The organism is Mesorhizobium sp. WSM4821 (assembly GCF_055901555.1).
The window spans coordinates 4257227-4314897 of sequence record NZ_CM148371.1; the positions used below are offsets into that span (position 1 = coordinate 4257227).

Genomic DNA, 57671 nt, shown 5'->3' on the forward strand with positions numbered 1-57671 from the left:
TGGCCGAGCGTGAAGGGCGTGTGGCGAAATTCGTCGGCAAGGCCTCGCTGACGCTGCGCATTTCCCTGCTCGTCCACGAATTCACGCGGCTGTCCGGCAAATCGATCGACGTGCGCGTCGGCGATGTAATGGGATGGGAAGAACTGGAGCCGCTGCGCGACCGCAAGGCTCTGCTCGACCGCCTCTATCGCGGCGTTTTCGATCTGGCGCCGGCCGAACCGCGCGGCCGCGGCCAGTTCCTGCCGCGACGCATGCGCAAGGACGGCCTGATCGGACCCGAATCCTTGCGCCAGTGTGTCAGGACGGTTTAGTCCGCGCCGTCCTCGGGATTGATCGCCGAGGCTTCCGTGGCGAGAACGTCGATTTCCTTGTTCTGCCCGGCTACGACCGTAAAATCCTTCTGGTAGATGCGGTCGCGGTTCTTGGCGATGATGGTGTAGTCGCCTTCGGCGAGCACCATCGAAGCAAAGGCGCCGACGGTTTCCTTGATCGGATCGCCAGATTCGTTGAGCAACGACCAGGAGGTGTCGGCGATCGCCTCTCCGCCCGGCTCGCGTACCAGCTTCATGGTCATCTCCGCCGCACGATGCTCGACGGCCGCTTCGGTCAGCTTGCCCGCCTCGACGCGGATGTCGGAGCGGATGACTGCATTCACCGAGCCGTAGGTCGAGACGACGTGGTAGACGCCTGCGTTCAGCCGCACCACGCTGTTGGGCTCCACGTCGGGAATGACCAGGGCGCGATCGTGGTTGGCTTCGGCGCGGCCCTCATAGATCGAAAAGCGCAGTTTCTTCGGCGGTATGCGCACCCCACCCGACAGCACGGCGTCGAGCTTCAAACCGCCGGCATCGAGGACGAGGCTTTCGCGCTTGGCGTCCTTGCCGACGGTGATGCGCTTGGTCGCGCCGGCCCGGCCGTAGGACGCATGGACCAGATAGCTGCCGGGCTCGAGCTGAAACACCGCGCTGCCGCCATGAGCGGTAGCAACCATCGGCAGCTTGCCGTCGCTGGTAGGTGCGGGCTTGAAGATGCGCCAGACGATGCCCCGCGTGATGTCGGCGCCCTTGTCCGTCAATTGCGCCGACAGCGTGATCGCCCCGCTGCTCCCCAATGCCAGCGATGTCTCGCTGTTCGGAGGCGCATAGCGTGAAATCCCGGGAAGTTTCAGATCACTGAGGCCGTTCACATCCTGCGCGACGGCGGACGAGGCCGGCACCATCGACAGTGCGGCGCCAAGCCAAATCAGGAAAAGACGCGGAAGCCCCTCAAACATGCCTTGCGTTGAAGCCCAAGGCGGTGGCAATTTCAAGGCTTAAGAGTCCGGACCAGTTCTGTTATGAGCTCTTCCGTCCGGCGCGCCGCGCCAATGCCCAAGCCGCCCGATGCCCCGATGGCGCGCTTCAGCTCAAATTCCAAGGAGACTTGCGTCCATGGCGTCGCCGATCATCGACTTTCTGCTGACCAGAAATTCCGCGCCGATCCCGGAGTTGAAAGAGCCGGCGCCCAGCGATGCCGACATCGCGACGATGATTGCCGCTGCCTCGCGGGTGCCGGACCATGGCCGGCTCGAGCCCTGGCGCTTCATCCTCTACCGGGGCGAGGCACGCGTCGAGATCGGCAAGAAGCTGGCTGCCCTTGCCGAACAGCGCGAAGGGCCGTTGCCGGAGGGTCGCCACAACCAGGAACTGGCACGCTTTTCGCGCGCGCCGCTGGTGATCGGCGTGGTGTCGAGCCCGAAGGAGAACCCAAAGATTCCGCAATGGGAAATGTTCCTGTCCGGCGGCATGGCTGCGATGAACCTGATGATATCGGCCAATGCGCTGGGCTATGGCACCAACATGATCAGCAACTGGTATTCCGACGTGCCGGAGGGCAGGGCGATCCTGGGGCTGGCGCCGCATGAGCGCGTCGTTGGCTTCGTCCATATCGGCTCCTATCAAGGACCGGCGCCGGAACGGCCGCGGCCCGATCCGGCAAAGCTCTATGCCGACTATGCCGGGCCGTGGGTGGGCTGAATGTTCTACGAGCCGTCAAAAGGTCACGGGTTGCCGCATGACCCGTCCAAGGCGATCGTGGCGCCACGGCCGATCGGCTGGATCTCGACAGTGAACAAGGCCGGCAAGATCAACCTCGCCCCCTATTCCTTCTTCAACGCCTTTTCGACACGACCCTTCATCGTCTGGTTTTCCTCCGAAGGCGAGAAGGACAGCGCCACCTTCGCCGAAGAGACAGGCGAGTTCGTCGCCAATCTCGTCAGCCGCGATCTAGCGGAAAAGATGAACCGCACGGCGGTCGACGCGCCGCGCGGCGTCAGCGAATTCGGCTATGCCGATCTCATCATGGCGCCGTCACGTCTTGTTGCGCCGCCCCGCGTGGCGGCGGCGCCCGCGGCGCTTGAATGCCGGGTGACGGAGATCCTGCGGCCAAAGGCGCTGGACGGGACACCGGCCAGCGCCGTCGTCGTCGCCGGCGAAGTCGTCGGCGTGCATATCGACGATGCGTTCCTGAAGGACGGCATGTTCGATATCGTCAAGGCGGGCAATGTCGGCCGTCTCGGCTACATGGATTATGCCAGTGTCAGCGAGATATTTTCGATGCGCCGGCCTCGTTGGGAAAAAGACTAGGGCCGGGAAAGATCAGGTGGAAATCCCGGCGGCCCTGGCGCGTGCCAGAAGCCGCTCGGCCAGCCGCAGATGCGGCCGGTCGTACATCTTGCCGTCGATGCCGACAACGCCGGGATTTCCAGCCGCCTCGAATGCCGCAACCAAGGCGGCGGAGCGTTTCACCGCCTCGGCCGACGGTGTGAAGGCGGTGTTGATGACCGGCACTTGCGCCGGATGGATCGCCATCTTGCCGGTGAAACCGTCGCGCTCGGCCTCGGCGCATTCGGCCTCAAAGGCGCCCATGTCTCGAAAACCTGGGAATACCGTGTCGATCGCGGCGACCTCCGCCGCACCCGCGGCGAGGATGGTCATCGTGCGGGCGAAGTGGAACACATCTGTGTAGCGGCCGGTCGCGTCGCGCGCGGCACGCGCGCCGATCGCCGCCGAGAGGTCTTCCGCCCCCCAGGTGACGCCTGTAAGCCGTGCGCTCGCGTTGGCATAGCTTGCAGCCGACAGCACGCCGGCGGCTGTTTCGGTGATGATCGGCAGGATTTTTATCGCACCATCCGGCAGGCCGTTTTCGGCCTCGTGCACCCGGAGCTTGGTCGAGAGATGCTGGACGTCCTGGCCGCTATTCGACTTCGGCAGCATGATGCCGTCGGGTCCGGCCGGAACGAGTGCGGCCAGATCGTCATCCGTCAGGCCGGTCGAGAGATCGTTGACCCGCACATAGATAGCGGACTTCGTTTGATGCCGTTGTTCGACGATGAAGCGCGCCGCGGTGTCGCGCGCCAAGAGCTTGTTTGATGGCGCGATCGAATCCTCGAGGTCGACGATGACCACGTCGGCGCCTGTGCCAAACGCCTTTTCCAGCTTTTTCTGGGAATCGCCGGGAACGAACAGCAATGAACGCATGAACTATGTTGCCTTCTTCATCATCGCCTGCCTTGTGCATTTGGCGACGAGCACGTCATCCTGGTTGTAGGCGCGGTGCTCGAACTCGACAATGCCGCGATCCGGCTTCGATTTGGACTCGCGCACCGACACCACCGTGGTCTCGACACGGATCGTGTCGCCGTGGAAGACCGGATGCGGAAACACTGTCTCCTTCATGCCGAGATTGGCGATGGTGGTGCCGACGGTGATGTCGTTCACCGAAATGCCGATCATCAGGCCCAGCGTGAATAGCGAATTGACCAGCGGCTTGCCCCATTCGCTCTTGGCGGCGAAGTCGAAATCGATGTGCAGGGGCTGCGGGTTCAGCGTCATCACCGAAAACAGCATGTTGTCGCTTTCGGTGACGGTTTTCCGCAGCGTGTGGCGGAAGACGTGGCCGACGGCGAACTCCTCCAGATAAAGCCCGCCCATGTCGATCTCCTCCGCTGCCGCATCGGCCGAAAAATCGGAATCGATTTTCGGAAAGCACGATGCGACGATCCAAAGTGGTACGGCGTACCTTGCGCGTCCGAATGGAGGCACGTCGCTCAGAGGGTTGATAAGCGTTGCATACCGCGCTCGCAAGCCAGTTAACAAACATGGTGAACTGTTCGTAAACCATTTCTCCCTACGGTGTTCCCTGGGTGGGAACGGACTCGGGCCAGGGGCGTAGCGGGCAGCATGGTTGTTTCGCATTTCCTGAAATGGATATACACGGCGAGGGTCTCGGAGCGCGCCGCCGCGGCAAGCGCGCTGGCCCGCGCCTACATCAATGCCGATCTGCCTTTCGAGGACCGCTGCGCGGCAGAGGCGGCGCTGACGCTGCTGCTGGACGATGCCTCGTCGAAAGTGCGGCTGGCGATGGCAGAGGCGCTGTCGATGAGCCATCACGCGCCGCTGCAGATCATCAGCGCGCTGGCGTCCGACCAGCCGGAAGTCGCAAGCCTGGTGCTGGCGCGTTCGCCGCTGCTCACCGATGCCGATCTGATCGACCGCGTTGCCGGCGGCCCGAAGGCGACGCAGAAATTGATCGCCGACCGTCCGCGCGTCTCCATGGCGGTCGCCGCGGCGATCGCCGAAATCGGTGAGGCGGAAGCCTGCGCCACGCTGCTCGCCAACAGCGGTGCCCTCATCGCTTCGCTTAGCTTCCGCCGTATCGCCGAGCGCCATGGCCATCTGCCTCTGGTGCGCGAAGCGCTGATCGCCGACGCGCGCCTGCCCGCCGACTGCCGGCATATGCTGCTGATAAAACTTGGTGAAACGCTCAAAGGTTCGCCGCTGGTGCTGGCGCTGATGGGCCGCGCCAGAGCCGAGCGCGTCATGCGCGACGCCTGCGTTAAGGCTTCCGTGACGTTGATCGAAGGCACGCGCCAGGAAGAACATGCCGCACTGATCGAGCATCTGCGCCTGCGCGGCGACCTGACCGCAAGCTTCATCATCCGCACCGTCGCGCATGGCAAGGTCGATTTCTTCGGCTCGGCGCTGGTCGCGCTCAGCCAGCAATCCGAGCAACGGGTGAGGGCGCTGCTGGCCGCCGGGCATGACGTGGCGCTGCAGGCGCTGTTCCGCAATGCCGGCCTTGCCGCGGCCACGCACGCGATCATCCTGCGCGCGCTGAAAATCTGGCGCGAGGTCGCCAATGGCAAGCGCCTCGCCGGCGTGCAGGAAGTCAGCTGGCTGATGCTGAAGGAGCTCGGCGGGCAGTCGGCGCAAGGCGATCTCGCCGGACTGGTCAAATCGATCCATCTCGATGCGCTGCGCCAGAATGCGCGCGGACATGCCTTGGCGATCGCTGCGGCTTAGGCAGAGAGGTTCAGATATCCAGCACTTCCGTCTCGGCAAACTCCGCGCGTTCCTGGATGAAACGGAAGCGGGCTTCCGGCTTGGTGCCCATCAGCGCGTCGACCGCGTCCTTGGTCGCGGCCTCGGCGTCGATCACGTCGACCCTGAGCAGTGTGCGCTTCCTCTGGTCCATGGTCGTTTCCTTGAGCTGGGCGGCCATCATTTCGCCCAGCCCCTTGAAGCGGCCGATCTCGACCTTGCCGCGTCCGGTGAATTCGGTGCGCAGAAGTTCGTCCTTGTGCGCATCGTCGCGGGCGTAGGCGACCTTGCCGCCTTGCCGGATCGAATAGAGCGGCGGCACCGCCAGATAGAGATGGCCGCCGCGGATCAGGTTCGGCATCTCCTGATAAAAGAAGGTGATGAGCAGCGAAGCGATGTGGGCGCCGTCCACATCGGCGTCGGTCATGATGATGACCCGGTCGTAGCGCAGGTCCTCGTCACGGTACTTTGACCGCGTGCCGCACCCGAGCGCCTGAATCAGGTCCGATATCTGCTGGTTGCCGGCAAGCTTGTCGTTGCCGGCGCTGGCGACGTTGAGGATCTTGCCGCGCAGCGGCAGCACCGCCTGGCTGGCGCGGTCGCGCGCCTGTTTCGCGGAGCCGCCGGCCGAATCGCCCTCGACGATGAAGAGCTCGGCGCCGGCCGCGGCATTCTGCGTGCAGTCGGCGAGCTTTCCGGGCAGCCGCAGCTTGCGCACCGCGCTCTTGCGCGACACTTCCTTTTCCTGGCGACGCCGCACCCGTTCATCGGCACGCGCGATCACCCATTCGAGCAGCTTCGAGGCTTCCTGCGGATTGTCGGCCAGCCAGTGATCGAAGGGGTCGCGGATGGCGGTTTCGACAATCCTGATCGCCTCGATCGTCGCCAGCCTGTCCTTGGTTTGGCCGACGAATTCCGGCTCGCGGATGAACACCGACAGCATGCCTGCCGCCGAGATCATGACGTCCTCGGACGTGACGATCGAAGCGCGCTTGTTGCCGACCAGATCGGCATAGGCGCGCAAGCCGCGTGTCAAGACGTTGCGGAATCCAGCCTCGTGCGTGCCGCCTTCGCCGGTCGGGATGGTGTTGCAGTAGGAATTGAGAAATCCGTCGCCACCGAACCAGGTCACGGCCCATTCGAGCGAACCGTGGCCACCTTGCCTGTCGCTCTTGCCGGCGAAGATTTCGCGGGTGACCTGGAATTCGTCGCCGAGCGAGGCTTTCAGATAGTCCTTCAGGCCGCCCGGGAAATGGAACTCGGCCTTGGCCGGCGTCGTGTCCTTCTCCTTGATCAGCGACGGATCGCAGGTCCAGCGGATCTCGACGCCGCCGAACAGGTAGGCCTTGGAGCGCGTCATCCGATAGAGCCGCGCCGGCTCGAACGCCGCGCCCTTGCCGAAGATCTGCTCGTCGGGATGGAAACGGATCCTGGTGCCGCGCCGGTTATGCACCTCGCCGAGCGGCTCCAGCCCAGTCACCGGAATGCCGCGCGAGAATTTTTGCCGGTAAAGTTGCCGTCCCCGCGCGACCTCTACCTCGAGATGGTCCGACAACGCGTTGACCACGGAGACGCCGACGCCGTGCAGGCCGCCCGAGGTCTCGTAGACCTTCGAGTCGAACTTGCCGCCCGAATGCAGCGTCGTCATGATGACTTCGAGCGCCGGCTTCTTGTATTTCGGGTGCGGATCGACCGGAATGCCGCGGCCATTGTCGGTGACGGCCAGATATCCGTCGGCGGAAAGCTCGACATCGATGAAAGTCGCGTGACCGGCGACCGCCTCGTCCATCGAATTGTCGATGACCTCGGCGAACAGATGGTGCATCGCCTTGTCGTCGGTGCCGCCGATATACATGCCGGGGCGCCGCCGCACCGGCTCCAGCCCTTCCAGAACCTCGATGTCGGCGGCACTGTAGCTCTCGCTGCCGTCGCGGGATGCCGGGCGCTTCGCCGCCTGCACCAGCGGGTCGGCCGGGCGCGCGGTCGCACGGACCGGTTGCGGCTGCTTGTCTCTAATGCCGAAAAGATCGTTGTTGTCGTCCATGCCGGTCCTGGATTCCGATGCTGCGAATCACCACCCGATACTGCCACGCTTTTTGCGGGCAGGCGACGGAGGTTCCTGTTACGTTCGAGGATAGAGCCTCTTACCGCAAAACCATTCGACAACCAAGCGGCGGAAATGGGTCGAAAAGCTGGCCTTCGCGAGAGTCGCAATCAGCCACCCTCATTGCGCGTGCGCGACAATGAGGGTGCAGCCGGCGTCGCAGTCCGCCGTTTCTATTCCGCAGCGCCCAGATATTCTGACAGCGGCGGGCAGGAGCAGACGAGGTTGCGGTCGCCGCCAACATTGTCGATGCGCGACACAGGCGGCCAGTATTTGGCTGCGGTGTCGGCATCGCCGGCGGGGTAGGCCGCTTCCAGGCGCGAGTAGGGGTGGGTCCACTGGCCGGCCAGCGCCTCGGCGGCGGTATGCGGCGCATTGACCAGCGGATTGTCTGCCAGCGGCCATTCGCCTTTGGCCACCTTGGCTGCCTCGCCCGATATTGCGATCATCGCATCGCAGAAGCGATCGAGTTCGCTCTTGGGCTCGGACTCGGTCGGCTCGACCATCAGCGTGCCGGCCACCGGAAACGACATGGTCGGCGCATGGAAACCATAGTCGATCAGCCGCTTGGCAACGTCGTCGACGCTGATGCCGGCACTGTCCTTGAGCACGCGGGTGTCGAGGATGCACTCATGCGCGACACGCCCGTGCCTGCCCTTGTAGAGCACCGGGAAATGCGCTTCGAGCCGCGTCGCCACGTAGTTGGCGGAAATGATCGCAGTTTCGGTCGCCTGCTTCAGGCCCGAAGCGCCCATCATGCGGATATACATCCAGGTGATTGGCAGGATCGAAGCGCTGCCGAACGGTGCCGCCGACACGGCATGGCCCGAGCCTTCGTTGACGTGGCCGGGCAGGTACGGCTTCAGATGTGCCTTGACGCCGATCGGGCCGACGCCGGGACCGCCGCCGCCATGCGGGATGCAGAACGTCTTGTGCAGGTTCATGTGGCAGACATCGGCGCCGATGTCGCCCGGGCGGGCGAGTCCGACCAGCGCGTTGAGGTTGGCGCCGTCGAAATAGACCTGGCCGCCATGATCATGGATGAGGGCGCAGAGGTCGCGCGCGCCTTCCTCGAAGACGCCGTGTGTCGAGGGATAGGTGAACATCAGCGCCGCGAGGTCTTGCGCGTGCTGGGCCGCCTTGGCCTTCAGATCGTCGATGTCGATGTTGCCGTCTTCGGTGCAGCGCACGACGACGACGCTCATGCCGGCCATTGCCGCGCTCGCCGGATTGGTGCCATGCGCGGAAGACGGGATCAGGCAGACGGTGCGGTGGCCTTCGCCGCGCGAGCGGTGATAGCCGCGAATGGCAAGCAGCCCGGCATATTCGCCCTGGCTGCCGGCGTTGGGCTGCAGGGTCACCGCGTCGAAGCCGGTGATCTCCGCCAGCCAGCCTTCCAGCTCATCGATCATCGCGCGATAGCCGGGCGAATGGCTTGGCGGCGCGAAGGGATGCAAATTGGCGACATCAGGCCAGCTTACCGGCATCATCTCGGCGGCGGCGTTGAGCTTCATGGTGCAGGAGCCGAGCGGGATCATGGCGCGGTCGAGCGCCAGGTCCTTGTCGGCCAGTCGGCGCAGGAAGCGCATCATGTCGGTTTCCGAGCGGTTTTCGTGGAAGACGGGCTGCGTGAGAAACGCCTTGCCGCGCGCTTGTCCGGGCATGGTGCTATCGGCAGCGGCGCCCGCCTTGGCGCCGAACAGCGCGGCGATCGCGTCCAGATCGGCATCGGTGGAGGTCTCGTCGAAGCTGATGCCGATACGGTCGGCGTCGATCAGGCGCAGCAGCCGGCCGGTCTTTTCGGCGGCGGCGGCGATCGCGCCGGCTCCGCCCTTCACCTCCACCGTTATAGTGTCGAAGCGGCTTGCGCCAAGCACCGAAACACCTGATGCGGCGAGGCCGGCAGCCAGGCGGTTGGCCAATTCATGGATGCGCTCCGCAATCGCCTGCAGCCCGGAAGGGCCATGCCAGATCGCATAGGCCGTCGCCATGTTGGCGAGCAGCGCCTGCGCGGTGCAGATGTTTGAGGTCGCCTTGTCGCGGCGGATGTGCTGTTCGCGCGTCTGCAGCGCGAGGCGGTAGCCAGGGCGGCCCTTGCTGTCGGTGGACCGGCCGACAAGGCGGCCGGGCATCAGTCGCGTCAGCCTGTCGGAAACGGCGCAATAGGCGGCATGCGGCCCGCCAAAGCCCATCGGTACGCCGAAGCGCTGCATCGACCCGACGGCGATATCGGCGCCAAGCCTTGCCGGCGTGTCGGTCAGCGTCAGGCCGAGCGGGTCGGCAATGAAGACGACGAGCGCGCCAGTGGCGCGGGCTTTCTCGATTGCCGCCCTGTGGTCGCCATAGACACCAAACGTGTCGGGCCAGGAGACGAGCAAGGCGGCGGTGTTGTCGTCGATCGTGTCGCCATCGACCTCAGTGCCGAGCGGTTCGGCGCGGGTGCGCACGACGTCGAGCGTCTGCGGATGCGGCGTGCCGGCCAGCGCCACCTTGGTCCGCTTGTCGCGATGATGGCGCAGCGCAATGCCGACCGCCTCAGCCACCGCCGTCGCTTCGTCGAGCAGCGAGGCGGACGCCACCGGCAGGCCGGTCAGCTCGGTGACCAGGGTCTGGAAATTGAACAGCATTTCGAGCCGGCCCTGGCTGATCTCTGCCTGGTAGGGGGTGTAGGCCGTATACCATGCCGGATTCTCGAACAGATTGCGCTGAATGACCGGAGGCACGTGCACGCCGTGGTAGCCGGCGCCGATAAAGCTCTTCAGCACCGTATTTTTCGCCATTGTCGTTGAAAGCTCGGCCAGCGCCTCCGCTTCGCTTGCCGGGATCGGCAAGGCCAGCGGCCGGTCGAGCCGGATCGATTTCGGCACCGCCTGGCTGATCAACGTCTCGACCGAGGGAACACCGATCGTTGCCAGCATGGCCCGGGTTTCGTCGAGGCCGGGGCCGATATGGCGGGCCGAGAAGGAGTAGGGTGCTGCGGTCATCTTCCTGGTCCTGCTATCAACCGATATGGGTTTTGTAGGCGGCTTCATCCAGAAGGCCTTCGAGCTGGCTTTCATCGGCCAGCTTCATCTTCCACAGCCAGCCGTCGCCGGTCGCCGCCGAATTGACCAACGATGGGTCCGACGAGAGCGAGGTGTTGGCCTCGGTGATCTCGCCGTCGACCGGCGCATAGACGTCCGATGCGGCCTTGACGGATTCGACCACGACGGCCGTATCGCCCTTGGCCAGCTTTCTCCCAAGCTCGGGCAATTCGACGAAAACGAGATCGCCGAGCTGCTCTTGCGCATAATCGGTGATGCCGACGGTGGCGATGCCGCCTTCGACGCGGAGCCATTCGTGATCTTCGGTGAAATAGGTCTTTGCCATGAGGGATTTATCCTTTGCGGTAGCGATGCGGCGTGAAGGGCAGGGGATTGATATCGATCGGGATTTTCGTCCCGCGAACGTCGGCGAACAGTCTTGCGCCTGGTTTGGCCAGCGACGTCTGGACATAGCCCATGGCGACCGGATGGGCGGCCGAAGGGCCGAAGCCGCCGGAGGTGACGTGGCCGGCGGGATTGCCGTCGGCGTCGAAAAGGGCAGCACCGGCACGCACCGGCTGGCGGCCCTGCGGCTTCAGGCCGACACGTTTTTGCACCGGGCTGCGCTCCAGGATTGCACGTAACGCATCGGCGCCGATGAAAGCGCCAGAGGCGCGAATCTCCTTGGGGATGGCCCACATCAGCCCGGCGCTGGCCGGGTCGATCTCCGGCGTGATGTCCAGCCCGTGCAGGCATAACCCGGCTTCGAGCCGCAGGCTGTCGCGGGCGGCCAGCCCCACCCACATCACGCGCTCGTCCTCGAGCAGTCTGGCGACCAGGTCGCGAGCCTCCGCTTCCGGCAGGCCGATCTCGAAACCGTCCTCACCGGTATAGCCCGACCGGCTCATGAACCAGTTCTCGCGGGGCTCAAAGCCGTGCATGAACAAAAGCGATCCGGTTTCGATGCCGGCGCGGGACAGGGCGGCCCAGGCTTCGGGCCCCTGGATCGCCAGGAAGACGCGGCCGAGTGCGTCGACCTTTGCGTCGACATCCCCAGCAAGCGCGCGCAGGTGCTTTTCGTCGGCTTCGGCGTTGCCGGCATTGGCGACGACCATGAAGCGTTCCTGGCCGAGCCTGGTGACGATCAGATCGTCGATGACGCCGGCGGCTTCGTTGAGAAAGAACGTGTATTTGGACTGGGAAATCTCAAGCGCGCCTGCCTCCAGCGGACAGGCGCGATCGAGCAGCGCCACAGCGCCCGGCCCACCGATCTCGAACAGCTTCATGTGCGAGATGTCGAACAGGCCGGCATGTTCGCGGGTATGAAGGTGCTCCTTCATCACGCCGGCTGGATAGGTCAGCGGCATCGACCAGCCGGCGAACGCGCCAAAGCGCGCACCCGCGGCCACGTGCAGATCTTCGAGGGGAAGGTGTTTGGTGTCGTCGCCCGTCATGTCATCTCCAGAGTCGCACGCAATCGGCCGCGAATGGCGGCCAGTCCGTGCCCCTCTGTCTGAAGCCTGAGAGACTTGCGCCCCGGAACTCTGTCGGCAGCGCTTACACCTTCGGCGCGGGGGCAAGCCCCGACTTTCCAGAGTGTCTTTCCCGTCTACGGTTCTTTTGCCTGAGAGATTTCGGGCGATTTCCCCTTCGGCGGCAGCTCTCGCTGCTCTCTCCCGCAAACAGGTAGGGCTCGCAAAAGCCCTCGACTCGTCATCCATAGCCTGTGGGCGACACCTTGTCACCTGCCAGCGACGCCTTACCGACAAGTCTTCACTAACGACCTCGCTGTTTGCTGATTCCCCAAGGTAATGCTGATGAACCCGGCCCTGCCCAGCGATGGCGAAGATTACATCGGCAGTTGAGTGGTTCGGTCAGATGCCGCCGTACCAGTCGTAGCCATTGTCCTCCCAGTAGCCGCCCCTGCCGCCGCCGATCGTGGCGAAACCGTCGACCAGTTCGATCCTGTGGAGATATTTCGGCATCTTGTAGCCGATCTGGCGCTCGACGCGGACACGCAATGGCGCGCCGTTCTCGACCGGCAGCGGTTTGCCGTTCACGCCATAGGCGAGGATCGTTTGCGGGTGACGGGCATCGATCAGGTCTATCGAGCCGTAATATTTGATGTCGCCGGACAGGCTGCGGTCGATCGTGTCGAGACAATGGAACATCACGTAGCGCGCCTGCGGCTTGACCACCGCCTGGTCAAGCACCAGCGACAGCGGCGTGCCGGTCCATTTGGCGATGCAACTCCAGCCTTCGACGCAGTCGTGACGGGTGATCTGGGTGCGGCTTGGCATGTTCATCAGCTGCTCGCGGGTCAGCGACAGCGGCTTTTCGACAAGGCCGGAAACCTCGAGCCGCCAGTCGGCGAAATTGTTGGCGAGCAGGCCCTTGTAGACATCGTCGTCCGGCGCGGTGACGCCGTTCGGCCGCTGCGGCTGGCGGATGTCGGCCTCGGTGAACTCCGGCGCCAGCGAATCGCCAGCGAGCAGGCGTTGCGCGCGCCAGGTCAGGCCGTTGGCGCCTTCGAGGAAACCGCGCAGGCCGTCGCCGACGCCAAGCTGGCTGTCGAAGGCATCGCAACCCGACAGCATGATGCCGGAGACGCCGAGGCTGGCCGAGGTCAGGAATTTTCTGCGGCTGACCATAAACTTCGCCATCTCACGCACTCCTCTCGGGCGTCTTGCCGCCCTGCGCCGGCGGATCGGTCCGGTACCAGCCGGTGATGATGGAGCGCAGCTCGTTGATTGGGCCGGCGGCGAAGATCATCAGCATATGGATGACGAAGAAGACGATGAGCAGCAGCATCACGATGAAATGGATCGTCCGCGCCGTCTGCCGGCCACCGAGCAGGTCGTTGAGGAACGGCAGCGCCGCATTCATGCTCGGCGACATGGCAAGCCCGGTGATGATCATCAGCGGCAGCAGCACGAACATCACGCCGCCATAGGCCATTTTCTGCAGCGTGTTGTACTCGCGCGCGTGGTGGAACTTGAGCTTGGCGTGATCGACGATGTCTCGCGGCAAATGCCTGAGATCGTCGATGCGCGGGGCAAGATCGCGGCGCAGATGACCGTTGACCAGGCTGGCGATGAGCCAGACGACCAATGTCGTGGTCAGTATCCAGGCGAAGAAGAAATGGACGACGCGGGCGGTGCCGAGGTCGTAATAGGAAGGGATCGTCGCCCAGGACGGGAAGGCGCGGGACCTCTCCTGGCCCGCCGGTCCGGACCAGCCCAGCACACCGGTCGTGTCGAAGCGTTTGCCAAAGATCTCGGTGTAGCCGCGCGGACCGTTTTCCGTGTTCTCGGCGCCGATGGCGAAGACGGTGTTGTCATATGCGAATCCCGACTCCTTGCCGATATAGAGCTGGGGGCGGGCGTTGAAGATCTGCAGGCCGGAAAGCAGCATGAAGAACAGCGAGATGGCCCAGAGCCAATGCGTCAGCCGCGTCCAGCGCGACTGCCGGTAGATCAGCGTCGCATCTTTCTGAGGGGCAGCGTCCACCCCGGTGGCGGATTGGCTCCTGGCAACCGATTCCATTTTTTCGCGTCCTTCCGGCCGCTCAGTGGGCCCTTGCGATCGTTCTCCTCCCAATACGTGGCCAGCCAAAGCGATGTTTCATCCGATCACGGAATTATTACAAGCTGCCCGATCCTACCGGCTTCCAAGACTGACGGCGAGGTTGACCGCTGCGGCGACGATCACTGTATTGAAAAAGAACGACACGATCGAATGCAAAAGCACGATGCGACGCATTTGCGTGGTCGAGACCGCGGTATCGGAGGTCTGTGAGGTCATGCCGACAGTGGTCGAGAAGTAAAGGAAATCCCAGCCGTCCGGCTGCTCCTTACCGGGAAATACGAGGCCGCCGACGGGCTTTTTCTGCTTCGCTTTGCTGCCGGAATTAGTCTCTTCGTCGTCCATCCAGTAGACATGCGCGTAGTGCAGCGCAGTCATGGCGTGGATGGTGAACCAGCCGAGCGGGATCGACAGCAGCGCGAAGGTGAGTTCAATGGGATGCGGGCCGCCCCCTCGATTGATCAGCTGGAACAACGAGACGATGGCAACGGCGACGACAATCAGGGTCACGGCAAATATGACCAGCACCGGTTGGTCGGTGGCGCGGGCATTCTTGCTCAGATAGCGGCCGGTGAGCAGCGGCATCTGGGCGACGACGAGGACGGTGTAGGCGGCGAAGAACGCATTGGCGCCGATCGAATAGACGAGGGGGGCGCGCAAGACCAGCGCGATCGCCAGCGCCAGTACGCCGACGCAGGCCGACACCGCGAATTGCATGTGCCGATGCAATGGTGTCTTCAGGGATGTATCGGTCGTCATGGCCCGGCCTCTGATGGCGGTCCGTCTTCGACGGTGCCGAGCGTCCTTTCGGACGCGAAAGGACACAGTAGCACTTTTGAAGTCTGCGGATGATCCTTTCCGAGTCGAAGGCGGTGAAGCAAAAATAGAATCCGATTTGCGACGTGCGTTAAGGCCTGTTCTGAATCATCGTGAGTTTATGACGGCAGCGGATATGAAACGCTCTAGAAAACGCCGCCGATACCAATGCCGCCGCTGATGTCGGGCGGAGGTGCGGCCGGGCGCGAGGACTGCTGCTGCGACCGTGCGGCTTTTCGGTTGGCCGCATTCTTGCGCGCCGGAGCCGCCTCCGATGCCACCTTCGCCGGCTTGATCTTCCGCACGACCACCGGATCCTTGCAAACCCGCCCGGAGCGCAGGAAAAGGTCACTCAGAAGTTCAACCGTAGGCTCGGTCGCGGAAGCGGTTCTCGCGGTGTTTTTGTAGTAGTTGGTAAGCGCGCGCACGGAGCCCTTGCCCCAATTTCCGTCGACCGCCATCCGGTAGCAGCCCAAACGTCGCAATTCGGTCTGGATGCTGCGCGCGAGATCGGTCGCTTTTTGGGAATCCGTTTCAGTCGCCGAAGTACCGACGATCAGCGTTTCAAGTCCGGAGACGACGCTCTGCCTGGCCCCTTCGAGGCTGGCGACCTGCGTGCCGGCGGGCTTGGCCGCAGCGTCGGGTAAGGGCGAAAGCTCGACCGAACGCAATGTCTGGCCGACGATCAGCACGGCTGTCTGCAGGTCGTTGGAAGCGAGCTCGAACTTCAACTTCTCCTTGGCGGCAGGATCGGCCAGGATGCGCGACAGGCTGGCGCTGAGCTGGGCCGGGTCGAGCACTTGCTGCTCGGTGAAGTAAAACTGCTCGCGAAGGTTCGACTGATCCCACGGAACCTGACGCCCGACGGTGATTGCCTCGGTCTCGTTGCGCACGCGGATCATCATGTCCGAAATGCTGAGCCCGGGAATTTCGACGTTCTTCAACAATGCCGTGGTGAAGGGGCTGTTGTCTCCCGAGCCGTCGACAGCAACGTTGCCCGGCTGCGTTGCAAAGGCAATGAACGTATTTTCACCCACTTCGATTTGCGCGAGGCCGTCCATGGCGCTGGGGCCTTTGCCCATCGGGTTGTTACGACAGGCATCAAGAAACACGAAAGTCTGCCTTTCACGGCTGGCAAATCTCGAAATCACATCGTTGAGCTTGACCGCGCCCGCGATCAACTCCTGCAGGTTCTCGGCGTTGGGCGTATCGATCGGCAGAAGGTAGTTCTCACCCCCGAGTTGCACGCCGTGGCCAGCGTAGAAGATGAGGACGGCACTGGCGCCTGCCACCTTGTCCTCGGCTTGTTTGAAAAGGGTGGTGAACCCGTCGGACGACAGGTTGGTTGCCGTTAGCACATCGAATTTCAGCCTCCTCAGGCTTTCGGACAGGCTGGTGGCGTCGTTTGCAGCATTGGCCAGATGCGGGAGGCGGGCGCTTCGGTAGTCGGAGTTGCCGATGACGATCGCTAGCCGCTTGCCTGGCTGTGGCAACTGGCCTTCCTCGACAGCGGCTTGAACGCCGAGGGATCCGAAAAGGGAAACCAGCAGGACCGCAGCAATGCGCAGGAGGAGACGGTAGCTCATGGCAAGGGCTCGTTTCGGCGCGTGACATCCTCAAGTCGCCGAAGTGTCCGCCCGACCGACGCCGTTCCGCTCATGCGCCGGAACTCGTTTCTCCGAAGACCGCCCCTATTTTTACACCAGAACCCGTATCAAAGAAAGCGCAAGGGCGCGATCCGCGTTCGATCCAGCCGAGCTCGGTTTCCCGGTCCGCACGAAATCATATCCACGCCCGAAATAGTTTGTTATTCTCTTGCCAACGCTGGCTGAGTGTTGCACCCGCATCTACTGCAGTCGGTGATGTTTTGCATAGTTCAACTGCGCATGGCATGTCCTGATATTTAAGCCAGACGACACAAGTAGCAGGGGAAGGGGACAATGAAAGGCAAGAATTGGCGTTTGCGCCTGTGCGCGAGCTCAATTTCGATTGGCGCTGCGTTGGTTTTCCTGCCTTCGAAGGCAAGCGCCTGTATCGAAGACAGCGAGGGCAGCTTTCTGGTGACGGACTGCTACGTTGGCGTGACCGTCAATAGCGCGATTGTCGACACGTCCCTGGATGCCCTTCTCAAATTGTCCGACGACATCATCCAGGCGGCAGTCGGCCCCGCAAAGGCAGCTCCGCCGGCCCAGTCTTCACCGTTCGGCGTTTTTGCTTCCGGCCAGTTGGCCCACACGGCGCATGACGGCTTCACCGTATCGGACGATTTCGACGTCCTTGACGGACCGAGCTTCGATGTCGATGAATTCTCCGCTGCCGCCAGTGTCGACTTCAATGCGGCAAAGCATTTCGGGTTCGACAGCGAGCACGGATTGAATCTGGGGCTGTTCGGCGGTTATGCCTCGGCTGACGTCGATGTGGACGTTTTTTTCGGTGTCGGTGACGCGACCAACAAAAGCGGCATGTTCGGCGGCTATGGGCTTTATCGTAAAGGCACCAGCTATGCTCTTGTGGCCGCCTCGGCGTTCCTGGGCAACACGGACGTCAAGGGAAATGACGGCAGCTACGACACGCAAGGCTACGCGATAACAGGATCGATCGGCCGCATCTTCAACTTGACCGATCGCATGCGTTTCGATCTTCGTGGCGGGCTCCTGGGCGTAACCTTTACCGGCGACGCATACACGGACGATGCCGGCACTGAATTTGGAAAGAGCCGTTTATCGTTTGGCGCGATCAAGTTCGACCCTGGGGTTTACGCGGATTACCAGCTCGGAAACGGCATGGTCATCAGCCCCTATGCGCGCGGGGATCTGCAGCAGCGTTTCGGCTATTCCAACACGGCGAGCGTTTTTGGTCAGAGGAGCGATTTCGAGGATGCGGACTTCTCCGTGGCGCTGTCCTCCGGCTTCAATCTGAAGATGTCTTCATCGACAACCGTCAGCACTGAAATTCGCGGCAAATGGTCGGAGGACAGTTCAACCGTCAGCGGCAAGATGGGCCTCAAGGTCGCGTTCTAGTCCGATGCGACGGACTTCAGCGCACGCCGCAAGATGCGGTCGAGCTCGCCGAGAAACCGCGAGCGGTCCTGCGGCGCGAAACTGGCATTGTAGCCCTTGCTTTCGCCGGTCTCGCGCAGATGCTGCTTGAGATCGCGCATCGCCACCGCCATGCCGATGGTTTCCGGCGTGAACGGGCGTCCGGTCGGCCCGAGCACATGGGCGCCGAGCGCCACCGTGCGGGCGGCAAGCGGGATGTCGGCCGTCACCACAATGTCGTTGGATTTGGCATTGTCGACGATCCAGTCGTCGGCCGCATCGGCGCCCTTGGACACGACGACGTTGCGGACCATCGGATCGCGCGACGGGCGCAGGCCGCCATTGGAGACGAAGGTGACGACGACGCCGTGGCGCTCGGCGACCTTTTCGACCTCGGCCTTCACCGGACAGGCGTCGGCATCGACGTAAATGGCGGGTGCGGGCATCGTTCGTTCCAATGCATATGGAGCCGGGCGACTTCGCCGGGCTCCATCGATGATATTCGAGCGGTCGCTATCCCCGCAATGCTCCGGAGTTCTGCGCGCAGGGCAATAAGGGGCAGCGCCAACCTGACGCGATTGCCTTGCTTCTTTGCGGTCAAATCGCGATATCAGCTGCTTGTGGTTCTCGTCAGTAAACCACCACGCTCCTGATCGACTTGCCCTCATGCATCAGGTCAAAACCCTTGTTGATGTCCTCCAGCTTCAGCGTGTGGGTGATCATCGGGTCGATCTCGATCTTGCCGTCCATGTACCAGTCGACGATCTTCGGCACGTCGGTGCGACCGCGCGCGCCGCCGAAGGCGGTGCCCATCCAGCTGCGCCCGGTGACGAGCTGGAACGGCCGCGTCGAGATCTCCTGTCCGGCGCCGGCAACGCCGATGACGACCGACTTGCCCCAGCCGCGGTGGGATGCTTCAAGGGCCTGCCGCATCACCTTGGTGTTGCCCGTGCAGTCGAACGTATAGTCGGCGCCGCCGATCTGGTCGGCGCCGCGCTTGGTCATGTTGACGAGATAAGGCACGATCTCGCCGTCGATCTCCTTCGGATTGACGAAATGCGTCATGCCGAATTTCTCGCCCCATTCCTTCTTGTCGTTGTTCAGATCGACGCCGATGATCATGTCGGCGCCGGCAAGGCGCAGCCCCTGGATGACGTTGAGGCCGATGCCGCCGAGGCCGAAGACGGCGGCCGTGGCGCCGATCTCGACCTTGGCCGTGTTGATCACCGCGCCGATACCGGTGGTGACGCCGCAGCCGATGTAGCAGATCTTGTCGAAGGGCGCGTCGGGATTGACCTTGGCCACCGCGATCTCGGGCAGCACGGTGTAGTTGGAGAAGGTCGAGCAGCCCATGTAGTGGAAGATCTTGTCCTTGCCCATCGAGAAGCGCGACGAGCCGTCCGGCATCAGCCCTTGTCCCTGCGTGGCGCGGATGGCGGTGCACAGATTGGTCTTTCTGGACAGGCAGGACGGGCACTGCCGGCATTCCGGCGTGTAGAGCGGGATGACGTGGTCGCCCTTCTTGACCGAGGTGACGCCCTTGCCGACGTCAGCGACGACACCCGCACCCTCATGGCCGAGAATCGCCGGAAAGATGCCTTCGGGATCGGCGCCCGACAGCGTAAATTCGTCGGTGTGGCAGATGCCGGTCGCCTTGATCTCGACCAGCACCTCGCCCTCGCGCGGACCATCGAGGTCGACCTCCAGGATCTCCAGCGGCTTTCCGGCGGCGACAGCGACAGCGGCGCGGGTTTTCATCGGGCATCTCCTCTCAAGTCAAATCTGCAATCGGGCCGAGCCTTAGCTTATCTGCAGGTTCTGGACTATGGGACGAATTGACAGTTCTTGGCCGGGTTTTGGCCGGTGCCGCCGATTTGCGCCCGGGATATGCGTCAACTTGCCTTGACCGGCCGGGCGAAGCCCATAAAAGAAAGGCAGCCGAGGGAACAAAACCCGCATGTTCACAAAAATCCTGATCGCCAACCGTGGCGAGATCGCCTGCCGCGTCATCAAGACGGCACGCAAGATGGGCATCGCCACCGTGGCGGTCTATTCGGACGCCGATCGCGACGCCGTGCATGTCGAGATGGCAGACGAGGCCGTGCATATCGGGCCCTCGCCGGCCGCTCAGAGCTATCTGGTGCCGGAGAAGATCATCGCCGCCTGCAAGGCGACGGGTGCTGAAGCCGTGCATCCGGGCTACGGTTTTCTGTCGGAGCGCGCATCCTTCTGTGAGGCGCTGGAGAAAGAAGGCATCGTCTTCATCGGCCCCAAGCCCAAGGCGATCGAGGCGATGGGCGACAAGATCGAATCGAAGAAATTCGCCAATGCCGCCAAGGTCAGCACCGTGCCTGGCTGGCTCGGCGTCATCGAGAACGCCGACCATGCCGAGAAGATCGCCGGCGAGATCGGCTATCCCGTGATGATCAAGGCCTCGGCCGGCGGCGGCGGCAAGGGCATGCGCATCGCCTGGAGCAAGGCCGAGGTGCGCGACGGGTTCGACCGGGCGCGGTCGGAGGCCAAGAGCTCTTTCGGCGACGACCGCGTCTTCATCGAGAAGTTCGTGGTCGACCCGCGCCACATCGAGATCCAGGTGCTGGCCGACGCGCATGGCAACGCGCTTTATCTCGGCGAGCGCGAATGCTCGATTCAGCGCCGCAACCAGAAGGTCGTCGAAGAGGCGCCATCGCCCTTCCTCGACGCCAGGACCCGCAAAGCCATGGGCGAGCAGTCGGTGGCGCTGGCCAGGGCGGTCGATTACCAGAGCGCCGGCACCGTGGAGTTCATCGTCGATAGCGAAAAGAACTTCTATTTCCTTGAAATGAATACGCGATTGCAGGTCGAGCACCCGGTGACCGAGCTTGTCACCGGCATCGATCTGGTCGAGCAGATGATCCGCATAGCTGCCGGCGAAAAGCTCGCTATCAAGCAAAGCGACGTCAAGCTGAACGGCTGGTCGGTGGAAAGCCGGCTCTACGCCGAGGACCCGTATCGCAATTTCCTTCCGTCGATCGGCCGGCTGACGAAATACCGGCCGCCGGAGGAGGGACAGTTCGGCGAAATCGTCATCCGCAACGATACCGGCGTCACCGAGGGTTCGGAAATCTCGATGTTCTATGATCCGATGGTCGCCAAGCTGTGCACCTGGGCACCGGCGCGGCTCGCGGCAATAGACGCCATGTCGGAAGCGCTCGACAGCTTCGTCGTCGACGGCATCGAGCACAACATACCCTTCCTGGCGGCGCTCATGCAGCATCCGCGCTGGCGGGAGGGGCTGATATCGACGGCCTTCATCGCTGAGGAATATCCGGATGGGTTCGCGCCGATCGTGCCCAACGACGAGGAAAAGGCGGTGCTGGCATCGATCGCCACCGCTGTCGAACTGCTGCGCCGCGACCGGCTCGACCGGCTGGGTGGGCGGCTGGCGCCGCATTCGGGCGTGCTGAAGCGGGACTGGGTGGTGAAGATCGGCGAGGATTATCTTTCGGCCTCTGTGCTCGAAGGCATGATCTCCATTCCGAAGGAGCTCGATCTGTCGATCGACGGTGGCAAGGCGCTGACGGTGGCGTCGGACTGGCGGCCGGGCGATCTCATCTGGCGCGGCACGGTCGGCGGCCGCAGGGTCGCGGCGCAGATCAGGCCGGTATCGAACGGGCTTCGCATCGCCTGGAAAGGCATGTCGGTGACGGCACGCGCCATGCTGCCGCGCACGGCCGAGCTCGAAAGGCTGATGCCGGAAAAAGTGGCGCCGGACACCTCGAAGATGCTGCTTTGCCCGATGCCCGGCCTCGTCGTGTCGATTGCCGTTGCCGAGGGGCAGGACGTCAAGGCCGGCGAGACGCTGGCGGTCGTCGAGGCGATGAAGATGGAAAACGTGCTGCGCGCGGAGCGCGATCTTACCGTGTCGAAGCTTAACGCCAAGCCCGGCGACAGTCTCGCCGTCGATGCGGTGATCATGGAGTTCGCGTGAGGCCGAAAACAATAAACCCGCCCTGTCGGCGGGCCGTTGGCGCAAATCAGCACCATGAATAAATTCCTAGCATAGCTGCCGTCACCTGGCAAGTTGAAACTACCCGACAGTTACAGGGAAATCGCTTCGGGTTGGGCGGCGCCGGCATCGACAATTGACCGGTCTATTGCTGGACTCGCATCGTGCGGTGCCGGACAATACATTTTCATCGACTGAGTCCTTTCAAGCGGCGCAAGAAAACATGGCGAATGAGGCACTTCCACGCGACCCCTTGCGACGCGAGGCCTATGCAAAGGCGTCGCGGCCGGAAGCGCCGGCGCGGCCGTTCATCCATCTGCGCGTGCATTCGGCCTATTCGCTGCTCGAAGGCGCCTTGCAGATCGGCACGGTCGTCGGCCATGCGGTCAAGGACCAGTCTCCGGCCATCGCCGTCACCGACACCAACAATCTGTTCGGCGCGCTCGAATTCGCGCAGAAGGCGGTGAAGGAGGGCATCCAGCCGATCATCGGCTGCCAGACCTCTCTCGCCTTTTCCGGCGAAGCCAGCGACAGCCAGCGCGACCGCCGGCGGCAAGGCCCGGAAATGCGGTCGGTGGTTTTGATCGCGGCGACCGAGGCCGGCTACAGCAATCTGGTCAGGCTGGTCAGCCGGGTCTATCTCGAAACCCCGCCTGGCGAGGCCGTGCATCTGACGACCGAGATGCTGCAAGGCCATTGCGACGGCCTGATCTGCCTCAGCGGCGGGCCGCGCGGCCCGATCGGCAACGCCTTGAAGGAGGACCGCCGCGATTTAGCCGAGACGCGGCTTTTGGCGCTCAAGGCGCTGTTCGGCGACCGGCTCTATGTCGAGCTGGAACGGGTCGCCGGTTATGACCGGGCCATCGAGCAATCGTCCGTCGACCTCGCCTATGGCCACGACCTGCCGCTGGTCGCCACCAATGAGGCGTTTTTCTCCTCGCGCGACGACTATGAGGCGCATGACGCGCTGGTCGCCATCGCCGAGGGTTCGGTCGTCGCCGCCGACAATCGCCGCCGCCTGTCGCCCGACAATTTCCTGAGAAGCCAGGCCGATATGGCTCAGCTGTTCGCCGACCTGCCGGAAGCGATCGACAACACCGTCGAGATCGCGCTGCGCTGCTCCTACTATCCCAAGACGCGCAACCCGATCTTGCCGCGCTTTGCCGGCGGCGACGTCGACGATGCCGATGCCGCGGTCAAGGCGGAGGCGCAGGAGCTGGCAAGGCAGGCGCATGAGGGGCTGGAGGCGCGGCTCACCGCGCACGGCCCGACTCCCGGCTACACGGTCGAACAGTACCGCCAAAGGCTGGATTTCGAGCTCGGCATCATCGAGAAGATGAAATTCCCCGGCTATTTCCTGATCGTCGCCGACTTCATCAAATGGGCGAAGGCGCAAGGCATTCCGGTCGGGCCGGGCCGCGGCTCGGGTGCCGGCTCGCTGGTCGCGTATTCGACGACCATCACCGACATCGATCCGCTGCGCTTCTCGCTGCTGTTCGAGCGCTTCCTCAATCCCGACCGCGTGTCGATGCCCGATTTCGACATCGACTTCTGCCAGGACCGTCGCGAGGAGGTCATCCGCTACGTCCAGCAGAAATACGGCCGCGACCAGGTCGGCCAGATCATCACCTTCGGCACGCTGCAGGCCCGCGCCGTGCTGCGCGATGTCGGCCGCGTGCTGCAGATGCCCTATGGCCAGGTCGACAAGCTCTCGAAGATGGTGCCGTCGAACCCGGCCAATCCGGTCAAGCTCGCCGACGCCATCGCCAACGAGCCGCGCTTTGCCGAAGAGGCAGAGCGCGAGCCGATCGTCCAGACGCTGCTCGACATGGCGCAGAAGCTGGAAGGGCTCTACCGCCACGCCTCGACGCACGCCGCCGGCATCGTCATCGGCGACCGACCGTTGTGGGAGTTGGTGCCGATGTACCGCGACCCGCGCTCGGACATGCCCGTCACCCAGTTCAACATGAAGTATGTCGAGCAGGCCGGGCTGGTGAAGTTCGACTTCCTCGGGCTGAAAACGCTGACGGTGCTGGAGACCGCGGTCAAGCTGATCCGCCGCCGCGGTATCGAGATCGATCTCGCCCACATTCCGCTCGACGACCCCGACACCTACGCCATGCTGTCGCGCGGCGAGGTCGTCGGCGTGTTCCAGGTGGAAAGTGCGGGCATGCGCAAGGCGCTGATCGGCATGCGCCCCGACTGCATCGAGGACATCATCGCGCTGGTCGCGCTTTACCGGCCGGGACCGATGGAGAACATCCCGACCTACAACGCCAGAAAACATGGCGAGGAGGAGATGGCGTCGATCCACCCGAAGATCGACCATCTGGTCAAAGAGACGCAAGGCGTCATCGTCTACCAGGAACAGGTGATGCAGATCGCGCAGGAGCTCTCCGGCTATTCGCTCGGCGAAGCCGACCTGCTGCGCCGCGCCATGGGCAAGAAGATCCGCGCCGAGATGGACAAGCAGCGCGAGCGCTTCGTCTCGGGCGCGGTCGAACGCGGAGTCGGAAAGCCGCAGGCCGACTTCATCTTCGACCTGCTGGCAAAATTCGCCGATTACGGCTTCAACAAGTCGCATGCCGCCGCCTATGCGGTCGTCTCCTACCAGACGGCCTATCTCAAGGCGCATTACCCGGTTGAATTCCTGGCCGCGTCGATGACGCTCGACATGGGCAACACCGACAAGCTCGCCGATTTCCGCCAGGACGCGTTGCGCCTCGGCATCGACGTGGTGGCGCCGTCGGTGATGACGAGTTTCCGCGCCTTCGAAGTCGGAGAGAACCGGATCTTCTATTCGCTGGCCGCGCTGAAGGGCGTGGGCGACGCGGCGGTCGAGCATATCGTCGCCAAGCGCGGTGAAAAACCGTTCAAGAGCCTCGCCGATTTCTGCGAAAGGGTCGATCCGAAGATCGTCGGCAAGCGGGTCTTCGAAAGCCTGATCATGGCCGGCGCGCTCGACTGTTTCGGCCACGACCGCGCCGCGATGATGGCGGGCGTCGAGCGGATGATGGGCTTGGCGTCGCTGGCGCAGCAGAATGCAATGTCGGGCCAGCACGACATTTTCGGCGCCTCGCTCGGCGCGCAGTCGCAGGCTCTCAACCTGCCGGCGACCGATCCATGGCTTGCCGCCGACCGCCTGCACCGCGAATTCCAGGTGGTCGGCTTCTACCTCTCGGCCCATCCGCTCGACGAATACAAGGCAGCACTGCAGAAGATGCGGGTTCAGACCTGGGGCGAGTTCTCGGCCGCCGTCAAGCGCGGTGCCGCCGCCGGTCGGCTTGCCGGCACCGTCACCACCAAGCAGGAGCGCAAGACGCGCACCGGCAACAAGATGGGCGTCGTGCAGTTCTCCGACACGTCGGGCCAGTATGAGGCGGTGCTGTTTTCCGAGGGGCTGGCGCAGTATCGCGACCTGCTCGAGCCCGGTCGTTCGGTGGTGATCACCGTTTCGGCCGAGGACAGGCCCGAAGGCGTCAATTTGCGCATCCAGACCGTACAGTCGCTGGAGGACGAGGCAAGCCGCATCCAGAAGGCCCTGCGCATCTTTGTCAGAAACGAGCAACCGGCGACTGCGATTCAATCGCAGCTTACCCAGCGCGGCGACAGTCAGGTGAGCATTATCGTCATCAAGGAAGAGGCGCAGGGCGAGGTTGAGATCGAACTGCCCAACCGTTACCGCGTCTCGCCACAGATCGCATCGGCCATGCGCGCGGTGCCGGGCGTGGTGGAAGTGGAGCTGGTGTAGAAATATCGCACGGCTACGACGCTGCCACTTCCGCCGGCTTGGTCGCTTTTTTCTGCAGATTGAGCAGATTGCCTAGCAGGATCAGCAAGGCGCCGCCGGCGGTGAAGGCGTCGATCTGCTCCTGATAGAGCAGCCAGCCGATCAGCGCCGATAGCGGCACGCGCAGAAAGTCCATCGGCGAGATGACGGTCGCGTCGGCATAGGCGAGTGCGCGGGCCATGCAGAAGTGCGACGACATGCCAGTGAAGGCGATCAGCAGGATCCAGGGCCACAGGTCGAGCGGCGGGTTGCGCCATTCGTAAAGCGCCGGGGCAAGGCCGAGCACCGACTGGATGACCAGCATCCAGAAAATGATGCGCACGACGCTGTCCGTCCCAGTCAGCGATTTGACCAGGACTACGGATATGCCGAAGCAGACCGCGGCCCCCAGCACGACAACATGTCCCGGATCGACGGAGCCGATGCCCGGCCGCACGATGATCACCACGCCGATCAGCCCGAGCACGATCGCCGCAAGCCTCGGCCGGCTTAGTCTTTCACCAAGAAAGCCGACCGCCAGGATGGCCGTCCAGATCGGCGTCGTGAATTCGATCGAGATCAGTACAGCCAGCGGGATCAGCGTCAAGGCATATAGCCACGCCGCCTGGCCGAGAAAATGGACGACATTGCGGGCGATATGGGCGAGGGCGCGCTTGGTGCGCATCGCCGCAAAACCGCCCGACATCATGACCAGCGGCAGGAGGATGAAAAAACCGATCACCGAACGCAGCTCAAGCACCTGGAAGACGTTGAGCTCGGCTGTCGTGGCGCGGCCGGCGACCGACATCGTCAGAAACGATGCGACCGACAGCGCCATCCAGAACGCGGCCTTGGGGATCGAGGGTGCCATGCGCGCTATGTCGCAAGCCGGGGCTTTGATCGCAACCGCTAGTCTGCGCATTCGGCTGGGCCAGAAGCGGCGCGTTGCAAAACCGTCATGTCGAAGGCGGAACCTGCCGCTACGGAAGACGTTGATTCCCAGTATTTAACCCTGGCAGGAAGTCCCTTGTTTCCGATCTCAACGAGGAGAGATTCGATGAAATCACTCGCGCGATTTGTACTTGCCGGCTGCCTGGCGGCTGCGGCTGGCGCGGCTCATGCCGACGAAGCCGATTTTCTCCGCTCGTTCGAGGGGAATTTCGCCGGGAAGGGGACGGTCAAGGTCACCACCGAGGCGCCGACGGTGAACGTCTCCTGCCGCTTCAATTCCGACGCTACATCCAGCTCATTGTCGCTGGACGGCACCTGCCGCGGCCTTGTCGTGCTGACGCGCGCTATCAGTGCCGATCTGAAGTCGAGCGGAGCGAAGTACACCGGCACCTATGTCGGATCCCGCACCGGGCCGGCGCAGCTCAGCGGCAGCCGTTCGGGCAGTGCCATCAATCTCGGCATTCGTTGGGCGAAGGAGGTCAACGGCGACCGCAAGGCGCAAATGACGGTCGAGAAGAACGGTGAGGACGGCATGCGGCTGACCGTCATCGACGTCGACCCGAAGACCGGCGAAAGCGTGACGACCAGCCGGATCGATCTGCGGCGCATCTGACCAGGGTATGTCGATATTCAGGTGATGCCGGCCTGCGAACGGCGGTTTCCTGCGCTTCTGGTGCTCACGTACTGACCTGAAATCTCAACACACCCTATGCAATATGTAGTCTCAGTCCTCGATCGGTTCGGGCGGACGGGCGTTGCGGCCCTTGCCGAAGGTGTAGCCGGTCTCCACCGCCTTGCGGCCGAACTTGCCGCGCAGCGTGTCGATGGCGCCTTCGGCCATGGCGCGCTTGCGCGACTGGATATCGACGAGATCGGGCGGATCGGCCCTCTCGTCATTGGAGAGGTCGCTGACGCCGATGCCGAGCAGCCGGTATTTCGTGCCATCCGCCTCCCTGCGCAGCAGTTCGAGACCGGTCGAAAAAATCCGGTCGGCCAGCCGTGTCGGGTCGCCGAGTTGGCGGTTGCGCGTGCGGGTCTTGAAATCCTGGGTCTTCAGCTTCAGCACGACCGTGCGCCCGGCAATACCGGCCTTCTTCAGCCGCCCCGAGACCTTTTCCGACAGCGCTCTCAGCACCGAAACCAATTCATCGAGGGACGCGATGTCGGTGTCGAAGGTGGTCTCCGCCGATACGCTTTTCGCATCCTGGTCGGGATCGACGCGGCGGTCGTCCTCGCCGCGCGAGAGATGGTAGAGCCGGTCGCCCATCACGCCGTAGCGGCGCATCAGGTCGCCGCGCTCCATGCGCTGCAACTGGCCGATCATGCGGATGCCGTCTCGCTCGAGCGTGGCGGCGAAGGCTTTTCCCACGCCCCAGATCAGCGTCACCGGCTGCTCGGCCAGGAAGCCGGCCGCCTCGGCCTCGCCGATCACCGAAAAGCCGCGCGGCTTGCGAAAGTCCGACGCCATCTTGGCCAGGAACTTGCAGTAGGACAGGCCCGCCGAAACGGTGATGCCGATCTCCTTCTCCACGCCGATCGCGAAGCGTGCCAGCACCACTGCCGGCGGCAAGCCATGCAGGCGCTCGGTGCCGGCAAGGTCCAGAAACGCTTCGTCGATGGAGATCGGCTCGACCAGCGGCGTCAGCGCCTGCATCATGGCGCGCACCTCGCGGCCGACGCGCGCATACTTCTCCATGTCCGGCGGCAGGACGACCGCTTCCGGGCAGGCTTCGAGCGCCTTGAACATGGGCATCGCCGAGCGCACCCCGTGGATGCGGGCGATGTAGCAAGCGGTGGAGACGACGCCGCGCTTGCCGCCGCCGATGATCAGCGGCCGGTCCTTCAGCGCCGGGTTGTCGCGCTTTTCGATCGCCGCGTAAAACGCGTCGCAATCGATATGGGCAAGATGCAGCCGGTAGAGCTCCGGATGGCGGGCAAGCCGGGGACTGCCGCAGCGTTCGCAACGCCGTGCCTCGCCGCGCTGGAAAGTCAGGCAGTCGCGGCAAAAACCGTGATCGGGATTGTTGACAGGGGCCGCCATCACTGCGAACATAAAGAGAACAAATGCAATGGTACGTCAGGACGGACGCCGCGACAAGCGGCGGGCCGGGAGAGAGCTCATGAATACGACCATAGCGCCACTAGTGCCCGAGCTTTGGGCGGATTTCGAAGATCTTTTCGGCAAGCAAGGCGCCTGCTACGGCTGCTGGTGCACGCATTTCCGGATGGCGCCGGCAGTGCGCCGCGCCAGCGACAAGGAGCGCAACAAGGATCATATCAAGGCGCGGATCGAAGCCGGGCCGCCACCGGGCCTGCTGGCGTTCGAGGACGGCAAGGCGGTCGGTTGGATGCAGATCGGCCCGCGCGCCGACGTGCCCGAATGGAACAATAAGGGCAGGGGGTCGGCGCCGGTCGATCCCGCCGACGCTTTCGATCCAGGCGTCTGGGCGATTTCCTGCTTCTTCATCCGCGCCAAGGCACGGGGCAGGGGCGTGACCCACCGGCTGGTCGCGGGCGGCATCGAGTTTGCCCGCCAGAACGGTGCGCGGCTGGTCGAGGCATGTCCGATCGACCTGTCGAAGGATTCGCGCTCGATCGGGCTGTTCGTCGGTTCGTCGCGGGTCTTCGAGAAAGCCGGCTTCGAGAGGCTGGTCGAGCGCAAGGCGGGCCGGCCGCTGATGCGGCTGGTGCTTTGAGCCATTTCGCCGCCTTTGGCCTCATTTGCGGTTGTGATGGTAATTTCCTAGGAAAAGACGCAAATTTCGCCCTTCAGGCCAACGGAGAGTCAGCGTGAACCGTGTTCTGCCATTCGTGTTCCTTCTTGCGTTGAGCGCGCCTGCTTCCGGCCAGACCGTCGATGGTGAGGGCGCGAAACAACTCTCCGAAAACCTGTCCCGCTATGTCGGCAGCCAGGCGATCGACAGTGGTTTTCTGAAGGTTTCCGTAGAAGGCGACGCTTACAAACTCGCCGTCGACTTCAAACCTGTCGTGGATCTGTTGGCGACGCAGCATTCCTTCAAATTCGACTTCAGCCCCTACGCATTCCTCGTCAAGCCGAGCAGCGACGGGACATGGGATGTCTCGGCGGATATTTCGCCAAGCGGGTCCTTCGAGTTCAAGGGGCCGGAAGGGCCCCAGAGCATGCAATTCTCGGTCGAAGGCGGCAAGTTCGCTGGGGTCTACGATCCCGAGCTGGCGACTTTCGCCAGCGCTACGAGCTCGATGGCCGGCATGACGATGAATTCCCGCGACGCCATGCAGGCCGCGGAAGTGAGCACCGGCGCCGGTAACGCCACGATGAACGCGACCAAGGCCGCGAATGGCGGTGTCGATTTCACCATGACGCAGACGATCGCGGATTTTGCCGAAGCGCTTGATTTCGACGACCCCAAAAGCGGGCTGAAACTCCCGCTCACGATCAAATCGCCGGAACTGTCGGTGAATGCGACCGGCAAGGGCGTGCGGACGAAGCCGTTTCTCGATCTGCTGGCATTTGCCGTCGCCAATGAAGACGAGGCCAGGTTGAAAGCCAACAAGGCGGAGCTCAAATCACTTCTGCGCGCCGCGCTGCCGCTGTGGGAGCGGATCGACGGAACCTACGGGTTCAAGGATCTCACTGTAGAAAGCCCGGCGGGTCCTTTCGGCGGGGCGGAGCTGGGCATCAGCTTCGGGTCCGACGGCATCGCCCAGAACGCAGCATTCAACTATACGATCAAGGCGGCGGGACTGACGGTCCCGCGAAACGTGCTGCCCGCCTGGAGTACGGCGCTGTTGCCGACCGATATCGACCTGAGTTTCGGCGGCGCCAACATGGATCTCGACAGCTTGGCCAGAAAAGCGATCGAAGCCTTTGATCTCGACCAGGATCCGCCGTTGCCGGCCGGCTTCGGCGATACGCTGACCGCCGATTTTATGGCCAAGGGGCCGAAGGTCGTCATCGGCCACAGCACGGTGAAGAACGCCGACATCGAAATCGCGATGGAAGGCGATATGACGTTCCCCGGCATGAAGCCCGAGGCAAATCTGACGATCGATATCGCGGGCTTCGACAAGATCGTAGAAAGCCTGCAGACCGCGGCAAAATCCGAGCCGGAAGCCGCGCAGTATTTCCCGGTGGTTCTGGCAGCCAAAGGGTTTGGCAAGACGCTGCCGGACGGCCGTTTGGAGTGGGTCATCAACGCTAAGGCCGACGGTTCGGTGACGGTCAACGGCGCCATGCTGAAGCCGGCCGATGCCGTCCAGGACGGTCCCCTTACTGACCCGAGTGATGCTACCGCGGGCGACAACGGAGCGGAGCCTCAGCCTTAAGCGCTTGATCAAAATCCGAGCGCTGCCGCGATCTTCGGCGTGGCTTCACGCCAGTGGATGGATTCGAGCGCGACGTCGTCTACATCGAGCACCGGCAGCGGGCCGTCGTCGGCTGCCAGTCCTCGATTTGGCGCGCTGTTTCGGGATCGTCGCTCATATGGAACGCTCATGATCGTCGTCGCCAAGCGGCAGAGCCCGCAGCGCCTTGCCGACGGCGGCCGGCGGCGTGCCGGTTTCCTGCGCGAACCGCATGAGCGTCGGCTCGTGGGCGAGGATGAACTGCAGAACGCCGGCCAAAAATCCCGGCTCGCCGGCTGCCTGGCGGATGGAATGCGCCTCGATGCCGGTGATCGCCAGGAAGCGGGGCAGAAGTTCCGGATCTGCGGCGACAAAGGCCAGCGCCTTCACGGCAATGGTTTCCGCCTCCTCGCGCATTGACGCTGCGTTTGCCATCGCTACCTTCTTGTGCGGTGGAAATGAGTCTCTTTTCGGCAGTAATCGCAAGCGTCGCCCGCGGCAAGTCATCTACCTCTGCAATGCGGTGTTCGAGGTGAAATCCGAAGCTTTTCCGGCAGTCGGTTTCCGTTTCGTCAATTATATTGCCGTAGTGTCGAGCAGGGTTTCGTGCGTGCCGGCACGGGCGCATGACGGCAACCTTCCAGCGGAAGGCAGGCCGGGACGGGAAATCGATGCCTAAGAAGGTCATGATCGTCGAGGACAACGAGCTCAACATGAAGCTCTTTCGGGACCTCATCGAAGCGAGCGGTTACGAGACGGTCCGCACGCGCAACGGCCTCGAAGCGCTGGATCTGGCGCGACGGCACAGGCCGGACCTCATTTTGATGGACATCCAGCTGCCCGAAGTGTCGGGACTGGAAGTGACCAAATGGCTGAAGGAGGACGATGACCTCCATGTCATCCCGGTCATTGCCGTCACCGCCTTCGCGATGAAGGGCGATGAGGAGCGCATCCGCCAGGGTGGCTGCGAAGCTTATATTTCCAAGCCGATCTCGGTGCCGCGTTTCATCGAAACCATCAAATCCTACCTGGGCGATGCCTGATGCATCCTGCCAGCCGAGCCGGAGCTTTATGAGATGACTGCGCGGATCCTCGTCGTCGACGACATCCCTGCCAATGTGAGGCTGCTCGAGGTCCGGTTGCTTGCCGAATATTTCGAGGTGCTGACCGCCACCAACGGGCTGGACGCGATCGAGACCTGCGAAAACGGCAAGGTCGACGTCGTGCTGCTCGACGTGATGATGCCCGATATGGACGGGTTCGAGGTCTGCCGGCGGCTGAAAAGCGATCCGGCGACGTCGCACATCCCCGTCGTCATGATCACCGCGCTCGACCAGGTTTCGGACCGGGTGCGCGGCCTCGAGGCCGGGGCCGACGATTTCCTGACCAAGCCTGTCAACGATCTGCAATTGATGACGCGCGTCAAAAGCCTGGTCAGGCTGAAGACGCTGACCGACGAGTTGCGCCTGCGCGCCTCGACCACGCGCAACATCGGCATCGAGGAACTGTTGAGCCGCAACTTCGCGTCCGAAGACATCACGCCCAAGGTCCTGTTGATCGACGAGCGCAAATCCTCCTTCGAGCGCGTCCAGAAAATGCTGCGCGGCAGCGCCGACCTCGACATCGCCAGCGATCCGCATGCCGGCTTCTTCCAGGCCGCCGAGACGCCCTATGAATGCGTAATGATCTCGACGGCCTTTGCCGATTTCGATCCGCTCAGGCTTTGCTCGCAACTGCGTTCGCTCGATCGCACCCGCTTCCTGCCGATCATTCTTCTGGCGCAGGAGGGCGAGGAGGGGCGCATCATTCGCGGCCTCGAGCTCGGCATCAACGACTACCTGATGCGGCCGATTGACCAGCAAGAGCTGACCGCGCGGCTACGCACGCAAGTGCGCCGCAAGCGCTACAACGACCAGCTCCGCGCCAGCGTCACCCAGACCATCGAGATGGCGGTGACCGATGCCCTGACGGGACTGCACAACCGCCGTTACCTCGACAGCCATCTGCAGACCTTGTTCGATCGCGCCGTGGCGCGGCGGCGGCCGCTGTCGGTGATGATCACCGACCTCGACCGCTTCAAGACCGTCAACGACACGCATGGCCATGATGGCGGCGACGACGTGCTGCGTGAATTCGCGCGGCGGCTGCGCAAGAATGTGCGCGGCATCGATCTCGCCTGCCGCTTCGGTGGCGAGGAGTTCGTCGTGGTCATGCCGGACACGGACGGCGCGGTGGCCGAAAAGGTCGCGGAGCGCATTCGCGCGGAGATCGCCCAGATGCCGTTTGTCGTCGGCGACGCGGGCGAAACGATCGAGGTCACCGTCAGCGTCGGTGTTTCTTCGATGCTGAAGGGCCTGGACTCGGTTGCCGGCCTGATGAAACGCGCCGACCTTGCGCTCTACGAAGCCAAGAGCGCCGGCCGCAATCGTGTGGTCGCCAAGGCGGCGTAGCGCCGATTATCCAGTCAGTGCGACAGGGTTACGAATTTACCTTAATGCAAGTGATTCGCCGACTTGGTTAAGAAATTGTTGATTTTCACAAACCGTTGCGCGAATGTGCAGGCCAGTGACGGAGCCGGCGTGAGGGTAGATCGCCGGGTCAATCCTACAGATACCCCATGATTCAGGTCCGCCGCATCTCCTGGGTCCGTGGGGTCGGTCGGTCGGCGCTGGCACATAGTGGCCTCCTCGTACCGCTGCCAAAGCCGGCCGGCCCCCTTTCGAAAAGACATCGAGACTCTGCGCCAAGCATCGGAAAATTCGGGCTTTTCGAGGCCTTGAAACCAAAACGCCGCCCACAGGGGCGGCGTTTTGGTTTTAAGCAGGAAACCTGATTACTTGATCTTGGTTTCCTTGAACTCGACGTGCTTCTTGGCGACCGGATCGTATTTGCGGAACGACAGCTTGTCCGTCTTGGTGCGGCTGTTCTTGCTGGTCACGTAGAAGAAACCGGTGTCGGCGGTCGACAGAAGCTTGATCTTGATGTTTGCGGCTTTGGCCATGGTATCTGTCCGTTATGTTCGTGGAGTCTTGGCCGCTGGAGCACGGGGAAAACACCCGGACGCGGGAAACTTGGCGCGACACATAAAGAACGCGACCGGAAAGTCAACCCCGCTGGGTTTTGTGGAGCAGAGCGGTCGCTTTTGACAGCGATCGAAGTCAGAGCCGTCGGCGGAGCTGCCAATCTCCCCCCCTCGTGGGCAGGGCTATCGCATATGGGTGAGAGCGTTGACGAGGTAGTCGTCGTTCCAGGCGCATTTCTTGATGCGGTGACTGATGGGGATTTTATCGACATCGGTGCTCTGCAGGATGTTTCGGGCGATGCGGGTGATGATTGCGAGGTTGGCTGGAGCATTGTCTTTTCGAGCCCTGCTGAGGTCTTCGTTGAGATGTACATCGAGCATCCAGTGCAGGCCATTTTCGATTTGCCAATGGGCGCGCGTCATGGCGAGCGCCTGTTGGGGAGTGAGCAGCGTGGAGGCCATGAACAGGCGTGTGCGCGGCTTAGCTTCGCCGCGTTTGGAAGTGACGCGCAGGAAGGCGGCATGGCCGGGCATGAGCGGCTTGTCCGCAGGCACCACTTCGGCCAGTCGCCACTCGTTGCGGCCATGGCTGAATTCACTGTGTTCGGCTGTTGCCGGGTCGGATTGCGACAGGAATTGGCGTGCCTTCTGGCGCCAGTGGCGGCGGTTTCCCTTCAGGGTGAGCACGTAGCTTCCGCCACGATCGAGGATGGCTTGCGCCATGCGACGATGGCAGTGGAGTGCGTCGGCGGTGACGATTTTGTCAGTGAGATCAATCAGATCCACGACCTTGAGCGCTGCCTCAATCTCGTTCTCGTCGGTGCTTGGCGTCGCCGCCGCCAGGCACAGGCGGGCCTCGGTCGCAAAGGCGGAGACCGTCAACGGTGGGCTGGCCGCCCGACCTCGCTCGTAGGCGCGTCGCAACGCCTTACCGTCAAGCGCCACGACTTCACCTGCCCCATTATCCATCTCGGCGAGCGCTTGGGCGAAACCGGCCGCAAAGACGCTAAAGGCCCGTGCAAAGGCGTCCGGGTCCATCAGCCGCAACAGCCTCGAGAAGGTGTCGTGACTTGGTGCGCTGTCATAGTCGATCAAGCGCGACAGGGCAGTCTTGCGGTTCTCGGCAAACAGGGCGAACTCCGTCGCCGTCGTGGCTCCACACAGGCTCGCCGCTACCATCATCACGATGATGTCGCCAAGCTGATGCGAGGCATTCCCAGCGCGCGGATCGGGCAGAGCCCCAAAACAAGTCTCAAGGCAGGAAATGGCAGTCTCTCCTCTGAAAACCGCCAATCCTCAGAATCCTCCAATACTCAAAATGCAACAAAAAAAGCCATATGCGATTCCCCTGCCCGCAAGGGGGAGATGTCCGGCGGGACAGAGGGGGGCGACGTAGAGTCCCGACCTCTATAGTCTTCCAACTTGGGAGTTTCTCAACATTCCGGGAGAAGTGACGATGCCGCACACGCCATTGCCTCCGCGACACCGCGCAAACGCCAAGTCGATGCGAAAAGTCATGACCGATGCAGAACTGAAGCTTTGGAACGAGATTCGCGCGCATCAGCTGATGGGGCTTGGGTTCCGCAGACAATTTCCGATCGCTGGCTACATAGTCGACTTCGCTTGCCCGAAAAGGAAACTGGTCGTCGAAGTGGATGGCTCGCAACATGCCGAAGTGAATGCGGCCACAGATGATGAAGTAAGGACGAAGCGTCTGCAACAGGATGGCTGGATCATCCTGCGCTTCTGGAACGACGATGTCATTCGCGATATCGACAATGTCTGCCAGCACATCGTCATCGGGGCTGGTCTGGCTGGCACACGCAGATCCGCGCGTGGGCCGGACATCACGGCAAGGCTGGCGGGACAGTGCCCCCCTCTGTCCTGCCGGACATTTCCCCCACTTGGGGGGAGATCGGCCGCCACCTCAGATTTCGCCAATCACCAGCGTCGCAAGGGGAGCCTTGTCGGCGAGGCTGCCGATCTCCCTGGAAACGGGGAGAAAGGAGCTGACCGCAACGCTCATGCGTCCGCTGTGACCGGCTCAGCCTTCTTCCAGTCTCCTGTCGTGTTCCACCAGCGGTTCGGGTTGGAGCGGTCGTCGAGGCCCTTGGATCGGCTGGCGAGGATCGGCTGAATGCGGATCACCGGCTCCTGATAGCTGTGGACCTGGAATATCGCTTCGACGATGCGGGCGGCCAGCGCCTGGTCGTCGGGCAGTTCGAACGACACTTCCACCGTCCCCGGCCGTCTGCGCAATTCCGTCTCGGCGCCTGCGGCCGCGCCGTCGAGCGGCCGATAGCGCTCGATGCCGTGCGCCGACTGGTAGGCATTGCTGTTGTATTTGCCCATGGTCAGCGGGGCAATCGCAACCACCGCTTCCATGATGCGGTCGACGTCTCCGACCGGTGCCTGAAAGGTCACCAGCAGCAGTAATTCCATCCGCACCGATCTCGTTTCAAACCCGGAATCGATCATGACGGCCTCCTCAAATTCGTGGTCTGCTGCTGACAATCTATCCGATCGCTGCTGACACGGTTATGTCAGCAGCCTTGCGCCGCACGAGGCGTCGATCGGGTCCTTCTACAGGATTTTTCGGACGAGCCTGGCGCCGACCAGCGCGATATAGAAGGCGAAGAACATGCCGAGCGCCCAGCCGAAGCCCGAAGGTCCGAAAATGTCCATGCCGATGCCGATCGCCTGCGGGCCGAGCACCATGCCGACACCGTAGCAGAGCACGAAGGCAGCGTTGGCCTTGGCCAGTTCGTGACCGGAAAGCTGCGAGCCGAGATGGGCCAGGCCAATCGTGTACATGGCCGCGACGACGCCGCCCCAGACGAACAGAAGCGCCGCCATCAGGTGCCAGTTCTGCGCGAAGTGCGGCATGAAGATGGTGCCGGCGAGCCCGATGGTTGCACAAGCCAAAAGCAGATAGCGGCGGTCGCTGACACGGTCGCTGATCATGCCGAGCGGGATCTGCAGCAGCACGTTGCCGAGGCCGATCATGGTGAGCAGAAGGGCGGCATTGGCCTCGGAGTAGCCGATGCGGTTGCCATAGACGGGGAATAGCGCAAAGCCGCCGGTCTCGACCGCGCCGAACACCAGCACCGCGGCGGTCGCCGTCGGCACCAGCCAGATGTAGCGCAGGAAGTTGCTGGTTTCGCCATTGGAGACGATCGTCGGGCTCTCGTTGCGTGCCGCCAGAACCGGAATGGCGGCCAGCGTCACCAGCGCTATGGTGACGCCGAAGGGCAGGAAGCCGCTGCTGCCGAGTTGGGCGAACAGCCAAGGCCCGGCGGCAAAGCCGAGCGACAGCACGGTGGCATAGATGCCCAGGACCAGGCCGCGCCGGTGCGGCGGCGCCGATGTGCTGATCCAGAATTCCGACAGGATGAACAGCACCGTCAGCGCGATGTGCAGCAGGATGCGCAACGGAAACCACATCCAGAAATCAGGCGCGAAATGGAAGCCGACGAAGGCCAGCACGCCCGTGGCGATCATGGCCAGCATCGTCCAGGCGACGCCGAATCGCATGGCGAGCGGGGTCGCGAGCGGTGCGCCGGCGATCGAGGCGAGGCCGGCAACAGCGGTATTGAGGCCGATCATCGACGCCGAATGGCCGCGCGTTTCGAGGATGACGCTGAGCAGCGGCATGCCAAGGCCGATGGCGATGCCGACGACGCTGATCGACGAGATCGCCGCGATCATCGGCAACCAGTGTACGCGTTCCTCGACCTCTTGCTGGGTATCGACCGTCATGGGATGTAGGTGCTCTATGCTTTACAGAATTTCGCGGACGAAGCGATTGCCGACAAGCCGGTAGAACGGCACGGAACCACCGGGGCGCAGCAGCGGATCGTCGACGAGCCGCTTTTCCAGTTCCTCCAGGATGGCCCTGGTGATGTCGGGAATATCGGCCTGCCTCGCCTTGGCGAGCGGCAGCCAGACCAGTTCTTCCAGCTCGTTGGTCGGGCCGCCGTCCGGCAGCTCCACGGCGACATCTTGGCGCCAGGCGCCGAAAAAGCGCGTGTCGAAGCGCCGCACCCGGTTGGGCGGCGTGATGGCGCGCGCGATGAAGCGCAGCGCTTCCAGCGAGGGCTTCACGCCGTGCTCGGCAAAGCCCTGCCAATCGCGCTTGGTCGTCGCGAAGGCGCCTTTCCGTCCGATCAGCAGGCCAGCCTCCTCATAGGTCTCGCGTACCGCCGACAGGGCAATGGCGCGGGCGCGGGCCGGACTGGTGCGGCCGACACCGGCGGTCAGCTTCGCCTCTTCCTCGGGGTGTAACGCCGTGGCTATGGGAATGCGGCTGTCGGCCGGATCGGTGCGGCCGCCGGGAAAGACGAATTTTCCCGGCATGAAGGCGTGACTGGCGTGGCGCCGGCCCATCAGCACCCGAAACTCGTCGCCCTTGCGGTCGAGCAGGATCAGCGTCGCGGCGTCGCGCGGGCGAATCGGCTGGCTGTGAAGCGCACTTGCGCTCCGCTCAACCCTGTCGACGTCCGCCTTGGTCATACCGTCCATGCGCACGACCTAGCGGAAACTTCTCCGATGCGAAAGTGGCGTCCAGCCATGCCGATTGCGCCAGCCTCGGTTTTCAGGCCTCGGGATGCGACTCGATCAGATCTTCTTCCCCGCCGAAGCCATGCATATAGAACGCCCATTGCAGGCCGATGACGGCGCCCTTGACCGGCTGCAGCAAGATGACCGCCAGGAGGATGGTCAGCGGCACCCAGATGGCTATGTGCTGCCAGGTGGACAGGGTGGAGGTCGCTTCGATGCCCATGAAGGCGCCGAGCACGATATGGCCGACGATGACCACCACCAAGTAGGCGGGCAGGTCGTCGGCGCGATGGTGGTGAAGCTCCTCGCCGCAACGATCGCATTTGTCGACGGTCTTGACGAAGGCGCGAAACAGCTTGCCTTCGCCGCAATGCGGGCAGCGGCCGAGCGCACCGCGCTTCATCGCCGTCCACAGTGGTCGGGTGACCCGGCCCGAGTGATGTTCGCCGCCGAAAATCTGCTGGTTCATTTTCAAATCGCCTGGCATTACCGTCTCCTGCCGCGCGAGCCTGGACGCGATTGCGACGCGCGGGCGCGGCCTTTGGCCTTGTGAAACGACCGTTTGGAGCCGGGCAGCGGCTTTGGGTCGGTCAGCATCTCGAAACGCATCGCGCCGGCCATAGGCGCCACCTCGATCAGGCGAACCTCGACGCGGTCGGCAAGCTGATAGCCCTTGCCGGTGCGTTCTCCGAAAAGCGATCGGGCAGTTTCGTCGTATATATAGTAATCGCCGTCCAGACTTGACACCGGGATGAAACCATCTGCGCCATACTGCGGCAATTGGACAAATAGTCCCGATTTGGTGACGCCCGAAATGCGCGCGTCGAAACGATCGTCGACACGCTCGGCCAGATAGGCGGCGATCAACCGGTCGACCGTATCGCGCTCGGCAGCCATGGCGCGGCGCTCGGTGGCCGAGATCAGCGCGGAAACCTCTTCCAGCCGCTGCGCCTCGTCCTGCGTCAACCCGCCCGCGCCGAAGCCGAGCGCGGCAATCAGCCCGCGATGCACGATCAGGTCGGCATATCTGCGGATCGGCGAGGTGAAATGCGCATAGCGCCTCAGATTGAGGCCGAAATGGCCGATGTTGCTGGGCGAATACTCGGCCTGCATCTGCGTGCGCAGCACCACCTCGTTGACCAGTCCCTCATGGTCGGCGCCGCGGACGCGATCGAGGATGCCGTTGAACTGGTTCGGCCGCATCTGCGCGCCGCGCGCCAGCGACAGGCCGAGCGTCTGCAGGAATTCGCGCAGCGATTCCTGCTTGGCGAGCGAAGGCGCGTCATGGATGCGGTAGACCAGCGCCTGCCGTTTCGCCTCCAGCGTCTCGGCCGCCGCGACATTGGCCTGGATCATGAACTCTTCGATCAGTCTGTGCGCGTCGAGCCGCTCCGGCACGACGACCCGGTCGACGGTGCCGTCCTCCTTGAGCAGGATTTTCCGCTCCGGCAGTTCAAGCTCGAGCGGCTGGCGTGTGTCCCGGCCGCGCTTCAACACCGCGTAGGCATCCCATAGCGGCTTCAGCACCGTGTCGAGGATCGGGCCTGTCTTGTCGTCCGGTGCTCCATCGATCGCGGCTTGCGCCTGCGGATAGGCGAGTTTCGCCGCCGACTTCATCATGACGCGGTGGAACGAATGCCTGAGCTTGCGGCCATCGGCCGAGAAAATCATGCGGACCGCCAACGCCGGGCGATCCTGGCCTTCGCGCAGCGAACACAGGTCGTTGGAGATGCGCTCCGGCAGCATCGGCACGACGCGATCAGGGAAATAGACCGAATTGCCGCGCTTCAGCGCCTCGCGATCGAGCGCGGTGCCGTAGCGGATATAGGCGGCGACATCGGCTATCGCCACGGTGGCGACCACGCCGCCGGGGTTCTTCTCGTCGGGGTCCGATATGGCGAACACCGCGTCGTCATGGTCCTTGGCGTCGGCCGGATCGATGGTGACCAGCGGGCGGTCGCGCCAGTCTTCGCGGCCGGCCAGCGTCGCCGGCTTGACCGCCTCCGCCTCTGCGATGACGTCCGCCGGAAAGATGTGCGGGATGTCATGCGCGTGGATGGCGATCATAGAGACCGCCTTTTCGCTGGTCAGCGAACCCAGCACCCCCAGCACCTTGGCCCTGGGCAGCCCGTAGCGGGAGGCCCGTGCCGGCTCGACCTCGACCAGGTCGCCGTTCTTGGCGCCGTTCTGGAATTCCTTGTCGACGACCAACTCCGGCTGGCGTCTTTCCACCGGCTCGATGCGGAAGGTGCCGTCCTGCAGCACGCGGAAGACGCCGAGAACGGCATCGGTGCGCTTCTCGAAGATCTTCATCACCCGCCCGGTATAGGCGGGGCCAGTCACGTCATCGGTTGGAAAGGTCTTGGCCAGCACGCGGTCGCCGACGCCCGGTGTCGGGCTGCCGCCACCGCGCGAGATGCGGATCGCTATTACGGGAGGCTCGCCGTTGCCCAGGGCTTCCGTCGGGTGCGCCAGCAGCACGCCGTCGGCATCGCGGCCAAAGATGTCGAGCACGGCGACATGGGGCAGGGCGCCCACACGGGCGAGCCGCTTGCGCTCCTTGGTCAGCAGGCCCTCGTCCTGCAGGTCGCGCAAAATGTCCTTGAGCCAGATACGGTCCTCGCCGCGCAGCGCAAACGCCTTGGCGATATCGCGTTTGCCGGAGCGATCCGGATTTTCGGCGATGTAGCGCAGGATTTCGTCACGGGAGGGCCGGTAGTCGTCCTTGACCTTGGCCCTCGTATCGGCGGTGCGCGGATCGCCATGGCTTCTTCCGGAGATTCTGCGCGCCACGCCGCCCTATCCCTTTTTCTTGGCCGCTTTCTTGGCCGCCGGTTTTTTGGCTGCTGCCGCAGGCTTTTTGGCAGGTGCGGCGGCTTTGCGGAAGGGCTTTCTGCCGCCATTGCCGCCCTTGGCTTCCTTCTCGGCAATCAACGCCACCGCGTCCTCGATCGTCACCGACTGCGGGTCCTTGCCCTTGGGCAGCGTCGCATTGACCTTGCCGAAATTGACATAAGGCCCGTATTTGCCGTCGCGCACGACGATCTTGCCGCCGCCCGCCGGATGGTCGCCAAGCTCCTTCAAGGCGGCGGGCGTGCCGCCATTGCGGCCGCCGGGGCCTTTCGCCTGCTTCTCGGCAATGACCGACACGGCGCGGTTCAGACCGATCGAGAACACGTCCTCGATGCTGTCGAGATTGGCGTAGGTGCCGTCATGCAGAACGAACGGGCCGTAGCGCCCCAGACCGGCCGAAATCATCTTGCCGGATTCCGGATGCTTGCCGACGTCGCGCGGCAGCGACAGCAGGGCCAGCGCCTTTTCGTGGTCGATCGAATCAGCCGTCCAGCCCTTGGGCAGGCTTGAGCGCTTGGCTTCCTTGCCGTCGCCGCGCTGAATATAGGGGCCGAAACGACCGCTGCGCAGCGTGATCTCCTCCGCCGTGTAGGGATCCTTGCCAAGCACCTTGTTGCCGTCCTCGCCATTGCCGTTTTCGCCGTTGGGATTGGCGGCGTCGCCGAGCTGACGGGTGAAGGAGCATTCGGGATAGTTCGAGCAGCCGACGAAGGCGCCGAACTTGCCGAGCTTCAGCGACAGGTTGCCGGTGCCGCATTTCGGGCAGATGCGCGGATTGGAGCCGTCTTCCCGCGCGGGAAACACCAGCGGCGCCAGTTCCTCGTTGAGCGCGTCGAGCACGTCGGTGACGCGCAATTCCTTGATGTCGGCGACGGCGCCGGAAAAATCCTTCCAGAAATCGCGCAGCACATCCTTCCAGGCGAGCTTGCCGTCGGAAATCTCGTCGAGTTTTTCCTCGAGCGAGGCGGTGAAATCATACTCGACATAGCGCTCGAAGAAGCTTTCGAGGAAGGCCGACAGCAGCCGGCCCTTGGCCTGCGGCAACAGCTTGCGCTTGTCGATAGTGACGTAGTCGCGGTCCTCCAGCGTCTTCAGGATCGCCGTATAGGTCGACGGCCGGCCGATGCCGAGCTCTTCCAGCTTCTTGATCAGCGAGGCTTCCGAATAGCGCGGCGGTGGCTCGGTGGTGTGCTGGGTGGCGTTGATCGCCTCACGGGCGAGCTGTTCGCCAGCGCGGATCTCGGGCAGACGGCGGTCTTCCTCGTCTTCCGAATCCTCGTCCTTCTGGTCGGTATAGGCGGCGATGAAGCCGTCGAAGCGAACGACCGAACCGATGGCGCGAAGCTCTGCAGTGCGGGCACCGTTGACCGCCTCGATCTCGGCCGTGGTGCGCTCGATCTCGGCCGGCTGCATCTGGCTGGCGATGGCGCGTTTCCACACCAACTCGTAAAGCCGCGCCTGATCTGCATCGAGATATTGCCTGACCGAAGCGGGTGTGCGCATGAAATCGGTCGGGCGAATCGCTTCGTGCGCTTCCTGGGCGTTCTTGGCCTTGGTCGTATATTGGCGCGGCTTCTCGGGCAGGTATTTTGGGCCGAACTCTTTTGCGATCGCGTCGCGTGCGGCAGTGATCGCCTCCGGCGCCATCTGCACGCCGTCGGTTCGCATATAGGTGATCAGGCCGGTGGTCTCGCCGCCGATGTCCATGCCTTCATAGAGCCGCTGCGCCACCTGCATGGTGCGGTTTGCCGAAAAGCCGAGGCGCGAGGAGGCAGCCTGCTGCAGCGTCGAGGTGGTGAAGGGCGGACCTGGATTGCGCTTGGTCGGCTTGGCTTCGACCGACAGTGCCTTGAAGGTCGCGCCTTCGAGCATCGCCTTGATGTCGTCGGCCTGCGCCTTGTTGGAAATGTCGAGCTTTTGCAGCTTCTTGCGGTCGAAGGCGGTCAGCCGCGCCTCGAAGTTCTCGTTGCGCGGCGTGCCGAGGAGAGCTGATATCTGCCAGTATTCCTCGCGGATGAAGCGCTCGATCTCCAACTCGCGGTCGCAGACGAGGCGCAGCGCCACCGATTGGACGCGGCCGGCGGAGCGGGCGCCCGGCAGCTTGCGCCACAGAACCGGCGACAGCGTGAAGCCGACGAGATAGTCGAGCGCGCGGCGGGCGAGGTAGGCGTCGACCAGCGGGGCGTCGATCTGGCGCGGATTGGCCATCGCTTCCAGCACCGACGATTTGGTGATGGCGTTGAAGACGACGCGGCTGACCGGCTTGTCCTTCAGCGCGCGCTTCTGCCTCAGCACTTCCAGAACATGCCAGGAGATGGCTTCGCCCTCGCGGTCCGGATCGGTGGCGAGGATCAGGCCGTCGGCGTCCTTGACCGCCTTGGCGATGTCGGCAAGACGTTTGCTCGAAGCGGTGTCGACAGCCCAGGACATGGCAAAATCCTCATCCGGGCGCACCGAGCCATCCTTGGCCGGCAGATCGCGGACATGGCCGAACGAGGCCAGGACCTTATAGTTCCTTCCGAGGTACTTGTTGATTGTCTTCGCCTTGGCCGGCGATTCGACGACGACGACGTCCATGAGGTCTCATATCAGTTGTGATGCGGCAGAAGAATTCCGCTGCGCGCGACGAAATCTCGTACAATTGTCGCTCACATGGCCGCGCTTTTGCATCCGGTCAAGGGGAGGCGGCCAAAATGCAGCCGTGCATCGAGTGCGCAACCCCGGAGCGCGTCAAGTGAAGTCCGCAATCCTGGATACGGAGAATGGCCGCCCTGTGGGTGGACAAGCCGGCAATGAATCCGGGAGAAACGGGACGAATTCCTCCCGGATATAAGGGAAACATCGACGATGCGCCAGCCCCAGCTGAAGACGTCGGTATGATGCTTGGTCGGCGGCGAGACAGACGTGGCAGGTAGGGCTCAGTCGGCCTTGGCTATATGCCAGACGCCGCCGACGCCATCGCCCGTCACATCGCCGGCCTTCTTGTCCTTGATGAAGGTATAGACCGGCTTGCCCTCATAGGCCCACATCCTGGTGCCGTCGGTGCGGTCGACGATCGTCCATTCGCCCTCGGCCTTGGCGTCGGCCTCCGCCTTCAGCGGCGGCCAATTGGTGGCGCATTTGTCGTAGCAGTTCGACTTGCCCGCCTCGTCCTTGTCGTAGGTATAAAGCGTCATGCCGTTGGCATCGGTGTAGATCTTGGTGCCGCCGACATCGGCTTCCTTCCACGCCTCGGCGGCATGGGAAGCGGCGGTGCCGAGCAAAAGCACCGCCAGCCCAATCGTGATCGATTTCATGAGGTTCTCCCTGATATGATCGAGAAGCGCGGAAAGTCGCGGCCTCGTTGCATCAACGCGCTCGGCGCGCCGTTTCTTCCTCGATGCGGGGCGGCAACTTGCCACGCAATGGTGATTGGCGGACAAGCCCGTGCGCCGCTATATCGGCGCCGACACGGTTGGAGTTCGGGAAATGGCATTGGACATAGGCTATGTCAGTGCGGTCGGGGCGGGGGCGATCTCGTTCCTGTCGCCTTGCGTGCTGCCGTTGGTGCCGCCCTATCTCTGCTACATGGCTGGCGTGTCGGTCGACGATTTCCGCGGCAATGCCGGCGTAACCGCCAAGGCCGATGCGCGCAGCGCGCTGCTTTATGCCTCGATCGCCTTCGTTCTCGGCTTCTCGACCGTCTTCGTGGCATTGGGCGCCGGTGCCTCGACCATCGGCCGGCTGCTGCGCGTCTGGCAGGAGCCGCTGGCGATGGGCGCCGGCGTGCTGATCATCCTGATGGGTCTGAATTTCCTCGGCATATTGCGCATCCCGCTGCTGTCGCGCGAGGCGCGCTTCCAGTCGCAGGGCAAGCCGGCCAGCATCGTTGCCGCCTATGTCATGGGATTGGCCTTCGCCTTCGGCTGGACGCCCTGCATCGGCCCGGTGCTGGGACCGATCCTGACGCTGGCCGGCGGCCGCGAGACGGTGGGCGAGGGCGCGGCGCTGCTTGCCGCCTATTCGCTCGGCCTCGGCATCCCGTTCCTGATCGCGGCGTTGTTTTCCGGCGCCTTCATGCGCTTCCTCGGAAGATTCCGCGTCCATCTCGGCCGTGTCGAAAAGGCGATGGGCGCGCTGCTGGTCGTCGCGGGCGTCTTTTTCCTGACCGGCGGCGTCCAGGCCGCATCCTACTGGCTGCTGGAGAACTTTCCGGTGCTGGGGCGGTTGGGATAGGCTGACCAGATACGAGCCTACGGCGACTCCTTGGCAGCTCATCCCAAGTCATTGAAATGTTGCCTGAAATATATAGCACCTTGTTAGCTTGTATCCGATAAGCTACATAACGCATGATCGAAATTCGGCAGACCGACGCGTTCGCGAAAATGGTCTCGCAGCCTGCGCGACCAACGGGCAAAAGCTCGGATTGATGCCCGCATCCGGCGTCTGGAATTTGATAATCCTGGTGATGTGAAACCGGTTGGTGAAGGCATCAGCGAAATGCGTATCGACGCCGGCCCGGGATAGCGGGTCTATTTCGCCAGGCAGGGCGAACGGATCATCATTCTGCTTTGCGGCGGCACGAAGAAGCGTCAAGACGCTGATATCGCCACAGCGAAAAAGCTGTCAGCGGAACTTTAGGAGCGGGACATGACATTGAAAACGACCAAATGGGACGTGACTGCGAATCTCGAAAGCGAGGACAAGATGGCGCACTACCTCGATGCGGTTTTCGAAGACGGCGATCCCGCCCTTATCGCCGCCGCGATCGGCGACGTCGCCCGCGCGCGCGGTATGACCAAGATCGCCAAGGATGCCGGGGTATCGCGCGAAAGCCTTTATCGTGCGCTCAGCGGTGATACTCGACCGGAATTCGCCACGATCATGAAGGTGCTCAAAGCAATGGGGCTTCGCATGTCCGTCGCGCCCGCAGAAGCGGCCGCTGACAACTATGACGAGGCGCGCCTCAGCGCCTGAAATCCAGTAGCAGGCCATCGAGCGCTGCGTTTTGCTGGCGGCGGTTGAGGTTGACAAGGGCGGGCGACCAAAACCAAGGGCGCGCCTCCGCAGTTCGACGCGTAAGGCCGCAGCTGGGGCCCCCCAGCTTTCGCTTGATCGAGCGAAGGACCATGTTGCGTGTCGCCAATGTGCCGGCGCGCCCGAGAGGGGAAGTCGGCGGTCCATCTTTCGATGGACATTGCCTGAACCCGCCGACCCCGCGTTGCCAGTGGCCTCGCGATTCGGAGCTTCGCCAAAGGAAGACGTGCAGTCTAGCAACGCAAACGTGTATCCGCGCCCTACGCGGCCATTTACCGCCGCCGCGTCGCGATATTCCCGACAGGGCCGCGAGATCGTCGAGGCACATGGGCGGCGGATCGGCCGCCGTTAGCCTTTCGCGTTTTCCCGCCGCGATCTCATGCAAGGTCATCCCATGACCTACTGAATAAGAGTCAGCTGCTTCACCTGTCTCACCGGAATTTAACCGCATTGGTGCAGCATGGCGCCAATGCTAGACATGCCTTGATTCCCAACCCTTTTCATATGGTTGCCATTCCATGAGCCAAAGAACCTGCCTGTCCGTCATCCTTGCCGCCGGCGAAGGCACGCGCATGAAGAGCGCCGTGCCGAAAGTGCTGCACCCGATCGCCGGCCTGCCGATGGTCGCCCATGTCGTCAGGGCGGCAGAAGCGGCCGGAGCCGGCGACCAGGCGCTGGTGATCGGCCATGGAGCGGACGAGATGCGCAAGGCCACGCAAAAGTTCGCGCCCAAGGCGAAGACCTTCGTCCAGGACAAACGGCTCGGAACGGCGCATGCCGTTCTGGCGGCTCGTGCCGCGATATCAAAGGGTTACGACGACATCCTGGTGATGTTCGGCGACACGCCGCTGATCGATCCGCAGGTGCTGGCCGCCGCGCGCCTGAAGCTGGCCGGGGGCGCCGCCGTCGTTGTGGTCGGCTTCCGCACAGCAAATCCTTCCGGCTATGGCCGCTTGATCGAAAAGGGCGGCAAGCTCATCGCCATCCGCGAGGAAAAGGACTGCACCGACGAGGAGAAGAAAATCACCTTCTGCAATGGCGGGCTGATGGCGGTTGCCGGCAGCCGCGCGCTGGCGCTGCTCGATCAAGTCGGCAACAACAATGTCAAGGGCGAATATTACCTCACCGACATCGTCGAGATCGCCGGGGGGCAAGGCCTCGATGTCGTTGCCACGGAAGCCAGCTTCGAGAACGCGCTCGGCATCAACAACCGTGCCGAACTCGCCACGGCCGAAGGCATCTGGCAAACGCGCCGGCGGCGTGAGGCCATGCTCTCCGGCGTCACATTGATCGCACCGGAAACCGTGTTCTTTTCGCACGACACCGAAATCGGTGCCGATACGATCGTCGAACCCAATGTCTGGTTCGGGCCGGGCGTGACAATCGCGACGGGCGCCAAGATCCATGCCTTCAGCCATATCGAAGGCGCCACCATCGCTTCGAATTGCGATGTCGGTCCGTTTGCCCGGCTGCGGCCCGGCGCCGATCTCCGGCAAAAGGCCAAGGTCGGCAATTTCTGCGAGGTCAAGCAAGCGACGGTCGAGGAGGGCGCCAAAGTCAACCACCTGACCTATATCGGCGATGCCCGCGTCGGCGCCGGCGCCAATATCGGCGCCGGTACCATCACCTGCAACTATGACGGCTATTCGAAATTCTTCACCGACATTGGCGAAGGCGCCTTCGTCGGCTCGAATTCCTCGCTGGTGGCGCCTGTTACGATCGGCAAGGGCGGCTACGTCGCTTCGGGCAGCGTGATCACCGAAAGCGTACCCGACGATGCGCTGGCCTTCGGCCGCGCCCGCCAGAAGACGCTGCCCGGCAAGGGCAAGGAATTGCGCGAGCGTTTTGCTTCGGCCGCGGCGGCGAAGAAGGCCGCTGGATGATCATTCTTCGTCAGTCGGCTGGGTCGCATCCTTGCCGAAGACAGCGGTCACCTTGATCCTGCGGATTTCAGGAAGCACTGAGGCGAGACAGCATGCGTGCGCGGAAAAACCGAGCGATCGCGGTAACCGGATTGCAAGAGCGCTCTGTCATGGTGCATCTGTGCAAGAACGGTTCCGGCTGATACGGGACGAAACGCAATGTGATTTTCGCGGCAGCCCGGCCGACCCTAAATGGCGCTGGGTTTTCATGCCGGGATCGGGGGCAAACGTCTATGTGCGGTATTGTCGGAATTGTCGGTCACTCGCCGGTCGCGCCGCTCATCGTCGACGCGCTGAAAAGGCTCGAGTATCGCGGCTATGACTCCGCCGGCGTCGCCACCATCGAGCACGGCAAGCTCGCGCGCCGCCGCGCCGAGGGCAAGCTGGTCAATCTCGAGCGCCGGCTGAAGGACGAACCGCTCGACGGGATGATCGGCATCGGCCACACGCGCTGGGCAACGCATGGCGTACCCAACGAGACCAACGCGCATCCGCATTTTTCCGAAGGCGTCGCCATCGTCCACAACGGTATCATCGAGAATTTCGCCGAATTGCGTGACGAGTTGATGCGCGACGGCTACACATTTTCATCGCAGACCGACACCGAGGTTGTCGCCCATCTGGTGGCGCGCGAACTGGCCAAGGGCTTCAAGCCGGTCGAGGCCGCGCACCAGGCATTGAAGCGGCTGGAAGGCGCCTTTGCACTGGCCATCATGTTTAGGGGAGACGAGGATCTCATCGTCGGCGCGCGCAACGGCCCGCCGCTGGCCGTCGGGCATGGCGATGGCGAGATGTTCCTCGGCTCCGACGCCATCGCGCTTGCCCCCTTCACCAATTCGATCACCTATCTGGAGGACGGCGACTGGGCGGTGGTGCGCCGCAACGAGGTCGCCATCTTCGACATGGATGGCAAGCAGGTCGACCGCAAGCGCCAGCAGTCGCTCAGCACGTCGTTCATGGTCGACAAGGGCAACCGGCGCCATTTCATGGAGAAGGAAATCCATGAACAGCCCGAAGTGATTTCGCACACGCTGGCGCATTATGTGGATTTTGTCGGCGGCGTCTCAAAGCCGCTCGACCTGCCGTTCGATTTCGCCAAAATCGACCGGCTGGCGATTTCGGCCTGCGGCACCGCCTATCTGGCCGGCCTGATCAGCAAATACTGGTTCGAACGCTATGCGCGGCTGCCGGTCGACATCGATGTCGCTTCGGAATTCCGCTACCGTGAAATGCCGCTGTCGAAGACCGATGCCGCCTTCTTCATCTCGCAATCGGGCGAGACCGCCGACACGCTGGCCTCGCTGCGCTATTGCCGCAAGGCGGGGATGAAGATCGGCGCGGTCGTTAATGTCCGCGAATCGACGATGGCGCGCGAATCCGATGTCATCCTGCCGACGCTGGCCGGGCCGGAGATCGGCGTCGCCTCGACCAAGGCCTTCACCTGCCAGTTGTCGGTGCTGGCTTCGCTCGCCGTGCGGGCCGGCGTGGCGCGCGGAACGATCTCGCCGGAGCAGGAAACGACGCTGGTACGCCAACTGTCGGAAGCACCGCGCTATGCCAATCAGGTGCTGAAGCTCGACGGGCAGATCGAGAAGGTCGCGCGCGACCTTGCCCACTACAAGAACGTGCTTTATCTCGGCCGCGACACCAATTTCCCGCTGGCCATGGAAGGCGCGCTGAAGCTCAAGGAAATCTCCTATATCCATGCCGAGGGCTATGCCGCCGGCGAACTGAAGCACGGGCCGATCGCGCTGATCGACGAGGACATGCCTGTGATCGTCATTGCCCCGCATGACCGCATCTTCGAAAAGACCGTGTCGAACATGCAGGAAGTGGCGGCGCGCGGTGGCAAGATCATTCTGATTACCGACAGCAAGGGTGCGGCGCACGCCACGGTGAAGACGATGGAGACGATCGTGCTGCCGGACGTGCCGGAAATCATCTCGCCGATCATCTACGCGCTGCCGATCCAGATGCTGGCCTATTTCACCGCGGTGTTCATGGGCACCGACGTCGACCAGCCGCGCAACCTGGCGAAATCGGTGACTGTGGAATAAGGGCTGGCGAATTTCGATCAGCTATCGGCAGGTAAATTGGTATCAGTTATTGATACATATTTCTCGCACGCCGTCATGTATCAATGTATGATACATGACGGGGGGGCAGAAAGGGGAAGGCGCCGAAAGGTTTTCCACCCGATCTGGTTGCCCGTGGCGAACGTCGTCTTCGTGCTATCACCAATGCCGTCCAATTGAATGACCTTCGATCGCCACCCGGAAACCACCTTGAAGCCTGAAAGGGAGCGAGTTGGGCAGCATTCTATACGTATCAATGACCAATGGCGCACTTGCTTCAATTGGACTGATGCTGGCGCCGAGGATGTGGAGATCGTCGACTACCATTGAGCGGGCACTTTGCCTTAACCCTTTTGAGGTCCCTGAACTATGCTCAAGTTCGCACGTCCAATTCACCCCGGAGAATTCCTGCGCGAGGAATATCTCCTCCCGCTTGGCATGAGTGCTGGTGCGCTGGCGAAGAAGCTCAATCTCCCGCGCACCCGTATCGAACGCATTGCCAAGGAAGAGATCGGCCTGACTCCCGATACCGCGCTTCGCCTCGCCAGGTTCTTCAACACCACGCCCGAGTTCTGGATGAACTTTCAGCAGGCCTATGAGCTTGAGACCGAGGCGAGGAAGCTCGCGCCGGAACTCGAGAGGATCGAGCCGCTGGAAGTCGCGGCATAGTTGAGCTTTAAAAAATTCGCAGTTCCAAAGCGGATGGCGGTTCACTAATGTTGCGCCGCAACCAGTGCTGCGGGGAACCATGTCCGATGCTGCCAAGACCTCAGGCATGACCCGGCTGCGGAATTATTTCCTGACAGGCTTCGTCGTCTGCGCGCCGCTGGCGATCACCGCCTATATCGCCTGGTCGTTTATCGGCTGGGTCGATTCCTGGGTGAAACCCTATATTCCGGCGCGCTATAACCCCGATAGCTATCTGCCGGCGCCGGTTCCGGGATTCGGCCTGATCGTCGCCTTGATCCTGATCACCCTGATCGGTTTCCTGACCGCCAACATCGTCGGCCGCGCCATCGTCGGCTTTGGCGAGCGCCTGCTTGGCCGCATGCCGCTGGTTCGCGGCATCTACGGCTCGCTGAAGCAGATCTTCGAGACCGTGCTGTCGAACAAGGGCGACATGTTCCGTCAGGTCGGACTGGTCGAATACCCGCGCAAGGGCGTCTGGTCGCTGGTCTTCGTCGCCAGCGAGAAGGAAACCGAGATCAACCACAAGCTCGATCAGGAAGGCAATCCGCTGATCGCAGTGTTCATGCCGTGCACCCCCAACCCGACCACCGGCTTTCTGATGTACGTGCCGAAATCCGATGTCGTGCCACTCGACATGACGATCGAGGATGGCGCCAAGCTGATCGTCTCGGCCGGGCTGGTAGCGCCGGAGGTGAAAACGCAAATGGTGACGTTGAACGGCAAGCCGATTGGCGTTCAGATCGCCAATCCGCCGGTGGGCGCCGGGCCTCAGCCGGCGCGCAAGAGCCGCACGGCCTCGTCGCGGCCAAACAAATAGAGCAGCATGCGAAGGGCGGTGCCGCGTTCGGATTGCAGTTCCGGATCGCGCGACAGGATCAGCCGCGCGTCGTCGCGGGCGGCTTCGAGCAGGTCGGCATGTGCCTCGATGCGTGCCACCTGGAAGCCCGGCGTGCCGGACTGGCGGGTGCCCAGCAGCTCGCCTTCGCCACGCAACTTCAGATCCTCCTCGGCGATGCGGAACCCGTCCTCGGTCTCACGCATCACCGACAGCCGGCGCGTTGCCGTCTCGCCGAGCGGATCCTTATAGAGCAGTACGCAGGCGGACGGTTTTTCGCCGCGCCCGACCCTGCCGCGCAATTGGTGCAGCTGGGCAAGGCCGAACCGCTCGGCATGCTCGATGACCATGATCGTCGCGTCCGGCACATCGACGCCGACCTCGATGACCGTGGTGGCGATCAGGATGCGTGTCTCGCCGGCCTTGAAGGCGCGCATCGCCTCGTCCTTGTCGGCGCCCTTCATGCGCCCGTGCACCAGGCCGACCTGGTCGCCGAACAGCTGATTCAGCGAGGCGAAACGGTCCTCCGCCGACATCAGCTTGATCTCCTCGGATTCCTCGACCAGCGGACAGATCCAGTAGATCTTCTGACCGTCGGCGACGGCGTCGCGCATGCGGCCGACCAGTTCGTCGAGCCGTTCGAGCGGCAAAGTGACGGTGCGGATCGGCTGGCGTCCGGCCGGCTTTTCCGTCAGCTTCGACACGTCCATGTCGCCGAAGGCGGTCAGCACCAGCGTGCGCGGGATCGGCGTTGCCGTCATCACCAGCATGTCTGGGGCGTCGCCCTTGGCGGTAATGGCAAGCCGCTGGTGGACGCCAAAACGGTGCTGCTCGTCGATGACGGCGAAGACGAGGTCGTGGAACGTGACCGTTTCCTGGAACAGCGCATGGGTGCCGACGACGATGTCGATCTCGCCATTCGCCAGGCCGGCCAGCGTGTCGGTCCGCTCGCGGCCCTTTTCGCGGCCGGTGAGGATGGCAACGCGCAGGCCCGCCTGTTCCGCCAAGGGCGCAATCGTCGCAAGATGCTGGCGCGCCAGGATTTCGGTCGGCGCCATCAGGGCGGCCTGGCCGCCGGCCTCCACCGCGCGCGCCATGGCGAGCAACGCCACAACCGTCTTGCCGGACCCGACATCGCCCTGCAGAAGCCGCAGCATGCGCTCGGGGTCGCCGAGATCGGCGTTGATTTCGGCCAGGGCGAATTCCTGGCTGGCAGTCAGCGAATAGGGCAGCGCCGAGCGCAGCTTTTCGACGATGCGGCTGTCGCCGACGAGCGGCCGGCCGGACAGGCGGCGGACTTTCGCCCGCACCAGCGCCAGCGACACCTGGCCCGCCAAAAACTCGTCATAGGCAAGCCGCCGCCACGCCGCGCTGTCGACGGACACGTCGATCGGGTCGGCGGGATTGTGGATACGGGCCAGCGCATCGCCGAAGGCCGGAAAGGTCTGGCGGCGCAGAAACGCGCCGTCTTGCCATTCCGGCAGCACCGGCAGGCGGCCGAGCGCCTGGCCGATTGCCCGGCGCAGCACCTTTCCCGAGAGCCCGGCGGTCAGCGGATAGACCGGCTCGACCAACGGCAGGTTTTCCGCTTCGCTGGCCAGCGCGATGTGGTCGGGATGGACCATGGATGGCCGGCCGTTGAACCATTCCGTGCGCCCGGAGACCACGACATGCTCGCCTACTGGCATCGCCTTTTCGAGATAGGCGGCGTGCGCATGGAAGAAGGTCAGCGCGATCTCGCCGGTGTCGTCATGGGCGTAGACCCTGTACGGCACCGACCGGTTGCCGCGCGGAGGCGGCTGGTGGCGGTCGATGCGCACGTCGAGGGTGACGATCGCGCCTTCGGCCGAGCCGGCGATACCCGGCCGGCTGCGGCGGTCGATCATCGTGTGAGGCAGCACGAACAGAAGATCGCCGGCGCGCGCCGCGCGATCACCGAGATTTGCCGGCACGACCTTCTCGATCAGCGCGCCGACCTTCGGTCCGACGCCGGCAAGCGAAATAATCGGGACAAACAGCGGATCGAGGAGGGAAGGGCGCATGATGTCAGCTTATGTCGCGACAGCCGCAGCGCAAGGCTGACACCGCCCTCTATCCACGCTATATGCGCCGCTTCAGGCAAGGAAGCGGCACGATGACGGGAACGAGACGATCAAGCGAGGGGCTCGACGCTCGCCGCAGCAAGCTCCTGTTCCGCTCATGGCATCGCGGCATGCGCGAGATGGACCTCATTCTCGGCAGTTTCGCCGATGCGCAGATTGACGCCTTGACCGGCGACGAACTCGACCAATATGAGGGGCTCCTCGACATTCCCGATACCGAATTCCTGGCCGTGCTCACCGGCGAACGCCCTGTTCCGGCCGATATCGACTGTGCCGTCCTGCAAAAGATCCTGGCGTCGCGCCAGGCGATGACATTCTGAACACGTGATTCCATGAGCCTCATTCCCACCATCGGCCTGCCGAAAGACCGCGCCGGCCAGTTCATCGTCGATGGCGTCGCCGACGGTTACGAAGCCTTTGCGCTGGTGCAGGCCGCGCACGAGATCGCGCCCGACAAGCCGGTGCTGTTCGTGGCGCGCGACGGCCAGCGTCTGCCTTCGATCGTCGAGGCTCTTTCATTCGCCGCGCCCGGCCTGCCGGTGCTTGAACTGCCGGCCTGGGACTGCCTGCCTTACGATCGCGTATCGCCCGGCTCGGATGCCGCCGCAAGGCGGCTCGACGCGCTCACCGCGATGATCGCGCTGGCGAAGAACCCACACCGTGCCGTCATCCTCACCACCGCCAATGCGCTTTTGCAGCGCATTCCGCCGGCGAGCCTTGTCGAGGCGCAGACGTTTCACGCCCAACCCGGCAACCAGATCGACATGAATGCGCTGGTGTCGCGGCTGGAAACATCCGGCTTCGAACGGGTGCCGACCGTGCGCGGCGTCGGCGAGTTCGCCGTGCGCGGCGGCATTCTGGATCTGTTCGCACCCGGCTGGACGGAAGCGCTGCGCCTCGATTTCTTCGGCGACACGCTGGAATCGATCCGCGTCTTCGACGCCGCCACGCAGCGCACCACCGGCCAGCGCAAGTCGATGGCGCTGCAGGCGATGAGCGAAGTGGCGCTGACGCCCGAAACCATCAGCCGTTTCCGCCGCTCCTATATCGAGGCCTTTGGCGCGCCCTCGCGCGACGATGGGCTCTATGCGGGGGTCAGCGAGGGACGGCGTTTTGCCGGCATGGAGCATTGGCTGCCGTTCTTCTACGAGCGGCTGGAGACGGTGTTCGACTATCTGCCGGATACGCCCGTGGTGTTCGACCATCTGGCGCATGAGGCGCTGGCGGAACGCCATACGCTGATCCTCGATCATTACGAGGCGCGCCGGAAACAGGCAGACGGGGCGCTTAAGGATGCCGTTCCGTACAAGCCAGTGCCGCCCGACCTGCTTTATCTGTCGCCCGAAAACCTCATCGCTTCGCTCGGGCCGCGCGAAGCGATCGACTTCACGCCCTTCGACGCGCCCGATGCCGGCGCGAGACAAGTCTTCCACGCCGGCTCCCGGCATGGCCGCAGCTTCGTCGAGGAACGCGCCGATCCCAACATCAACGTCTTCGACATCGTCGTAAAACACATCGCCGACGAGCGGGCCGCCCGCCGCCGCGTCATCGTCGCCGGCTGGACCGAAGGCTCGCTCGACCGCCTCGGCCAGATCCTTGTCGAACATCATCTCGGCAACCTCAAGCCGGTAGCCACGCTGGCCGAGGTGGAAAAGCTCGAAGTGGGGCAGGCGGGTCTTGCCGTGCTGCCGCTCGAGTCCGGCTTCGAGACCGAGAAACTGGTGGTCGTTGCCGAGCAGGACATTCTGGGCGACCGGCTGATCCGGCGCTCGAAGCGCAAGAAGCGTGCGTCCGACTTCATCGCCGAGGCCTCGGCGTTGTCCGCCGGCGACATCGTCGTCCATACCGACCACGGCATTGGCCGTTTCATCGGCCTGCGCACCATAGAGGCGGTCGGTGCGCCGCATGACTGCCTCGAAATCCATTATGCGGGCGACGACCGGCTGTTCCTGCCGGTTGAGAACATCGAGCTTCTGTCGCGCTACGGTTCGGATTCGGCCGAAGCGACCTTGGACAAGCTCGGCGGCGGCGCCTGGCAATCTAGAAAAGCGCGGCTGAAGCGGCGGCTGCTCGACATGGCCGGGCAACTGATCCGCATCGCCGCCGAGCGGCAGATGCGTGCCGCTCCCGCGCTGGTGCCGGCGGACGGCCTCTACGGCGAATTCGCCGCCCGCTTTCCCTATGAGGAAACCGACGATCAGCAGATGGCGATCGATTCGGTCATGGACGATCTGGGCGCCGGAAAGCCGATGGACCGGCTGATCTGCGGCGATGTCGGCTTCGGCAAGACCGAAGTTGCGCTTCGCGCCGCCTTCATCGCGGCGATGGAAGGGTTTCAGGTCGCGGTGGTGGTGCCGACGACGCTGTTGTCACGCCAGCATTTCAAGACCTTCTCGCAGCGCTTCTCCGGCCTGCCGATCCGCGTCGCCCAGGCTTCGCGACTGGTCGGCGCCAAGGAATTGGCCGAGACCAAGAAGGGCATCGCCGAAGGCACGGTCGACATCGTCGTCGGCACTCATGCGCTGCTCGGCGCCTCGATCTCGTTCAAGAACCTCGGCCTCCTGATCATCGACGAGGAGCAGCACTTTGGCGTCAAGCACAAGGAACGGCTGAAGGATCTGAAGACCGATGTCCATGTGCTGACGTTGTCTGCAACGCCGATCCCGCGCACGCTGCAGCTGGCGCTGACCGGCGTGCGCGAGCTGTCGCTGATCGCCACGCCGCCGGTCGACCGGCTGGCGGTGCGCACCTTCATCTCGCCCTTCGACCCGCTGGTCATCCGCGAGACCCTGCTCCGGGAACGCTACCGCGGCGGTCATTCCTTCTATGTCGTGCCGCGCATCAGTGATCTCTCGGAAATCCATGATTTCCTTCGTGAATCGGTGCCCGAGCTGAAAGTGGCCGTCGCTCACGGCCAGATGCCGCCCGGCGAGCTCGACGACATCATGAACGCCTTCTACGACGGCCAGTACGACGTGCTGTTGTCGACCACCATCGTCGAATCCGGCCTCGATATCCCGACCGCCAACACGCTGATCGTGCATCGCGCCGACATGTTCGGCCTGTCGCAGCTCTACCAGTTGCGCGGCCGTGTCGGCCGCTCGAAGGTGCGCGCCTATGCGCTGTTCACGCTGCCGGCCAACCGCAAGCTGACCGACACCGCCGAGCGGAGGCTGAAGGTGCTGCAGTCGCTCGACACACTGGGCGCCGGCTTCCAGCTTGCCAGCCACGATCTCGACATCCGCGGCGCCGGCAATCTTCTTGGAGAGGAACAGTCCGGCCACATCAAGGAGGTCGGCTTCGAACTCTACCAGCAGATGCTGGAGGAAGCGGTGGCCGAGGTCAAGGATTCCGGCGAGGTGCAGGACGGCGGCTGGTCGCCGCAGATCGCCGTCGGCACGGCGGTGATGATCCCCGAGAGCTATGTTCCGGATCTGCAGCTGCGGCTGGCGCTCTACCGGCGCCTCGGCGATCTCGAAAACACCGAGGAGATCGACGCCTTCGGCGCCGAACTGATCGACCGGTTCGGACCGCTGCCGGAGGAGGTGAAGCATCTCTTGAAGATCGTCTTCATCAAGGCGCTCTGCCGCAAGGCCAATGTCGAAAAACTCGACGCCGGGCCAAAGGGCGTCGTCA

At 63.4% G+C, this 57671-nt stretch carries 47 protein-coding genes, 2 pseudogenes and 1 riboswitch (2 of these 50 running past the window's edge); of the genes and pseudogenes, 22 read left to right on the plus strand and 27 right to left on the minus strand.

The window, feature by feature from the left end; all coding sequences use genetic code 11:
• Nucleotides 1-311, plus strand: the 3' end of a protein-coding gene (locus AC0NID_RS20640; protein WP_473458254.1) for a lysophospholipid acyltransferase family protein. It extends 670 nt beyond the left edge of the window; only the last 311 of its 981 coding nucleotides appear in the window; its start codon lies beyond the left edge, outside the window; its stop codon occupies nucleotides 309-311.
• Here the strand turns inward: AC0NID_RS20640 and AC0NID_RS20645 are convergent.
• Nucleotides 308-1273: a hypothetical protein gene (locus AC0NID_RS20645; protein WP_473458253.1), complete on the minus strand. Its 966-nt coding sequence runs from the start codon at nucleotides 1271-1273 to the stop codon at nucleotides 308-310. The two genes, AC0NID_RS20640 and AC0NID_RS20645, sit on opposite strands and share 4 nt — an antisense overlap.
• Before the next feature lie 157 nt (nucleotides 1274-1430).
• On the opposite strand from AC0NID_RS20645, the gene AC0NID_RS20650 reads away from it, so the two are divergent.
• Both AC0NID_RS20650 and AC0NID_RS20655 read left to right on the plus strand, forming a co-directional pair.
• Nucleotides 1431-2015: a nitroreductase family protein gene (locus AC0NID_RS20650; RefSeq protein ID WP_473458252.1), complete on the plus strand. Its 585-nt coding sequence runs from the start codon at nucleotides 1431-1433 to the stop codon at nucleotides 2013-2015.
• Complete coding sequence (locus AC0NID_RS20655; RefSeq protein WP_473458251.1) at nucleotides 2016-2624, plus strand: flavin reductase family protein; 609 nt, start codon at nucleotides 2016-2018, stop codon at nucleotides 2622-2624.
• Between the two features lie 12 nt (nucleotides 2625-2636).
• Here the strand turns inward: AC0NID_RS20655 and AC0NID_RS20660 are convergent, their stop codons facing one another.
• Nucleotides 2637-3518: an HpcH/HpaI aldolase/citrate lyase family protein gene (locus AC0NID_RS20660; protein ID WP_473458250.1), complete on the minus strand. Its 882-nt coding sequence runs from the start codon at nucleotides 3516-3518 to the stop codon at nucleotides 2637-2639.
• Nucleotides 3519-3521: 3 nt separating this feature from the next.
• A complete protein-coding gene (locus tag AC0NID_RS20665; RefSeq protein ID WP_473458249.1) occupies nucleotides 3522-3971 on the minus strand; it encodes a MaoC family dehydratase in 450 nt (149 codons plus the stop codon).
• A 249-nt stretch (nucleotides 3972-4220) separates the two neighbouring features.
• On the opposite strand from AC0NID_RS20665, the gene AC0NID_RS20670 reads away from it, so the two are divergent.
• Nucleotides 4221-5342 (plus strand): DUF2336 domain-containing protein, encoded by a 1122-nt coding sequence (locus AC0NID_RS20670; RefSeq protein WP_473458248.1) that lies wholly within the window; start codon nucleotides 4221-4223, stop codon nucleotides 5340-5342.
• A gap of 10 nt (nucleotides 5343-5352) precedes the next feature.
• Here AC0NID_RS20670 and parE read toward each other — a convergent pair whose 3' ends face one another.
• The 8 genes from parE to AC0NID_RS20710 form a co-directional block, all read right to left on the minus strand.
• Nucleotides 5353-7404 (minus strand): DNA topoisomerase IV subunit B, encoded by a 2052-nt coding sequence (gene parE / locus AC0NID_RS20675; RefSeq protein ID WP_473458247.1) that lies wholly within the window; start codon nucleotides 7402-7404, stop codon nucleotides 5353-5355.
• A gap of 233 nt (nucleotides 7405-7637) precedes the next feature.
• Nucleotides 7638-10448: an aminomethyl-transferring glycine dehydrogenase gene (gcvP, locus tag AC0NID_RS20680; RefSeq protein WP_473458246.1), complete on the minus strand. Its 2811-nt coding sequence runs from the start codon at nucleotides 10446-10448 to the stop codon at nucleotides 7638-7640.
• A 16-nt stretch (nucleotides 10449-10464) separates the two neighbouring features.
• Nucleotides 10465-10833 (minus strand): glycine cleavage system protein GcvH, encoded by a 369-nt coding sequence (gcvH, locus tag AC0NID_RS20685; RefSeq protein ID WP_473458245.1) that lies wholly within the window; start codon nucleotides 10831-10833, stop codon nucleotides 10465-10467.
• A gap of 7 nt (nucleotides 10834-10840) precedes the next feature.
• A complete protein-coding gene (gcvT, locus tag AC0NID_RS20690) occupies nucleotides 10841-11941 on the minus strand; it encodes a glycine cleavage system aminomethyltransferase GcvT (RefSeq protein WP_473458244.1) in 1101 nt (366 codons plus the stop codon).
• A 148-nt stretch (nucleotides 11942-12089) separates the two neighbouring features.
• Nucleotides 12090-12176: riboswitch (glycine riboswitch) on the minus strand.
• A 185-nt stretch (nucleotides 12177-12361) separates the two neighbouring features.
• Nucleotides 12362-13150, minus strand: coding sequence for a molybdopterin-binding protein (locus tag AC0NID_RS20695; RefSeq protein WP_473458243.1), 789 nt, complete (start codon nucleotides 13148-13150; stop codon nucleotides 12362-12364).
• Nucleotide 13151: 1 nt separating this feature from the next.
• Entirely contained in the window at nucleotides 13152-14033 is an 882-nt protein-coding gene (locus AC0NID_RS20700; protein WP_473458242.1) for a cytochrome b/b6 domain-containing protein, read from the minus strand.
• A gap of 114 nt (nucleotides 14034-14147) precedes the next feature.
• On the minus strand, nucleotides 14148-14831 hold the full coding sequence (locus AC0NID_RS20705) for a DUF1345 domain-containing protein (protein ID WP_473458241.1): 684 nt from the start codon (nucleotides 14829-14831) through the stop codon (nucleotides 14148-14150).
• A gap of 203 nt (nucleotides 14832-15034) precedes the next feature.
• Nucleotides 15035-16474 carry a caspase family protein gene (locus tag AC0NID_RS20710; RefSeq protein ID WP_473458240.1) on the minus strand — a complete coding sequence of 480 codons (1440 nt, stop codon included), beginning with the start codon at nucleotides 16472-16474 and terminating at the stop codon, nucleotides 15035-15037.
• 354 nt (nucleotides 16475-16828) lie between these two features.
• On the opposite strand from AC0NID_RS20710, the gene AC0NID_RS20715 reads away from it, so the two are divergent.
• Complete coding sequence (locus AC0NID_RS20715) at nucleotides 16829-17908, plus strand: autotransporter outer membrane beta-barrel domain-containing protein (RefSeq protein ID WP_473458239.1); 1080 nt, start codon at nucleotides 16829-16831, stop codon at nucleotides 17906-17908.
• On the opposite strand, the gene AC0NID_RS20720 is transcribed toward AC0NID_RS20715, so the two are convergent.
• Nucleotides 17905-18372 (minus strand): YaiI/YqxD family protein, encoded by a 468-nt coding sequence (locus AC0NID_RS20720; protein ID WP_473458238.1) that lies wholly within the window; start codon nucleotides 18370-18372, stop codon nucleotides 17905-17907. The two genes, AC0NID_RS20715 and AC0NID_RS20720, sit on opposite strands and share 4 nt — an antisense overlap.
• Before the next feature lie 184 nt (nucleotides 18373-18556).
• Nucleotides 18557-19684, minus strand: a complete 1128-nt coding sequence (locus AC0NID_RS20725; protein ID WP_473458237.1) for an S-(hydroxymethyl)glutathione dehydrogenase/class III alcohol dehydrogenase — start codon at nucleotides 19682-19684, stop codon at nucleotides 18557-18559.
• A gap of 199 nt (nucleotides 19685-19883) precedes the next feature.
• Here AC0NID_RS20725 and AC0NID_RS20730 point away from each other — a divergent pair, with 199 nt between their 5' ends.
• Together AC0NID_RS20730 and dnaE are read left to right on the plus strand one after the other, a co-directional pair.
• Nucleotides 19884-21896 carry an acetyl-CoA carboxylase biotin carboxylase subunit gene (locus AC0NID_RS20730; protein ID WP_473458236.1) on the plus strand — a complete coding sequence of 671 codons (2013 nt, stop codon included), beginning with the start codon at nucleotides 19884-19886 and terminating at the stop codon, nucleotides 21894-21896.
• A 271-nt stretch (nucleotides 21897-22167) separates the two neighbouring features.
• Nucleotides 22168-25665 (plus strand): DNA polymerase III subunit alpha, encoded by a 3498-nt coding sequence (gene dnaE / locus AC0NID_RS20735; RefSeq protein WP_473458281.1) that lies wholly within the window; start codon nucleotides 22168-22170, stop codon nucleotides 25663-25665.
• A gap of 13 nt (nucleotides 25666-25678) precedes the next feature.
• Here the strand turns inward: dnaE and AC0NID_RS20740 are convergent, their stop codons facing one another.
• Nucleotides 25679-26554 carry a DMT family transporter gene (locus AC0NID_RS20740; RefSeq protein WP_473458235.1) on the minus strand — a complete coding sequence of 292 codons (876 nt, stop codon included), beginning with the start codon at nucleotides 26552-26554 and terminating at the stop codon, nucleotides 25679-25681.
• Nucleotides 26555-26740: 186 nt separating this feature from the next.
• On the opposite strand from AC0NID_RS20740, the gene AC0NID_RS20745 reads away from it, so the two are divergent.
• A complete protein-coding gene (locus AC0NID_RS20745) occupies nucleotides 26741-27247 on the plus strand; it encodes a hypothetical protein (RefSeq protein ID WP_473458234.1) in 507 nt (168 codons plus the stop codon).
• A gap of 111 nt (nucleotides 27248-27358) precedes the next feature.
• Here the strand turns inward: AC0NID_RS20745 and AC0NID_RS20750 are convergent, their stop codons facing one another.
• Entirely contained in the window at nucleotides 27359-28687 is a 1329-nt protein-coding gene (locus AC0NID_RS20750) for a DNA polymerase IV (protein WP_473458233.1), read from the minus strand.
• 67 nt (nucleotides 28688-28754) lie between these two features.
• Between AC0NID_RS20750 and AC0NID_RS20755 the strand changes: the two genes are divergently transcribed.
• Together AC0NID_RS20755 and AC0NID_RS20760 are read left to right on the plus strand one after the other, a co-directional pair.
• Nucleotides 28755-29330 (plus strand): GNAT family N-acetyltransferase, encoded by a 576-nt coding sequence (locus AC0NID_RS20755; RefSeq protein WP_473458232.1) that lies wholly within the window; start codon nucleotides 28755-28757, stop codon nucleotides 29328-29330.
• A 94-nt stretch (nucleotides 29331-29424) separates the two neighbouring features.
• A complete protein-coding gene (locus AC0NID_RS20760) occupies nucleotides 29425-30942 on the plus strand; it encodes a YdgA family protein (RefSeq protein WP_473458231.1) in 1518 nt (505 codons plus the stop codon).
• Nucleotides 30943-30950: 8 nt separating this feature from the next.
• Here AC0NID_RS20760 and AC0NID_RS20765 read toward each other — a convergent pair whose 3' ends face one another.
• Nucleotides 30951-31112 (minus strand): hypothetical protein, encoded by a 162-nt coding sequence (locus AC0NID_RS20765; protein ID WP_473458230.1) that lies wholly within the window; start codon nucleotides 31110-31112, stop codon nucleotides 30951-30953.
• Nucleotides 31096-31395, minus strand: a complete 300-nt coding sequence (locus AC0NID_RS20770) for a DUF3572 domain-containing protein (protein WP_473458229.1) — start codon at nucleotides 31393-31395, stop codon at nucleotides 31096-31098. The genes AC0NID_RS20765 and AC0NID_RS20770 overlap by 17 nt, the downstream gene beginning before the upstream one ends.
• A gap of 191 nt (nucleotides 31396-31586) precedes the next feature.
• On the opposite strand from AC0NID_RS20770, the gene AC0NID_RS20775 reads away from it, so the two are divergent.
• Complete coding sequence (locus AC0NID_RS20775) at nucleotides 31587-32003, plus strand: response regulator (protein WP_473458228.1); 417 nt, start codon at nucleotides 31587-31589, stop codon at nucleotides 32001-32003.
• A gap of 33 nt (nucleotides 32004-32036) precedes the next feature.
• Entirely contained in the window at nucleotides 32037-33410 is a 1374-nt protein-coding gene (locus tag AC0NID_RS20780; protein ID WP_473458227.1) for a PleD family two-component system response regulator, read from the plus strand.
• Between the two features lie 383 nt (nucleotides 33411-33793).
• Here the strand turns inward: AC0NID_RS20780 and rpmG are convergent, their stop codons facing one another.
• Both rpmG and AC0NID_RS20790 read right to left on the minus strand, forming a co-directional pair.
• Nucleotides 33794-33961 carry a 50S ribosomal protein L33 gene (gene rpmG, locus AC0NID_RS20785; RefSeq protein ID WP_006201775.1) on the minus strand — a complete coding sequence of 56 codons (168 nt, stop codon included), beginning with the start codon at nucleotides 33959-33961 and terminating at the stop codon, nucleotides 33794-33796.
• Nucleotides 33962-34165: 204 nt separating this feature from the next.
• The gene (locus tag AC0NID_RS20790; protein WP_473459533.1) at nucleotides 34166-35275 is read right to left on the minus strand and encodes an ISAs1 family transposase; all 1110 of its coding nucleotides are present in this window, start codon (nucleotides 35273-35275) and stop codon (nucleotides 34166-34168) included.
• Between the two features lie 163 nt (nucleotides 35276-35438).
• Between AC0NID_RS20790 and AC0NID_RS20795 the strand changes: the two are divergent.
• Nucleotides 35439-35795, plus strand: a pseudogene (locus AC0NID_RS20795) (endonuclease domain-containing protein); the annotation flags it as partial.
• Between the two features lie 209 nt (nucleotides 35796-36004).
• Here AC0NID_RS20795 and AC0NID_RS20800 read toward each other — a convergent pair.
• The 7 genes from AC0NID_RS20800 to AC0NID_RS20830 all read right to left on the minus strand — a co-directional run bounded on the left by AC0NID_RS20800 (nucleotide 36005) and on the right by AC0NID_RS20830 (nucleotide 44691).
• The gene (locus tag AC0NID_RS20800; protein ID WP_473456804.1) at nucleotides 36005-36460 is read right to left on the minus strand and encodes a YqfO family protein; all 456 of its coding nucleotides are present in this window, start codon (nucleotides 36458-36460) and stop codon (nucleotides 36005-36007) included.
• A gap of 105 nt (nucleotides 36461-36565) precedes the next feature.
• Nucleotides 36566-37741, minus strand: coding sequence for an MFS transporter (locus AC0NID_RS20805; RefSeq protein WP_473456806.1), 1176 nt, complete (start codon nucleotides 37739-37741; stop codon nucleotides 36566-36568).
• Nucleotides 37742-37762: 21 nt separating this feature from the next.
• Nucleotides 37763-38503, minus strand: a complete 741-nt coding sequence (locus AC0NID_RS20810; protein WP_473456807.1) for an NUDIX hydrolase — start codon at nucleotides 38501-38503, stop codon at nucleotides 37763-37765.
• A gap of 73 nt (nucleotides 38504-38576) precedes the next feature.
• On the minus strand, nucleotides 38577-39011 hold the full coding sequence (locus AC0NID_RS20815) for a DUF983 domain-containing protein (RefSeq protein WP_473456808.1): 435 nt from the start codon (nucleotides 39009-39011) through the stop codon (nucleotides 38577-38579).
• Between the two features lie 17 nt (nucleotides 39012-39028).
• Nucleotides 39029-41335 carry a ribonuclease R gene (gene rnr / locus AC0NID_RS20820; protein WP_473456809.1) on the minus strand — a complete coding sequence of 769 codons (2307 nt, stop codon included), beginning with the start codon at nucleotides 41333-41335 and terminating at the stop codon, nucleotides 39029-39031.
• Between the two features lie 6 nt (nucleotides 41336-41341).
• Nucleotides 41342-43972: a type I DNA topoisomerase gene (topA, locus tag AC0NID_RS20825; protein ID WP_473456810.1), complete on the minus strand. Its 2631-nt coding sequence runs from the start codon at nucleotides 43970-43972 to the stop codon at nucleotides 41342-41344.
• Nucleotides 43973-44313: 341 nt separating this feature from the next.
• Nucleotides 44314-44691, minus strand: coding sequence for a COG4315 family predicted lipoprotein (locus tag AC0NID_RS20830; protein WP_473456811.1), 378 nt, complete (start codon nucleotides 44689-44691; stop codon nucleotides 44314-44316).
• Nucleotides 44692-44863: 172 nt separating this feature from the next.
• Here AC0NID_RS20830 and AC0NID_RS20835 point away from each other — a divergent pair, with 172 nt between their 5' ends.
• The 7 genes and pseudogenes from AC0NID_RS20835 to AC0NID_RS20865 all read left to right on the plus strand — a co-directional run bounded on the left by AC0NID_RS20835 (nucleotide 44864) and on the right by AC0NID_RS20865 (nucleotide 51915).
• The gene (locus AC0NID_RS20835) at nucleotides 44864-45610 is read left to right on the plus strand and encodes a cytochrome c biogenesis CcdA family protein (RefSeq protein ID WP_473456812.1); all 747 of its coding nucleotides are present in this window, start codon (nucleotides 44864-44866) and stop codon (nucleotides 45608-45610) included.
• Nucleotides 45611-46024: 414 nt separating this feature from the next.
• Nucleotides 46025-46351 (plus strand): addiction module antidote protein, encoded by a 327-nt coding sequence (locus tag AC0NID_RS20840; RefSeq protein WP_473456813.1) that lies wholly within the window; start codon nucleotides 46025-46027, stop codon nucleotides 46349-46351.
• Nucleotides 46352-46929: 578 nt separating this feature from the next.
• A complete protein-coding gene (gene glmU, locus AC0NID_RS20845) occupies nucleotides 46930-48294 on the plus strand; it encodes a bifunctional UDP-N-acetylglucosamine diphosphorylase/glucosamine-1-phosphate N-acetyltransferase GlmU (RefSeq protein ID WP_473456814.1) in 1365 nt (454 codons plus the stop codon).
• Nucleotides 48295-48566: 272 nt separating this feature from the next.
• The gene (gene glmS, locus AC0NID_RS20850; protein ID WP_473456815.1) at nucleotides 48567-50390 is read left to right on the plus strand and encodes a glutamine--fructose-6-phosphate transaminase (isomerizing); all 1824 of its coding nucleotides are present in this window, start codon (nucleotides 48567-48569) and stop codon (nucleotides 50388-50390) included.
• Between the two features lie 116 nt (nucleotides 50391-50506).
• Nucleotides 50507-50738 (plus strand): annotated as a pseudogene (locus tag AC0NID_RS20855) (type II toxin-antitoxin system RelE/ParE family toxin); the annotation flags it as partial.
• Nucleotides 50739-50777: 39 nt separating this feature from the next.
• On the plus strand, nucleotides 50778-51077 hold the full coding sequence (locus AC0NID_RS20860) for a HigA family addiction module antitoxin (protein WP_473456816.1): 300 nt from the start codon (nucleotides 50778-50780) through the stop codon (nucleotides 51075-51077).
• Between the two features lie 79 nt (nucleotides 51078-51156).
• A complete protein-coding gene (locus AC0NID_RS20865; RefSeq protein ID WP_473456817.1) occupies nucleotides 51157-51915 on the plus strand; it encodes a DUF502 domain-containing protein in 759 nt (252 codons plus the stop codon).
• Here the strand turns inward: AC0NID_RS20865 and recG are convergent.
• Entirely contained in the window at nucleotides 51867-53975 is a 2109-nt protein-coding gene (gene recG, locus AC0NID_RS20870) for an ATP-dependent DNA helicase RecG (RefSeq protein WP_473456818.1), read from the minus strand. The two genes, AC0NID_RS20865 and recG, sit on opposite strands and share 49 nt — an antisense overlap.
• A gap of 92 nt (nucleotides 53976-54067) precedes the next feature.
• Between recG and AC0NID_RS20875 the strand changes: the two genes are divergently transcribed.
• Both AC0NID_RS20875 and mfd read left to right on the plus strand, forming a co-directional pair.
• Nucleotides 54068-54355, plus strand: a complete 288-nt coding sequence (locus AC0NID_RS20875; protein ID WP_473456937.1) for an FAD assembly factor SdhE — start codon at nucleotides 54068-54070, stop codon at nucleotides 54353-54355.
• A gap of 12 nt (nucleotides 54356-54367) precedes the next feature.
• On the plus strand, nucleotides 54368-57671 hold the 5' portion of the coding sequence (gene mfd, locus AC0NID_RS20880; protein WP_473456819.1) for a transcription-repair coupling factor. 194 nt of this gene lie beyond the right edge of the window; 3304 of the gene's 3498 nt are visible here — the first part of the coding sequence; it begins with the start codon at nucleotides 54368-54370; its stop codon lies off the right edge, out of view.

Coding starts and splice junctions, on each gene's coding strand:
- AC0NID_RS20720 (WP_473458238.1), bottom strand. CDS start 18,372: ATGCCCGCACCCGCCATTTACGTCGATGCCGACGCCTGTCCGGTGAAG.
- AC0NID_RS20810 (WP_473456807.1), bottom strand. CDS start 38,503: ATGGACGGTATGACCAAGGCGGACGTCGACAGGGTTGAGCGGAGCGCA.
- AC0NID_RS20710 (WP_473458240.1), bottom strand. CDS start 16,474: ATGAGCTACCGTCTCCTCCTGCGCATTGCTGCGGTCCTGCTGGTTTCC.
- AC0NID_RS20755 (WP_473458232.1), top strand. CDS start 28,755: ATGAATACGACCATAGCGCCACTAGTGCCCGAGCTTTGGGCGGATTTC.
- AC0NID_RS20670 (WP_473458248.1), top strand. CDS start 4,221: ATGGTTGTTTCGCATTTCCTGAAATGGATATACACGGCGAGGGTCTCG.
- rpmG (WP_006201775.1), bottom strand. CDS start 33,961: ATGGCCAAAGCCGCAAACATCAAGATCAAGCTTCTGTCGACCGCCGAC.
- parE (WP_473458247.1), bottom strand. CDS start 7,404: ATGGACGACAACAACGATCTTTTCGGCATTAGAGACAAGCAGCCGCAA.
- glmS (WP_473456815.1), top strand. CDS start 48,567: ATGTGCGGTATTGTCGGAATTGTCGGTCACTCGCCGGTCGCGCCGCTC.
- gcvT (WP_473458244.1), bottom strand. CDS start 11,941: ATGACGGGCGACGACACCAAACACCTTCCCCTCGAAGATCTGCACGTG.
- AC0NID_RS20645 (WP_473458253.1), bottom strand. CDS start 1,273: ATGTTTGAGGGGCTTCCGCGTCTTTTCCTGATTTGGCTTGGCGCCGCA.
- gcvH (WP_473458245.1), bottom strand. CDS start 10,833: ATGGCAAAGACCTATTTCACCGAAGATCACGAATGGCTCCGCGTCGAA.
- topA (WP_473456810.1), bottom strand. CDS start 43,972: ATGGACGTCGTCGTCGTCGAATCGCCGGCCAAGGCGAAGACAATCAAC.
- AC0NID_RS20770 (WP_473458229.1), bottom strand. CDS start 31,395: ATGGCAAACGCAGCGTCAATGCGCGAGGAGGCGGAAACCATTGCCGTG.
- recG (WP_473456818.1), bottom strand. CDS start 53,975: ATGCGCCCTTCCCTCCTCGATCCGCTGTTTGTCCCGATTATTTCGCTT.
- AC0NID_RS20815 (WP_473456808.1), bottom strand. CDS start 39,011: ATGAACCAGCAGATTTTCGGCGGCGAACATCACTCGGGCCGGGTCACC.
- AC0NID_RS20840 (WP_473456813.1), top strand. CDS start 46,025: ATGACATTGAAAACGACCAAATGGGACGTGACTGCGAATCTCGAAAGC.
- AC0NID_RS20835 (WP_473456812.1), top strand. CDS start 44,864: ATGGCATTGGACATAGGCTATGTCAGTGCGGTCGGGGCGGGGGCGATC.
- AC0NID_RS20655 (WP_473458251.1), top strand. CDS start 2,016: ATGTTCTACGAGCCGTCAAAAGGTCACGGGTTGCCGCATGACCCGTCC.
- AC0NID_RS20695 (WP_473458243.1), bottom strand. CDS start 13,150: ATGGCGAAGTTTATGGTCAGCCGCAGAAAATTCCTGACCTCGGCCAGC.
- glmU (WP_473456814.1), top strand. CDS start 46,930: ATGAGCCAAAGAACCTGCCTGTCCGTCATCCTTGCCGCCGGCGAAGGC.
- AC0NID_RS20780 (WP_473458227.1), top strand. CDS start 32,037: ATGACTGCGCGGATCCTCGTCGTCGACGACATCCCTGCCAATGTGAGG.
- AC0NID_RS20830 (WP_473456811.1), bottom strand. CDS start 44,691: ATGAAATCGATCACGATTGGGCTGGCGGTGCTTTTGCTCGGCACCGCC.
- AC0NID_RS20875 (WP_473456937.1), top strand. CDS start 54,068: ATGACGGGAACGAGACGATCAAGCGAGGGGCTCGACGCTCGCCGCAGC.
- gcvP (WP_473458246.1), bottom strand. CDS start 10,448: ATGACCGCAGCACCCTACTCCTTCTCGGCCCGCCATATCGGCCCCGGC.
- AC0NID_RS20665 (WP_473458249.1), bottom strand. CDS start 3,971: ATGGGCGGGCTTTATCTGGAGGAGTTCGCCGTCGGCCACGTCTTCCGC.
- AC0NID_RS20800 (WP_473456804.1), bottom strand. CDS start 36,460: ATGATCGATTCCGGGTTTGAAACGAGATCGGTGCGGATGGAATTACTG.
- AC0NID_RS20650 (WP_473458252.1), top strand. CDS start 1,431: ATGGCGTCGCCGATCATCGACTTTCTGCTGACCAGAAATTCCGCGCCG.
- AC0NID_RS20725 (WP_473458237.1), bottom strand. CDS start 19,684: ATGAAAACCCGCGCCGCTGTCGCTGTCGCCGCCGGAAAGCCGCTGGAG.
- AC0NID_RS20660 (WP_473458250.1), bottom strand. CDS start 3,518: ATGCGTTCATTGCTGTTCGTTCCCGGCGATTCCCAGAAAAAGCTGGAA.
- AC0NID_RS20700 (WP_473458242.1), bottom strand. CDS start 14,033: ATGGAATCGGTTGCCAGGAGCCAATCCGCCACCGGGGTGGACGCTGCC.
- AC0NID_RS20865 (WP_473456817.1), top strand. CDS start 51,157: ATGTCCGATGCTGCCAAGACCTCAGGCATGACCCGGCTGCGGAATTAT.
- AC0NID_RS20750 (WP_473458233.1), bottom strand. CDS start 28,687: ATGTTCGCAGTGATGGCGGCCCCTGTCAACAATCCCGATCACGGTTTT.
- AC0NID_RS20805 (WP_473456806.1), bottom strand. CDS start 37,741: ATGACGGTCGATACCCAGCAAGAGGTCGAGGAACGCGTACACTGGTTG.
- AC0NID_RS20745 (WP_473458234.1), top strand. CDS start 26,741: ATGAAATCACTCGCGCGATTTGTACTTGCCGGCTGCCTGGCGGCTGCG.
- AC0NID_RS20740 (WP_473458235.1), bottom strand. CDS start 26,554: ATGGCACCCTCGATCCCCAAGGCCGCGTTCTGGATGGCGCTGTCGGTC.
- AC0NID_RS20765 (WP_473458230.1), bottom strand. CDS start 31,112: ATGAGCGTTCCATATGAGCGACGATCCCGAAACAGCGCGCCAAATCGA.
- AC0NID_RS20860 (WP_473456816.1), top strand. CDS start 50,778: ATGCTCAAGTTCGCACGTCCAATTCACCCCGGAGAATTCCTGCGCGAG.
- AC0NID_RS20705 (WP_473458241.1), bottom strand. CDS start 14,831: ATGACGACCGATACATCCCTGAAGACACCATTGCATCGGCACATGCAA.
- AC0NID_RS20730 (WP_473458236.1), top strand. CDS start 19,884: ATGTTCACAAAAATCCTGATCGCCAACCGTGGCGAGATCGCCTGCCGC.
- AC0NID_RS20775 (WP_473458228.1), top strand. CDS start 31,587: ATGACGGCAACCTTCCAGCGGAAGGCAGGCCGGGACGGGAAATCGATG.
- AC0NID_RS20715 (WP_473458239.1), top strand. CDS start 16,829: ATGAAAGGCAAGAATTGGCGTTTGCGCCTGTGCGCGAGCTCAATTTCG.